The 55,465-nt window shown below is 50.5% G+C and carries 56 protein-coding genes and 1 tRNA gene (1 of these 57 cut by a window edge); 21 read left to right on the top strand and 36 right to left on the bottom strand.

The features are described from left to right. Both AADEFJLK_RS03005 and AADEFJLK_RS03000 read right to left on the bottom strand, forming a co-directional pair. Positions 1–171, bottom strand: partial view of a hypothetical protein gene (locus AADEFJLK_RS03005; protein ID WP_088619423.1) — the 5' portion only. The gene continues 72 nt to the left of window position 1, outside the view; 171 of the gene's 243 nt are visible here — the first part of the coding sequence; its start codon is at positions 169–171; its stop codon lies beyond the left edge, outside the window. Between the two features lie 140 nt (positions 172–311). Further along, a complete protein-coding gene (locus AADEFJLK_RS03000; RefSeq protein ID WP_088619422.1) occupies positions 312–674 on the bottom strand; it encodes a PilZ domain-containing protein in 363 nt (120 codons plus the stop codon). 290 nt (positions 675–964) lie between these two features. Here AADEFJLK_RS03000 and AADEFJLK_RS02995 point away from each other — a divergent pair, with 290 nt between their 5' ends. The 4 genes from AADEFJLK_RS02995 to AADEFJLK_RS02985 all read left to right on the top strand — a co-directional run bounded on the left by AADEFJLK_RS02995 (position 965) and on the right by AADEFJLK_RS02985 (position 4,373). Further along, the gene (locus AADEFJLK_RS02995) at positions 965–2,623 is read left to right on the top strand and encodes a SulP family inorganic anion transporter (protein ID WP_088619421.1); all 1,659 of its coding nucleotides are present in this window, start codon (positions 965–967) and stop codon (positions 2,621–2,623) included. A 149-nt stretch (positions 2,624–2,772) separates the two neighbouring features. Next, complete coding sequence (locus AADEFJLK_RS02990) at positions 2,773–3,486, top strand: DUF2490 domain-containing protein (RefSeq protein WP_088619420.1); 714 nt, start codon at positions 2,773–2,775, stop codon at positions 3,484–3,486. Positions 3,487–3,507: 21 nt separating this feature from the next. After that, on the top strand, positions 3,508–3,660 hold the full coding sequence (locus tag AADEFJLK_RS24325) for a hypothetical protein (RefSeq protein WP_170065019.1): 153 nt from the start codon (positions 3,508–3,510) through the stop codon (positions 3,658–3,660). 95 nt (positions 3,661–3,755) lie between these two features. After that, positions 3,756–4,373: a class I SAM-dependent methyltransferase gene (locus AADEFJLK_RS02985; RefSeq protein WP_088619419.1), complete on the top strand. Its 618-nt coding sequence runs from the start codon at positions 3,756–3,758 to the stop codon at positions 4,371–4,373. Between the two features lie 5 nt (positions 4,374–4,378). Here the strand turns inward: AADEFJLK_RS02985 and AADEFJLK_RS02980 are convergent, their stop codons facing one another. From AADEFJLK_RS02980 to AADEFJLK_RS02975, 3 genes are all read right to left on the bottom strand, one after another. After that, on the bottom strand, positions 4,379–5,254 hold the full coding sequence (locus AADEFJLK_RS02980) for a GIY-YIG nuclease family protein (RefSeq protein ID WP_103973249.1): 876 nt from the start codon (positions 5,252–5,254) through the stop codon (positions 4,379–4,381). Between the two features lie 2 nt (positions 5,255–5,256). Beyond that, positions 5,257–5,406, bottom strand: a complete 150-nt coding sequence (locus AADEFJLK_RS24320) for a hypothetical protein (RefSeq protein ID WP_170065018.1) — start codon at positions 5,404–5,406, stop codon at positions 5,257–5,259. A gap of 25 nt (positions 5,407–5,431) precedes the next feature. Beyond that, a tRNA-Leu gene (locus AADEFJLK_RS02975) sits at positions 5,432–5,518 on the bottom strand. A gap of 356 nt (positions 5,519–5,874) precedes the next feature. Here AADEFJLK_RS02975 and sodB point away from each other — a divergent pair. The 5 genes from sodB to AADEFJLK_RS02950 all read left to right on the top strand — a co-directional run bounded on the left by sodB (position 5,875) and on the right by AADEFJLK_RS02950 (position 8,869). Then, positions 5,875–6,456 (top strand): superoxide dismutase [Fe], encoded by a 582-nt coding sequence (sodB, locus tag AADEFJLK_RS02970; RefSeq protein WP_088619411.1) that lies wholly within the window; start codon positions 5,875–5,877, stop codon positions 6,454–6,456. A 75-nt stretch (positions 6,457–6,531) separates the two neighbouring features. Further along, the gene (locus AADEFJLK_RS02965) at positions 6,532–7,227 is read left to right on the top strand and encodes an SDR family oxidoreductase (protein ID WP_103973600.1); all 696 of its coding nucleotides are present in this window, start codon (positions 6,532–6,534) and stop codon (positions 7,225–7,227) included. 5 nt (positions 7,228–7,232) lie between these two features. Next, on the top strand, positions 7,233–7,736 hold the full coding sequence (locus AADEFJLK_RS02960; protein WP_103973599.1) for a DUF3455 domain-containing protein: 504 nt from the start codon (positions 7,233–7,235) through the stop codon (positions 7,734–7,736). A 19-nt stretch (positions 7,737–7,755) separates the two neighbouring features. Beyond that, positions 7,756–8,472 carry a glutamine amidotransferase gene (locus AADEFJLK_RS02955; RefSeq protein WP_103973248.1) on the top strand — a complete coding sequence of 239 codons (717 nt, stop codon included), beginning with the start codon at positions 7,756–7,758 and terminating at the stop codon, positions 8,470–8,472. Between the two features lie 163 nt (positions 8,473–8,635). Beyond that, positions 8,636–8,869: a hypothetical protein gene (locus AADEFJLK_RS02950; protein ID WP_211299133.1), complete on the top strand. Its 234-nt coding sequence runs from the start codon at positions 8,636–8,638 to the stop codon at positions 8,867–8,869. Between the two features lie 488 nt (positions 8,870–9,357). Here the strand turns inward: AADEFJLK_RS02950 and AADEFJLK_RS02945 are convergent, their stop codons facing one another. The 10 genes from AADEFJLK_RS02945 to AADEFJLK_RS02895 all read right to left on the bottom strand — a co-directional run bounded on the left by AADEFJLK_RS02945 (position 9,358) and on the right by AADEFJLK_RS02895 (position 21,291). Continuing rightward, entirely contained in the window at positions 9,358–10,041 is a 684-nt protein-coding gene (locus AADEFJLK_RS02945) for a Fe2+-dependent dioxygenase (protein WP_103973247.1), read from the bottom strand. Between the two features lie 2 nt (positions 10,042–10,043). Next, positions 10,044–10,742: a PepSY-associated TM helix domain-containing protein gene (locus AADEFJLK_RS02940; RefSeq protein WP_103973246.1), complete on the bottom strand. Its 699-nt coding sequence runs from the start codon at positions 10,740–10,742 to the stop codon at positions 10,044–10,046. Positions 10,743–11,215: 473 nt separating this feature from the next. After that, positions 11,216–13,426, bottom strand: a complete 2,211-nt coding sequence (locus AADEFJLK_RS02930; protein ID WP_103973245.1) for a TonB-dependent receptor — start codon at positions 13,424–13,426, stop codon at positions 11,216–11,218. A gap of 97 nt (positions 13,427–13,523) precedes the next feature. Next, positions 13,524–13,949 carry an ExbD/TolR family protein gene (locus tag AADEFJLK_RS02925; RefSeq protein WP_103973244.1) on the bottom strand — a complete coding sequence of 142 codons (426 nt, stop codon included), beginning with the start codon at positions 13,947–13,949 and terminating at the stop codon, positions 13,524–13,526. Continuing rightward, entirely contained in the window at positions 13,949–14,638 is a 690-nt protein-coding gene (locus AADEFJLK_RS02920; protein WP_088619404.1) for a MotA/TolQ/ExbB proton channel family protein, read from the bottom strand. Before AADEFJLK_RS02920 ends, AADEFJLK_RS02925 begins: the two co-directional genes overlap by 1 nt. 3 nt (positions 14,639–14,641) lie before the next feature. Then, positions 14,642–15,508 (bottom strand): energy transducer TonB, encoded by an 867-nt coding sequence (locus tag AADEFJLK_RS02915; RefSeq protein WP_103973243.1) that lies wholly within the window; start codon positions 15,506–15,508, stop codon positions 14,642–14,644. Between the two features lie 79 nt (positions 15,509–15,587). After that, complete coding sequence (gene hemP / locus AADEFJLK_RS02910) at positions 15,588–15,785, bottom strand: hemin uptake protein HemP (RefSeq protein ID WP_088619402.1); 198 nt, start codon at positions 15,783–15,785, stop codon at positions 15,588–15,590. Between the two features lie 19 nt (positions 15,786–15,804). Beyond that, a complete protein-coding gene (locus tag AADEFJLK_RS02905; protein WP_103973242.1) occupies positions 15,805–16,077 on the bottom strand; it encodes a hypothetical protein in 273 nt (90 codons plus the stop codon). Between the two features lie 413 nt (positions 16,078–16,490). Further along, on the bottom strand, positions 16,491–17,675 hold the full coding sequence (alaC, locus tag AADEFJLK_RS02900; RefSeq protein WP_103973241.1) for an alanine transaminase: 1,185 nt from the start codon (positions 17,673–17,675) through the stop codon (positions 16,491–16,493). 202 nt (positions 17,676–17,877) lie between these two features. Next, a complete protein-coding gene (locus AADEFJLK_RS02895) occupies positions 17,878–21,291 on the bottom strand; it encodes a mechanosensitive ion channel domain-containing protein (RefSeq protein ID WP_103973240.1) in 3,414 nt (1,137 codons plus the stop codon). Positions 21,292–21,516: 225 nt separating this feature from the next. Here AADEFJLK_RS02895 and AADEFJLK_RS02890 point away from each other — a divergent pair, with 225 nt between their 5' ends. After that, positions 21,517–22,137 (top strand): hypothetical protein, encoded by a 621-nt coding sequence (locus AADEFJLK_RS02890; RefSeq protein ID WP_103973239.1) that lies wholly within the window; start codon positions 21,517–21,519, stop codon positions 22,135–22,137. Positions 22,138–22,236: 99 nt separating this feature from the next. Next, positions 22,237–24,558: an NADP-dependent malic enzyme gene (locus AADEFJLK_RS02885; RefSeq protein ID WP_103973238.1), complete on the top strand. Its 2,322-nt coding sequence runs from the start codon at positions 22,237–22,239 to the stop codon at positions 24,556–24,558. Positions 24,559–24,871: 313 nt separating this feature from the next. On the opposite strand, the gene AADEFJLK_RS02880 is transcribed toward AADEFJLK_RS02885, so the two are convergent. After that, positions 24,872–26,452 carry a GTP-binding protein gene (locus AADEFJLK_RS02880; RefSeq protein WP_103973237.1) on the bottom strand — a complete coding sequence of 527 codons (1,581 nt, stop codon included), beginning with the start codon at positions 26,450–26,452 and terminating at the stop codon, positions 24,872–24,874. A 319-nt stretch (positions 26,453–26,771) separates the two neighbouring features. Next, positions 26,772–27,056, bottom strand: a complete 285-nt coding sequence (locus AADEFJLK_RS02875; RefSeq protein WP_088618806.1) for a DNA-binding protein — start codon at positions 27,054–27,056, stop codon at positions 26,772–26,774. A 646-nt stretch (positions 27,057–27,702) separates the two neighbouring features. On the opposite strand from AADEFJLK_RS02875, the gene AADEFJLK_RS02870 reads away from it, so the two are divergent. Further along, complete coding sequence (locus AADEFJLK_RS02870) at positions 27,703–28,131, top strand: helix-turn-helix domain-containing protein (RefSeq protein ID WP_103973236.1); 429 nt, start codon at positions 27,703–27,705, stop codon at positions 28,129–28,131. Positions 28,132–28,222: 91 nt separating this feature from the next. Here AADEFJLK_RS02870 and AADEFJLK_RS02865 read toward each other — a convergent pair whose 3' ends face one another. From AADEFJLK_RS02865 to AADEFJLK_RS02825, 9 genes are all read right to left on the bottom strand, one after another. Then, the gene (locus tag AADEFJLK_RS02865) at positions 28,223–28,462 is read right to left on the bottom strand and encodes a CDGSH iron-sulfur domain-containing protein (protein ID WP_103973235.1); all 240 of its coding nucleotides are present in this window, start codon (positions 28,460–28,462) and stop codon (positions 28,223–28,225) included. Between the two features lie 47 nt (positions 28,463–28,509). Beyond that, positions 28,510–29,196, bottom strand: coding sequence for a hypothetical protein (locus AADEFJLK_RS02860; protein ID WP_146054497.1), 687 nt, complete (start codon positions 29,194–29,196; stop codon positions 28,510–28,512). 8 nt (positions 29,197–29,204) lie between these two features. Next, positions 29,205–29,711 carry a protein-tyrosine phosphatase family protein gene (locus AADEFJLK_RS02855; protein WP_146054496.1) on the bottom strand — a complete coding sequence of 169 codons (507 nt, stop codon included), beginning with the start codon at positions 29,709–29,711 and terminating at the stop codon, positions 29,205–29,207. Between the two features lie 4 nt (positions 29,712–29,715). Then, positions 29,716–30,261 carry a hypothetical protein gene (locus AADEFJLK_RS02850; protein ID WP_146054495.1) on the bottom strand — a complete coding sequence of 182 codons (546 nt, stop codon included), beginning with the start codon at positions 30,259–30,261 and terminating at the stop codon, positions 29,716–29,718. Positions 30,262–30,356: 95 nt separating this feature from the next. Further along, the gene (locus AADEFJLK_RS02845; RefSeq protein ID WP_170065016.1) at positions 30,357–32,084 is read right to left on the bottom strand and encodes a serine/threonine protein kinase; all 1,728 of its coding nucleotides are present in this window, start codon (positions 32,082–32,084) and stop codon (positions 30,357–30,359) included. Further along, positions 32,053–32,730: a hypothetical protein gene (locus AADEFJLK_RS02840; protein WP_103973230.1), complete on the bottom strand. Its 678-nt coding sequence runs from the start codon at positions 32,728–32,730 to the stop codon at positions 32,053–32,055. The genes AADEFJLK_RS02845 and AADEFJLK_RS02840 overlap by 32 nt, the downstream gene beginning before the upstream one ends. 10 nt (positions 32,731–32,740) lie before the next feature. Next, positions 32,741–33,337, bottom strand: a complete 597-nt coding sequence (locus AADEFJLK_RS02835) for a globin family protein (protein ID WP_170065015.1) — start codon at positions 33,335–33,337, stop codon at positions 32,741–32,743. A gap of 33 nt (positions 33,338–33,370) precedes the next feature. Then, complete coding sequence (locus AADEFJLK_RS02830) at positions 33,371–34,075, bottom strand: hypothetical protein (RefSeq protein WP_103973228.1); 705 nt, start codon at positions 34,073–34,075, stop codon at positions 33,371–33,373. Positions 34,076–34,088: 13 nt separating this feature from the next. After that, positions 34,089–34,766 (bottom strand): V4R domain-containing protein, encoded by a 678-nt coding sequence (locus AADEFJLK_RS02825; RefSeq protein WP_088618796.1) that lies wholly within the window; start codon positions 34,764–34,766, stop codon positions 34,089–34,091. 2,234 nt (positions 34,767–37,000) lie between these two features. Between AADEFJLK_RS02825 and AADEFJLK_RS02820 the strand changes: the two genes are divergently transcribed. Further along, positions 37,001–37,408, top strand: a complete 408-nt coding sequence (locus AADEFJLK_RS02820; protein WP_088618795.1) for a helix-turn-helix domain-containing protein — start codon at positions 37,001–37,003, stop codon at positions 37,406–37,408. A 183-nt stretch (positions 37,409–37,591) separates the two neighbouring features. On the opposite strand, the gene AADEFJLK_RS02815 is transcribed toward AADEFJLK_RS02820, so the two are convergent. After that, positions 37,592–38,074 (bottom strand): 2Fe-2S iron-sulfur cluster-binding protein, encoded by a 483-nt coding sequence (locus AADEFJLK_RS02815; protein WP_198328494.1) that lies wholly within the window; start codon positions 38,072–38,074, stop codon positions 37,592–37,594. Between the two features lie 244 nt (positions 38,075–38,318). Between AADEFJLK_RS02815 and AADEFJLK_RS02810 the strand changes: the two genes are divergently transcribed. The 5 genes from AADEFJLK_RS02810 (at position 38,319) to AADEFJLK_RS02790 (ending at position 44,699) form a co-directional block, all read left to right on the top strand. Next, positions 38,319–38,975, top strand: coding sequence for a biliverdin-producing heme oxygenase (locus AADEFJLK_RS02810; RefSeq protein WP_103973227.1), 657 nt, complete (start codon positions 38,319–38,321; stop codon positions 38,973–38,975). Between the two features lie 190 nt (positions 38,976–39,165). Continuing rightward, positions 39,166–40,107 carry an NADH-quinone oxidoreductase subunit B family protein gene (locus AADEFJLK_RS02805; RefSeq protein WP_088618793.1) on the top strand — a complete coding sequence of 314 codons (942 nt, stop codon included), beginning with the start codon at positions 39,166–39,168 and terminating at the stop codon, positions 40,105–40,107. 2 nt (positions 40,108–40,109) lie between these two features. After that, a complete protein-coding gene (locus AADEFJLK_RS02800) occupies positions 40,110–41,648 on the top strand; it encodes a nickel-dependent hydrogenase large subunit (protein WP_103973226.1) in 1,539 nt (512 codons plus the stop codon). A gap of 1 nt (position 41,649) precedes the next feature. Then, a complete protein-coding gene (locus AADEFJLK_RS02795; RefSeq protein WP_088618791.1) occupies positions 41,650–42,102 on the top strand; it encodes a hydrogenase maturation protease in 453 nt (150 codons plus the stop codon). Then, positions 42,099–44,699 (top strand): EAL domain-containing protein, encoded by a 2,601-nt coding sequence (locus AADEFJLK_RS02790; RefSeq protein WP_103973225.1) that lies wholly within the window; start codon positions 42,099–42,101, stop codon positions 44,697–44,699. The genes AADEFJLK_RS02795 and AADEFJLK_RS02790 overlap by 4 nt, the downstream gene beginning before the upstream one ends. Positions 44,700–44,812: 113 nt before the next feature. On the opposite strand, the gene lysS is transcribed toward AADEFJLK_RS02790, so the two are convergent. The 8 genes from lysS to argC form a co-directional block, all read right to left on the bottom strand. Next, positions 44,813–46,309, bottom strand: coding sequence for a lysine--tRNA ligase (gene lysS, locus AADEFJLK_RS02785; RefSeq protein ID WP_103973224.1), 1,497 nt, complete (start codon positions 46,307–46,309; stop codon positions 44,813–44,815). A gap of 106 nt (positions 46,310–46,415) precedes the next feature. Beyond that, positions 46,416–47,768 (bottom strand): cryptochrome/photolyase family protein, encoded by a 1,353-nt coding sequence (locus AADEFJLK_RS02780; RefSeq protein WP_103973223.1) that lies wholly within the window; start codon positions 47,766–47,768, stop codon positions 46,416–46,418. Between the two features lie 15 nt (positions 47,769–47,783). Beyond that, positions 47,784–47,909, bottom strand: coding sequence for a DUF4326 domain-containing protein (locus tag AADEFJLK_RS26030; RefSeq protein WP_088618787.1), 126 nt, complete (start codon positions 47,907–47,909; stop codon positions 47,784–47,786). Positions 47,910–47,957: 48 nt separating this feature from the next. After that, positions 47,958–49,056, bottom strand: a protein-coding gene (gene prfB, locus AADEFJLK_RS02770) for a peptide chain release factor 2 (protein WP_170065014.1) whose coding sequence is annotated in 2 segments (ribosomal slippage) — positions 47,958–48,980 and positions 48,982–49,056 — 1,098 coding nt in all. Because the reading frame shifts where the segments join, the coding sequence is not laid out codon by codon here. Between the two features lie 162 nt (positions 49,057–49,218). Next, the gene (locus AADEFJLK_RS02765) at positions 49,219–49,398 is read right to left on the bottom strand and encodes a hypothetical protein (protein WP_088618785.1); all 180 of its coding nucleotides are present in this window, start codon (positions 49,396–49,398) and stop codon (positions 49,219–49,221) included. A 454-nt stretch (positions 49,399–49,852) separates the two neighbouring features. Further along, positions 49,853–50,542, bottom strand: a complete 690-nt coding sequence (locus AADEFJLK_RS02760; protein WP_103973220.1) for a hypothetical protein — start codon at positions 50,540–50,542, stop codon at positions 49,853–49,855. Positions 50,543–50,875: 333 nt separating this feature from the next. Next, on the bottom strand, positions 50,876–51,250 hold the full coding sequence (gene yidD, locus AADEFJLK_RS02755; RefSeq protein WP_103973219.1) for a membrane protein insertion efficiency factor YidD: 375 nt from the start codon (positions 51,248–51,250) through the stop codon (positions 50,876–50,878). Between the two features lie 74 nt (positions 51,251–51,324). Then, positions 51,325–52,365 carry an N-acetyl-gamma-glutamyl-phosphate reductase gene (argC, locus tag AADEFJLK_RS02750; protein ID WP_103973598.1) on the bottom strand — a complete coding sequence of 347 codons (1,041 nt, stop codon included), beginning with the start codon at positions 52,363–52,365 and terminating at the stop codon, positions 51,325–51,327. 125 nt (positions 52,366–52,490) lie between these two features. Between argC and AADEFJLK_RS02745 the strand changes: the two genes are divergently transcribed. Genes AADEFJLK_RS02745 through AADEFJLK_RS25815 form a run of 3 tightly spaced genes read left to right on the top strand, consistent with a single transcriptional unit; the run spans position 52,491 to position 54,423 of the window. Then, positions 52,491–53,462 carry an NAD(P)H-quinone oxidoreductase gene (locus AADEFJLK_RS02745; RefSeq protein ID WP_103973597.1) on the top strand — a complete coding sequence of 324 codons (972 nt, stop codon included), beginning with the start codon at positions 52,491–52,493 and terminating at the stop codon, positions 53,460–53,462. Next, complete coding sequence (locus AADEFJLK_RS02740; protein WP_103973218.1) at positions 53,459–54,304, top strand: sulfurtransferase; 846 nt, start codon at positions 53,459–53,461, stop codon at positions 54,302–54,304. The genes AADEFJLK_RS02745 and AADEFJLK_RS02740 overlap by 4 nt, the downstream gene beginning before the upstream one ends. Next, positions 54,301–54,423, top strand: a complete 123-nt coding sequence (locus tag AADEFJLK_RS25815) for a hypothetical protein (RefSeq protein ID WP_282957349.1) — start codon at positions 54,301–54,303, stop codon at positions 54,421–54,423. Before AADEFJLK_RS02740 ends, AADEFJLK_RS25815 begins: the two co-directional genes overlap by 4 nt. Here the strand turns inward: AADEFJLK_RS25815 and AADEFJLK_RS02735 are convergent. Then, positions 54,420–55,373: an IS1595 family transposase gene (locus AADEFJLK_RS02735; protein WP_103973217.1), complete on the bottom strand. Its 954-nt coding sequence runs from the start codon at positions 55,371–55,373 to the stop codon at positions 54,420–54,422. The two genes, AADEFJLK_RS25815 and AADEFJLK_RS02735, sit on opposite strands and share 4 nt — an antisense overlap. Positions 55,374–55,465 lie beyond the last annotated feature (92 nt).

The raw sequence follows: 55,465 nt of genomic DNA, 5'->3' as shown, positions 1-55,465 counted from the left end.
GTCGATAAACTCCATGAAAGCCTGTTCTAAGTCGGCAAGAATGTCTTCTTCATTTTCGCGCTCGTCTTCCGGCACATCATCTGATGCCAAGTATTCGCGTTGTAAAGCGACTTCGCTGTTTAAGGCAAGGGTGGCGTAAATGACGGCGTTATTTGAGATAGTGTCGCTCATAATCTTTAGCTCCAAAGGTGGGGAAAGTAATCTATTCCATTAGTGTAGCTTAACTGCGCGTTTTTAGTATGAGTTTATTGGCATTGGCCTGACGATTTCCGCATTTTACCCAGGGTTAGGCGAGGAACCGTGCCAGTAGCTTAATGAGGCGGATGACTTTTTAATCCTAGTGCCGCCTCTAATGCTTTTATGGACTGCTGGGTTGGTGCATCGGTTTCGCTAAAACAGACACCGACACCAACCGGAAAAGTCCCTTCGATGGTTGCCGCATAGATAATGTCGCATTTTAGTGTCAGGGCCTCATGGTGCAGGCAGATTTGCAGAATACCTGATTGGCACAGATGCGAAGGGTTTAGCGGAGGGTTTGGTGCGGATAAGAACGCACCGCTTAAACTGATGTTACCGACTTGACCGACATATTCTTGGTTTTCGACAACAAAGCGATACGCCAGATTAGTGGGTACACGCACATGCCGACGTTTGTTTTCGGGAATCTGGGACATCGTTTTTTCCTGCCGTAGTTAGTGTTAGTCCAGAATGATACGCAACGCCTAATGATTAGGCAATGATGGTTGCAAATTTAAACGTACCAGCAATTTGTTGCTAAGCAATCAGTATTGGTGGTGGGCGGTTGAAATCAACCGGAAATCGGTTGTTTTGCCCTTTTGGATGTCCATAATGGGTGGTTTTTACAAAAAAAAACATTAAAACCAATGAGGTATAAAATAAATTATATTGGCATGTTAATTGCAATTTAAGCTCTAAACAGCCCGATTAATCTGAGGAAACATTTATGAGTAAGGTAAGCCCATCCGCGTTGCCGCAAACCGGCTTGGCCGGATTAAAAGAAAACTGGCACAGTGACTTGTTGTCGGGTTTTCTGGTATTTTTGATCGCTATGCCGTTATGCTTAGGCATCTCTATGGCTTCTGGCTTTCCGCCGTCAGCCGGTATCATCACCGCTGTGATTGGCGGGGTATTGGTGTCGCGTATCAGTGGTTCGTATGTGACTATTAACGGCCCGGCGGCAGGTCTGATTGTCGTGGTCTTGGGAGCTGTGCAGTCTTTAGGCGAAGGCGATGCCATGGCGGGCTACCGTTACACCTTGGCGGCGATTGTGGTCGCCAGTGTGTTTCAGATTCTGATGGGCTATTTTAAGTCTGGTCGGCTGAGTTCGTTTTTTCCGGCCTCGGTAGTCCACGGAATGTTGGCGGCCATCGGCATCATTATTATGGCGAAACAAATCCATACCGTGCTTGGCAGTGCGCCTACCAAAGGCAGCAGTCTGATTTCTACTATCGCCCAGATTCCCAATAGCTTTATTAATATGAATCCTGAAATTGCCATTATCGGTTTTTCCGGTTTGGCTATTTTGATCTTGTGGACGGTGGTGAAAAACCGCTATCTGAAAATGATCCCCGCCCCGTTAATCGTGGTGTTGGTCGGGATAGGTTTGGGTAAGGTGTTTGACCTTGACCATGAGCATGTGTATTTGTTTTTGCCCGATGCGACGATTTTGCCGCATCATGAAGCGACTATAGGGCCGAAGTTTTTGGTGGCCATTTCTGATAATTTTATGTCCAGCTTTTACTTTCCTGATTTTTCAAAATTCGCCACCGTCGAATTTTGGGAAGCGGTGGTCAGTATCTGTTTGGTCGGCAGCTTAGAAAGCTTGTTAAGCGCGATGGCGGTGGATAAACTGGATCCCTATAAACGCCAAGCCAATTTGGATAAGGATTTAATGGCGGTGGGTGCAGGCAATTTGGTGGCAGGTTTGGTCGGCGGCTTGCCGATGATCGCCGAGATTGTCCGCAGTTCCGCCAATGTCACTAATGGCGCTAAAACTAGTTGGGCGAACTTTTTCCACGGTGTCTTTTTGTTACTGTTTGTGGCCTTCTTCCCGCGCCTGATCCATAGTATTCCTTTAGCGGCACTGGCTTCATTATTAGTCTTTACCGGCTTCCGTCTGGCTTCGCCCAAAGAGTTCGGCAAAGTCTTGGGTTTGGGTAAAGAGCAGTTTTTCTTGTTTGTGGTGACGATTGTCGGTGTTATCGCCACCGATTTATTGGTCGGGGTTGCCTTAGGGATTGTTGTTAAGCTGTTAATCCATATCAGCCGGGGCGTTAAGTTTAATAATTTGTTTAAAATCCACTTTGAAATCCAACAGGCTGATGACAATACGGTATGGGTAAAAATCAGCGGTGCGGCCATTTTCTCTAACTTTATGGCCTTAAAAGATGCCATGATGACGGTAGGGCAAGGTAAGACGGTCATTTTTCAGTTAAACGATGCCTTTTTGCTCGACCACAGCTTTATGGAATATATGCACCACTTCCAACATGACTATGAAGCCCAAGGCGGCAAATGTGAGTTTTACGGATTGGAATACCATGAAGCCTATTCGCAACACCCGTTAGCCGCGCGTAAGCATAAGACGCTGTCTTTTAGTTAAACATTCTGGTGCGGGCTGTTGATGCCCGCACCTTTCTTGTCGTCATGAGCTGATAGCCGCCGCACATTGGATCAGCTTTATTTTGTGTGCGACATCACTGATAACCGCATCACGGGTACAACGATTGTGAATGCAAATAGGCGTATACTATGAAAAAATTACTGGCATTAGCCATGATAATGGGTTTTGGCGCTTTAGCGCCGCCAGCCACTGCCGCAGGCCCTGCCCCCACCTTTGTTGAGGATGACGGTAGCTGGCTGCAAATGGTAGGTGAGGGCAGTTTAAAAATTATCGACCCGAAACTGGAAAAAACCCGTATCTGGCTGGAAGGCCAATCCCGTTATGACGGCGATTTTAGCCATTGGTATCAAGGTATGGTGCGGGCGGCAGTGGGTTATTCGCTCACTGAGCGTCTTACTGTTTGGGCGGGTTACACTTGGTTGCCGACACAAAATATCGGCAAGAGCTTTGTCTCCCAGCAAGATGTTTGGCCGGGTCTGCGCTATGTTTTGCCGACCAGCTTCGGTACCTTATCCTTACGGACGTTGGTAGAAAGTAACTTTTTACAAGACAGCAATGTGCGTGTCCGGCCACGGCAAATGGTGCGCTTTATGCACCCGCTGCAAGCCGAGCCGCGTTTGAGCCTGATTGCTTGGGATGAGTTTTTTATCCGCCTTAACGACACGCCTTATGGCGGCCAGGCGGGTTTTGACCAAAACCGCGCGTTTGCCGGTTTGGGTTGGTCGTTTAATAAAAATGTCCGTACCGAATTGGGTTATATGAACCAATATGTGGAGAATCTTACCCACACCAGCGACACCATGCGACACTTGATTATGGGGTCGGTGTTTATCAATTTCTAATTAGCCTCAGGGGGCTTCGTAATGACACGCATTGTTTGCCTTTTGGTATTGCTGGTCGTTACGTTGCTGGAAATCGGCCCCATCCCCATTACCGGCTTATGGCTGATGTGGGTGGTGGTGTTCCGCCCCGCTTGGTTTTACCGCTTAGTCCTGAAAATCTACGGCAAACCATAAGCCCACCCCCTTGGCTGCCCTGCCAAAATGTATTGCCGCCCCCGCCTATCCCGCTGTACCATGCCCGCTTTCCTGTTACCAACCCCTGAGTGCTTATGAAAACCGATAGCGAAACCGTCAGAAAACGCTATGACCGTATAGCCCCTTATTTTGAAGTCTTGGAGGCCGTTATCGAAGGCCTGTTTTTTAAAAGATGGCGCAAACGCCTGTGGGCGAAAGTAGACGGTTATCATATCCTTGAAGTTGGGGTGGGGACGGGGAAAAATTTTGCCCATTATCCGGGTTACGCCCGCATTACCGCGATTGATTTTAGCCCGGGGATGCTGAAGCAGGCACAGCAGCAGCGTGAACGCAAAAAAGTGGTGGTCGATCTGGAATTGATGGATGTGCAGGCTTTGTATTTTGCCGATAACAGTTTCGACACAGTGGTCGCCAGTTTCGTATTCTGCTCTGTACCCATGCCCTTAAAAGGCCTTAAAGAACTGCACCGGGTCTGCAAGCCCGGCGGCCAAGTTTTATTGCTGGAGCATGTGCTCAGTTCCAGGCCGCCGCTGGCGTGGCTGATGCACCGCCTCAACCCGCTGGTCTTGCGCCTGTTCGGCGCGAATATCGACCGCAATACCGTTAAGAACGTTAAGGCGTGCCCTTTTGTGTCGGTGCGCGTGGATGAGCAAAGCGGTGATATGATTAAGTTGATTGAGGCGAGGAAGTAGTGATGTTATAGGGCGGCTTGTATTTCTTGTTCTTCAATGGACTTTAAAACTCTGCCGTTACTGTCCTTCCATTCGACAAGGCCATTGGCGTTGCGCCCCATGACAATGGCGGCGGCAGTTGACGGGCTGCTAAAAAGATAGTCGCGTTGAAAGATTAATTTGCCATCCATGTCTTCAATAACCCTATTTTCCAGCAATTCGTCACGAAAGGATTTGAGGCTTTTAGACATTGACTGGACAGTATCTGGGGCTATCTCAGAGCCTTTAAACACCACAAAACCATCCGCAACCCGTTTGCCCTTGCCATGCGCCCCTCTAGCGGCGTTTATATAGAGAAAATCCGTTTGGGCTATTTCCTCTTTGATAAAGGCTTCAAAAACCTTGAAGCCCATAGTATTAATGAGCATTTTGATATACTCAATAAACTCCTCCATTTCCGCCTGATCGGCTTCTGAAATTGCCGATCGTGTAGGGGTATTGGCATTTTGGATGTCGTAACGGGAAGCGGTGGAGGCAATTTCGTGGAGACGGGATTCCAGATATTTGATATGGGCTTTATTTAGATTTTCATCCTTACTAATAAATACCACTGCTTCGTTCCAGAATTCTTTTTCGCCAATATGCTGTACCAGTCTGCTATAGGCGTTTTCGGCTTCGCCAATATAAACCTTAGGTTTGGCGACGGACGACTCAGCTTTGCCAAATAATAAATATACCGTAGTGCCATTAAGTTCTTGACGATTGGCACAGTCCTTCACTTTGCCGCGCGGGATTCTATAGGCTTTGCCTGTCCAGTTTGACAGTTCACAGATTATGCGTCCATCCGGGTCGGCATCCATTAAGAACAATTTGATGGTTTTACCAAATTTTGCGTTGAACATAGCTATTGCGTTAAGTGTATATGGGTGGATTGTTGGACAATGGCCGATTCGGGTGGTGAGGCCTCCCCAGTGGAGAGGTGGCTAGAGACGTTGCGGTGCAACGTCTCTACAATGGCGGCATTTTCAACAGGCAATAAAAAAGGCCTACACATAAAATGCGTAAGCCTTTGAATTTTTTGGTGCCTCGGGCCGGAGTCGAACCGGCACGGTGTTACCACCGAGGGATTTTAAGTCCCTTGCGTCTACCAATTTCGCCACCGAGGCATAGAAACTGTTTGGTTAAGCGGCGCATTATATAGCAAGAATAAAAATAAACCAGTCCTGAGGATGATTTTTTTATAAAAAAGCAGGATATTGGCCGATACTGTGTAGCACTGTTATCAGGTTTTTATACTAAAACAGTCGCTTAGGTTTGACGTTTTTGGTGGGTTTGGACGGAAAATACTGGCGCGGCGGGGCTTGGGCGGCACTGGGTTGCGCTCTGGCAGACAATTTAAGCAAGTCCGGCTTTATTTAATTGCCCAGCAGTGCTACAGTTATAGCTTAGCACATTACTGGGTATTTCATGTAGCCAGTGGTTTGCCGACCCCTTTCTTTTAACGTTTATTTAGGATAATCAAATGGCTTTCGAACTTCCTGCTTTGCCTTATGCTAGCAACAGATTGGTCCCTTATATTTCTGAAGAGACTTTAGAGTTTCATCACGGTAAGCACCACCAAACCTATGTGACTAACCTGAACAATTTGGTTCCTGGCACCGAATTTGAAGGCTTATCATTGGAAGAAATCATCCTGAAATCTTCCGGCCCCATTTTCAACAATGCCGCACAAGTCTGGAACCACACCTTTTACTGGAACAGCTTGGCGCCTCACGCAGGCGGCGAACCTACCGGTGCGTTGGCTGAGGCGATTAATGCAAAATTCGGCTCTTTTGCCCAGTTTAAAGAAGAATTCACTAAATGCGCGGTCGGCACCTTTGGTTCCGGTTGGGCGTGGTTGGTGAAAAATGCCGACGGTAGCTTAGGCTTAGTCAGCACCAGCAATGCCGGTTGCCCGTTAACTACAGGCCAAACGCCGTTGTTGACGTGTGACGTTTGGGAACATGCCTATTACATCGACTACCGCAATGCGCGTCCTAAATATTTGGAAGCTTTTTGGGCGTTGGTAAATTGGAATTTCGCCGCTGCTAATTTCGCCGCGTAAGTTCCGGTTTTTACGGTTGCTATCTAGCCCTCTGTGTCTTTGCCGATGCAGGGGGCTTTTTTATGGGAGAAAAACATGGCTACAGTATTAATAACCGGTGCTAACCGGGGTTTAGGGTTGGAGTTTTGCCGACAGTATGTGCAAGACGGTTGGCAAGTGATCGCTTGTTGCCGCCAGCCTGCCCAAGCGCAGGCTTTATTGGCGTTGGCGGGGCAATATCCCGGCATCCAAGTGGAGGCCTTAGACGTGGCCGATTTCGCCGCTATTGATGCCCTGGCGGCGAAATTGGCGGATATTCAGCTGGATGTGTTGCTGAACAATGCGGGCGTATATGGCGATAACCGTACGAATGCTTTTGGGGAACTGGATTATCCGCTCTGGTTGCAGTCGTTTGTCATCAATACCCAAGCACCGATGAAAATGGCCGAGGCGTTTTTGCCGCAGTTACTGCGTAGTGGGCAGAAATTGGTGGTGAATGTCAGCAGCCTGATGGGCAGCGTTACCGACAACACCAGTGGCGGCAGCATCTATTACCGTTCCAGTAAGGCGGCGTTGAATGCGGCGATGAAGAGCTTAGCCATCGACTTAAAACCGCAAGCCATTGGGGTCTTGACGCTGCACCCCGGTTGGGTTAAAACAGATATGGGCGGCCCTAATGCCTTAATCGAAAAAGAGGAGAGCATTAGCGGAATGCGCCAAGTCATCGCCCGGTTCACCTTAGGACAATCGGGTGATTTTATTAAGTATGATGGCAACGTAATGCCGTGGTGAAGCCTATGTTAAGAATGCTGTTGTTAGGGACGCTGTTGCTGGCTGGAACGGCCTTTGCCGAGTGCCAAGGTCCGGCGGCGATTAAGCCGCCTGTCGGCCATGAAGCGTTTGGGGCGGCCCATGCCCAGGGTGAGCAGGTTTATCAGTGTACCTTTAGCCAAGGTCAATACGCTTGGCAATATCTGGCACCGGAGGCGGTGCTGCGCAATAATCAAGGCCAGGTCATCGGCAAGCATTTTGCGGGGCCGACGTGGGAAGCAGCGGACGGCAGTAAGGTGACGGGCAAGGTGTTGGAAAAATTGGATGTAAGCCCTGACACATCGGTTCCTTGGCTATTGCTGGAAGCAGTCGGCCATGAAGGTAAAGGCTTGTTGGCACAAACCCGTTTTATCACCCGGATTAAAACGGTCGGCGGTTTGCCGCCTGTGTCGGGTTGCAACAGCAACCATTTGGGCAGTGAAAAGCGCGTCGCCTATACGGCGGATTATGTGTTTTTTAAAGCCCGTTAATTTGTTGCGCTAAGCCGTTATGTTTGCCTTAACCATTATCAAAACGGGATCGACTTTTCCGGGTATCCGGCAAAAGTCGGGGGATTTTGAGGATTGGATTATCGCTGGCTGCGGATTGTCCGCCGAGATGGTCGATGTGGTGGATGTCGCCGCCGGGGCGGTGTTGCCTGCGGCGGAAAGTTTGGCGGCGGTCATCATTACCGGTTCGCCCGCGATGGTGACGGATCAGGCTGGGTGGATGCAGGCGGTGGCGGCATGGTTGCCGCAGGTGTTGGCACAGCGTATCCCGTTGCTGGGGATTTGCTTTGGTCATCAGCTCTTGGCGCAGGCGATGGCAGGGCAGGTGGCTTATCATCCGCAAGGGCGGGAGATAGGCACGGTAGCCGTGCAACTGACGGCAGCGGGGCGGGCAGACCGTCTGTTAGGCTGTTTGCCGACCACGTTTCTGGCGCATGTCACCCATGCCCAAACCGTCAGTGCTTTACCCGCTGAGGCGGTGTGTTTGGCTGCGAATGCTTTTGAGGCGACCCATGCTTTCCGTTTGGGCGCTAATGCGTGGGGGGTGCAGTTCCATCCCGAATTTTCGGCGGCGATTATGCGGGCGTATATCGACGAACAGGCAGGGGCGTTAACGGCGAATGCGGTGGATGTGACGGCCTTACAGGCGGCGGTTGCCGATACGGAGGCGGCTAATGCTTTGTTGGCGCGGTTTATGGCGATAGTACGGGATTCATGACAATGCGCACTGAACCGATTGGAGCGTTTTGTCACTGGAGTGCTGGTGCGGAAATAGTGGAAATCGCGTATTCGCGCCACGGGTTGCGTCTATTGATTGGTCGGGCGCAAGAGAGTGAAGCGTTTGTTGAGGTTTTTTTCAGTATCCGCGAGCCTTTCAAGTCATGGATGAAGGCGATATGCTGGCGTTTTGGCATGAAGGGGAGCTGGAACAGGGCTATTTTGTGTTCAAGGTGCTTGAAGGTGGCTGGGCATCACGGGTCGCAGATAATTTTCTGCAAACAACACTGGCAGTCGGAATACCGCCGTATGAGGAATGGCTGATTGCCACATCCATGCTGTGTGCCAGTGTCATTTCTCCGCAGACTCCTCTAGTGCGGCTATTTTCTGGAGAATAAGTCGGCTTCTGCTGGGCAATTCCCCTGCTAGCGCTGCGAGACAGGAGTCGAGTAGTCCCCAGAAGCGATAGTGCCTGAGTTTTCACGAAGCGAAGCGGAAGTGAAAATGCAGGCTATACGAAATCGCGTCGAGTCATTGGAGAGCATGTGAGCCACCCCTTGTTGGGTGGCGAGCGAGTGACCAGGACGGCTGGGGCAGCCGAAGGCATAAGCGGTCGCGTGATTTTTGCTGATTGACCGGCAAGGATGCCGAAGCAATCTTTCGCAAAAATAGCGACTCCCCTTCTTAGGCTCCTATCCCTTTGTCCTGGCATAAGTATACTTTAAGCGGTCAGGTTTTCGGATTTAGGATTAACCGTTCGGCCTAAGCTTGTCCCACAGGGACTTCCGAGGGTCGTCGAATCATGGACGGATTAACCGCTTAATGTCAAACTTTTGCTGTGTCTCCGGCAGAGCCGAGGGTTTACCCGTGATTAATTATTGGGCGCTCATACATCCGCCCACATCCGCAATAAGTTGTGGTAACAGCCCGTCAAATTGACGGCAGCGGCCGTATCGCCTTGGGTGTTGCGCAGTTCCAAGATGGCCATGTCCATCTCAAACAATAGGCGGCGGCGTTCAGTCTCCCGCACCATGCTTTCTATCCAGAAAAATGACGCAAGCCGCACACCGCTGGTGACCGGTTCGACACGATGTAGACTGGAACCAGGGTACAGGACCATATCGCCCGCCGCTAATTTCACCGCGTGTTGCCCGTAAGTGTCCTCAATCACCAACTCTCCGCCTTGGTAACTGTCCGGGTCGCTTAAAAACACCGTTGCCGACAAGTCGGTGCGGATGCGTTGCCCAGTGACGGAGCAAGCGCGGAGGGCGTTGTCGATATGGTTGCCGAAGGCGTTGTGCGCACCTTGGTAGCGGTTGAATAAAGGCGGAAAAATCCGTTTCGGCAATGCGGCGGATAAAAATAATGCGTCTTGATTTAAGGCATCGGCGATAATCGGGCGCAAGGTCTGACATTCGGGGCTTTGCTCGGACAATTGCCAATTGTTTTTAACTTGCGCCGATTGCGTTCCGGCGGTGACTCGTCCATCTACCCAAGCGGCATCAGTGAGCAAATCACGACATTGCCGCAAAGTTTGTGGGTTGAGCAGTTCGGGTATGTGGATCAGCATGGTTATTCGCCTATCGCTTGCCAGGTGAAAAACAAACCCAAACTCAAGCAAGCCAGCACTAAACCGACTGCCACAATGCGTCTGCCGTGCAATCCTGTCCACAGCAACGTTCCGGTCAAACTCAGCACGATTAAACTGCCCGCCAGCGTGTCCGCCAATAATATCCAGCCGATGCCCATGCCTGAGCCTTTGTGTAGATTGGTCAACAAGGCGAAAATATTGCCTTCGCCTTGTTTGACGCTGACAAAGGCGTTGCCTTGCCAATAGTCGGCTTGTAACATGCGTTTGGGATTACGCACGGTAATTTGCCACAGTGGCGGTTGCAGGAAGTCGGTATTGTTCCAGATGATCTGTTTGGCGGGTTCTAGGCGAATTTTGGCATGTTTGATGTCGATATTTAAAGTCTGACCCAACCAAGCCGCCAAGGCTTTAGGATCACTGGGGTGCGGTTCGGGCAATGGCAATTGCAGTTCGTGTTGGCTTATTTTGACGGCGGGGATTTTTAGGATGTCACGATGGTTCAGCAGGATGCCTGACACACCAAACAGCAACCCTAGCATCGCGCCCCATAAGCCCAGCCAGGCATGGGTGCGGCGTAACCATTTTAAGAATGCGCCACGGGCGAAAGGTTTGGGCAGAAAAAGATAGCCGCCTTGCGTTTTTTTAGGGGAATGGGTGGTTGTAGATTGGCTGGTGTTCATTGGGTGAGTTAAATGATGTTTTTTGGTAACTGTTTGAATGGCATAGGATGTGTCATATCCAAAAGGCATGAACAAAAGGGCGGCGGGCCAACGGTCGCGTAACCCGCCGCAATCGGTGCAAAATATTAAGTTAGGTCTGCTAACCGACATTAATATCTGATGTTACGCAGTCATTTTTGCGATATTGAAAAATGTAGCGATGAGTCGCTATCGCGACGTTTTTTTAATCGGGTTCTCGCACCCGAAGGCGAGATACTTTCTTTTGCTCCGCCAAAAGAAAGTATCCAAAGAAAAGGCGGCCCGATTGCCGCTTCTTCCTGCGCTTCTCGGTTTTGTCGGGGGTCGGTAAAAGGGGCTCCTGCCCCTTTACCGACGCGCGGCATCCCTGCCGCGCCCCTTCGGGCTAATCCCGACAAACCCTGCGATGCTCGGCGCGGCAAACGGGGGTAAAGCACGTTACTGCGTAACGTCAGTTAATATTTCATATTAACCGTCACCTGTGCCGACAACGGTACGCCCGGTAAGGCCGAGCTTGTCTGCCCTGATTCGTAATAAACCGTATCCGCCAAGTTAAAAACATTCATCTGCACATCGTAATGTTTCTGGTGATACGCAACGACAGCATCCAAACGTGCATACGCGGGTAAGGTCACTTCGTTAACGCTATCAGCATAGCGGTCGGAAGCGTAGAACACGCCTCCCCCGACTTCCCACTGCGGCGTAATGTGGTAACTGTTCCAAAATACGCCGCTGTGTTCCGGCACGTTGGTTGCGCTCATGCCTTCGAACGATTTGGTCAGGCCACTGACCGTACCCACTGCCGTAGTGGTCGATTTGGTGATTTTGGCATCCAAATACGCATAAGTCATCGACATATCCCAACGCGGCAACACTTCACCCGCCAAGCCGAATTCAAAACCATCGGTGCGCTGTTCGCCCGCCAAAATACTCAGCGCGGAATCGTTGGGGTTAGTGGTGCGGGCATTGGTTTTTTCCAGACGGAACAAAGCGGCGGTCACGCCCAAACGCCCGCCAAACACATCGTATTTCGCACCGATTTCAAAATTTTGGTTATGTTCCGGCGGCAAATTAGCGTTGGCCGCGGTGATAGATAAACTTTCCGCCGAGGGGTTAAACGAAGTGCCGTAGCTAAAATAATACGACTGCGCTTTGTCCGGTTGCCAAACCAAGCCACTGCGCGGACTCCATTGGCTATCGCTGCGGCTGAAATTATTGGTGCTGATGCGGTCGAGTTGCTGGGCATCAAATTGGTCATAACGCGTACCCGCCAATAACTTCCATTCCGGCGTAATTTCAAACTGATCCAGCACATAGCCCGCGTAAGTTTGTGCCTTGGTGTAACGGTCAGTTGCCAATGTGCCGCTAAAATCGCTCGCCAAACCCGTGCTACTGGCGGATATCACCGGATTAAATATCGAAATGCTACTGACTCCGGTTGAGCTTTTAGATTTGAAACCGTAATTTTCCCAACCGAATTCGCTACCGAACATCAGCGTGTTGTTGAAACCCCATAACGGTTTTTTATAGGTAAAATCAGTCTGGTTATAGACATTGTCCTGCTCATTACGGCGCAAGGCTTGGGTGCGTGCCACTGTGGACGTTGCGCCCGTGTCTGTGACTGCTCCGAATAAATGGGTCAGATAATCACGTTGGTACGCTCCGACCCGCACGGTATTTTTCACTGAAAAATCACTGTTGAACCGGTGGTTAAGGGCGACTGTAGCGACGTTGGTGTCAGTATCCAGCAAGCGATTATCGGTAAAACCGTAATAAGTGTTGATCGGCACATCGGCGGGTTTGCCGCGATACATCGGCACACCGTAATCGAACACCCCCTGTTCTTCCTGATGCAGCAAACTCAAATCCATGCTGGTGTCGTCGTCAACTTTCACGCGGAACGACGGTGCTAAGCCTAGCCGCTGAGTGTCGTTGTAATCGCGGAACGATCCGTTATCTTGGAACAGGAAATTCAGCCGCGCCGACAGGTTTTGGTAAGCCGATTCAGCATCAAGGGTCGTGCGCTTAAAATCATAAGACCCGTAAGTGAAAGCACCCGTCACCCCTGTTTTGCCCGTCGGTTTTTTGGCGACTTGGTTAATCACCCCACCAGTGGCTCCGCGCCCAAATAGAATGGATGACGCGCCTTTCAGCACTTCAGCTTTCTCGATAAAAAAAGTGTCACGGTTGTATTGCCCATTTTCTTTCACACCATCCAAATAATTGTCGGTATTGGCTGCAAATCCGCGTAAAGTGATGGAATCGCCTGTGCGTGCACCTTCACCAGCAGCTATGGTTAGGCCACTGACGTTTCTTAGTGCATCCCGCAAATTGAACGCATTTTGAGATTTGATCAGCTCTTTTGTGACGACACTGACCGATTGCGGAATATCGCGGAGTGCCATCTCGGCCTTACCACCTGTTGTGGAAGTTTCCGCCTTGAAGCGGTTGGGTTTCGGCGCTTGTGCGGCTTTGACTTTGACATCTTCCAGTACGGTTTCGTCGTCTTCCGCAGGGTGGCGGTGCGGCTGATAATGGCGGGTGTCCGTCTTGGCAGGATAAGTGACGGCAGGCTCGCCTGCCATGACTAAACCGCTCAACATTGCCCCCAGCGGCACGAACGTACCTAACCGCCATTTGGCTTTTTGATTTATAGCCTTATTCATGTTTCCCCCTCAGGTTTATAGTGTTCAAAATGGCTGCCTAGCTGGGGAAATGCTGGGTGGCTGATTTAAAATAAAATTTTCAATAAAATCAAAACTATTATTGCTTGCTTGATTCAGACGCGGCGACAAAGCCAATCCGGGTTACGCCCGCTTGGGCGGCATCTGACAAGGTTTCGGCTATCAGTCGGTACGGCACGGCTTGGTCGGCACGGATATGCACTTCCGGTTGCGGGGTTTGTGTGACAATTTCCTGTAGATGTTGTTGGAACTCCATGCGTGACAAGTGCTTGTTGTTCCAGAACAAATGTTGGTCGGCATTGATTGACAAGCTGACCGCCTCCGGTTGTTCGGGTTGCGCCGCCCCACCTGTTTTTGGCAAGTCGATTTTCACGGTATGTGTCATCAAGGGTGCGGCGATCATAAAAATAATTAACAGCACCAACATCACGTCGATTAGCGGCACCATATTAATTTCCGCAACGGGAGGCGCATTTTTGTTTTGGTCAAAACCTCCGAACGCCATCATTGGCCTCCCGTTTGTGGCGGCACGGCAGCACCCGTGGTCAAAAATGCAAACAAATCATGGGCAAAGGCATCAAGCTTTGCCAACGTCAAGCGGTTCGAGCGTGAGCAATCGTTATAAGCCAATACAGCGGGTATGGCGACTGCCAAACCCAATCCGGTCATAATCAATGCTTCGCCTACAGGCCCGGCGATTTGGTCCAGCGTCCCTTGCCCACCTTTACCGATGCCGATCAGTGCGTGGTAAACACCCCATACCGTGCCAAACAAACCGACAAACGGCGCAGTGCTGGCGATGGAAGCCAAAGCGGTTAGCCCCCACTCAAGCTTAGCGGTTTCTTCGTCAATGACGCGACGCATGGCACGGGTCAAAAACTCCGTAGCCGAACCCGCTTCATGCAGACGATGCGCACCGTGAACGGCATGATGCCGGGAGGAACTGATGGCATGGTGGGTTAAATGGGCAAAGGGTTCGTTGGCAGGATGCCGGTTTAACGACTGGGCGACATCATCCAAAGAGGCCGCTTCCCAAAATTGCGCCAAAAACCGTTGGCTACGGCGACGGCCCACGCGGCCTTGCCAAGCTTTGACAAGGATGAAAAACCAGCTTGCCATCGACATGCCCAGCAATAGCCCAAACAAAGTTTGCCCGACGCTATCGCTCTGTGCTAAAAAATGTGGTAAATCCATCTGTTAACCCTCCAATGAAAAAGCGACTGGCACGACCACCCAAGCGGCAACCTGCTCTGCACCTTGCTGTGCGGGTACGAACCGCCATTGTTTGACACCTGCCAACGCCGCCTCATCCAACCGGGCGTAACCACTGCTTTTGCGGAGCAGGATTTGCTCGACCTTGCCGTCGGCACTGATTTTGGCGCGTACCAACACCCGTCCTTGTTCGCCCAATTCCCGCGAAGCCGTCGGATAATCCGGGGCAGGATTGTGCAGATAATCGGCATTTAGATGTGGCAAGGTTATGGGTTCGGCAATGGCTTTAGGCTCAGGCGCGGCACTGGCGGGAGGCGTGGGATTGGCGATAGCGGCGACGTGGCTAGGCACAAAGTTAGGCGGCGTTACGACGGTAGTGTTTGTCGCCACAGTGTTTGTCGCCACGCTACGCTTGCCTTGGTTGCTGGCAAACACATTTTTGCTTGGTTTGGCTAACAGCTTATCAGGCGTTTTGTTACGCGCTTTCGGCAAGGCTTGGGATTTGGCCGGGGGCTTGGGCGGAACATTGACTTTTGGTTGCAGTGTTGCCGCCGCTTGCACCACAGGCGCAGGCAACCAAGATACCTTCAGTATCGTCGGTGCTGTTGCTTGCGGGTGCGGCACGCTGTCGGTCGCCGTACTAAGCCATAAGCCATGCAGGGCGATGGTCGCCACTACCGCCAAGGCATAGCCGCCATGACGCATGAAGTGAGGGCGGGTATCAGGTGGCGTGGAGACTGGCGGACGTGTTTTGACTACGGCCAGCACACGGCGGTCGGGATTATTTTGCGCCGTAATTATCGGGTCGGTACGCACCGGAAACGGCACTATTTTTAAAGCAGGTCTAGGCATGGCCGCCTCTCATGGTTACATGGTAGTTTGTTGGGCTGGCTGCCTGGCCCGATGGGGCTGGGTGGCTTGCGGGGTGTTGTTATTTGGTTAAAATCAATTTGTCGTTGCTGGTGATGCGCAAACGGTATTCTTCGTCATTGTGTTCGATCACCAGCTCTTGCTGTTTGCCGAACAATTCGCCGCTGCTGACCCGCCGTCGGCTTGGGGAATTTTCCTGTTCCAAGATCACGACACTGGGATGGCTCCTCAGGGTAATGGTATTCGTATTGTTTTTCATAAATTCGGATGCAAAAATGTTAGTGAAATTTCGCCGTCTGACTACGGATAGCTTGCTGTTCCAACAAATGGGACGTTACTTTTTGCCAGTGTTCCAAAAGTTGCAAATACATGTCACGGCTAGCGGACACTTCTTCTAAATCAGGATGCGCAACCAACAGGCTTAATTGCCGCACGATGAGATGTGCCAGTTTCGGGCAATGGTGACCATTGATAAATTGCGTCATTGAGAAACAGGTTGCCGCATGGAGCCGGATCAATTCGGTTTTTTCAGGGGTATATTGTTGTTGCATAAGGCTCGCCTATTCGGGTTGGATGCCCAAAAAATGTTTAACGCACAACCAATGCGCCTGTGCGTTAAACGAGAAGTAGCGAGAGGTCATTCATCGCTTGATATTAATGATAATGATTATCGTTTAATAATTCAAGCACTATAATCAGCCTTGCTAAAAAAGTTGGATCAATGCGGGTGGCCGTAAGAATTTGTGGGAAAGCGTGCAATAGAGGACGTATTAATGCAGGGCAATCGCATTTGACTTTCTATTGCCACTAATGCTAGGCGTTCTTGTCTGTTTTCGCAGCTTCAGCCCAAATACGCGAAATGAAGACCCGATAGTGCGGCTATTTTCTGGTGAATAAGTCCGCTTCTGTCAGGCAATTTCCCAGCTACCTGAGTGTAGCCGGGAAAGGTTGTCCTGTGGTGGCGTTAAATAACCTTATCTTTCTTCATCATCATGCGGATACCGCGGATGGCTTGGCGGGTGCGGTGTTCGTTTTCGATCAGGCCGAAGCGGACATGGTCGTCGCCGTATTGGCCGAAACCGATGCCTGGCGCGACCGCGACCTTGGCTTCCAGGAGCAGTTTTTTAGAAAACTCCAATGACCCCATGGCTTGGTAGGCTTCGGGGATTTTTGCCCAAACAAACATGGTGGCCTTGGGTTTTTCGACCGGCCAGCCTGCCGACGCTAAGCCTTCGCAGAGGACATCACGGCGTTTACGGTACATTTCGGCGATTTCCGCCACACAATCTTGTGGGCCTTCCAGGGCGGCGATAGCGGCGACTTGGATCGGGGTGAAGGTGCCGTAGTCCAGATAGGATTTAATCCGCGCCAACGCCGACACCAATTCTTTATTGCCGCACATAAAGCCGACCCGCCAGCCCGGCATGTTGTAGCTTTTTGACATGGAGAAAAATTCCACGGCAATGTCTTTCGCGCCTTCAATTTGCAAAATGGACGGGGCTTTGTAGCCGTCAAAAACAATATCGACATAGGCTATGTCATGCACGACCCAGATATGATGCTCTTTGGCCAGGGCGATGATTTTCTCAAAAAAGTCCAGTTCGACACATTGGGCGGTCGGGTTGCCGGGGAAGTTGATGATCAGCATTTTCGGCTTAGGCCAGCAATCGACAATCGCCTTGTGCAGTTCTTCAAAAAAATCCACGCCAGGGATGAGCGGGACATGGCGCAAGTCTGCGCCCGCAATCACCACGCCGTAGGGGTGGATCGGGTAGGCGGGGTTAGGCACCAGCACGACATCGCCAGGGCCTAAGGTCGCTAAGGCCAAATGTGCCAGACCTTCTTTTGAGCCGATGGTGACGATGGCTTCGGTTTCGGGGTTCAGGTCGACATCGAAACGGGTTTTGTACCAGTTACAGATGGCTTTGCGCAGGCGCGGGATGCCTTTAGACATTGAGTAGCGGTGGGTGTCGTCACGCTGCGCTGCCTCTATCATTTTATCAACGATATGTTTGGGGGTCGGTTGGTCGGGGTTACCCATACCAAAATCAATAATGTCCTCGCCCGCCGCTCGCGCCTTGGCTTTCAGCTCGTTGACAATATTAAATACATAAGGGGGTAAGCGACTTATTCTTTGAAATTGTTCCATGTACAACTCTTGGGCAACCAGGGTGGGGTAATGTTAAAAAGCTATCTAAGGTACTGTTACGGCAAACATCTGTCAAATAATAGACAGATTAAATACGCGCGGGTGCGAAAATCCCGCGTGCCGGATCAGGACGGTATCGCTAACTTGTTGGTTTATCTGCTTGATAGCGTACTAAAAAATGGGTGTTTAAAGGTTGCCACGACTATTTTGGCGGTGTCTCCTGGGTCGTCACGGTTTCGCGCACATGCACTTCCCGCTGCGGAAAAGGTATCTCGATGTTATGTTCGCGTAGGGCGCGGTCTAAGCGCAGGTGCAGGTTATGGACGACTTGCAGGCGGTGCGCCATTTCACTGACGAACACGCGGATAGAAAACATCAGTGAGCTGTCGCCAAATCCGGTTAATACGACCACTGGCTCCGGGTCAGTCAGTACCATTGGTGTGTTTTGCACGGTTTCGAGCATGAGCTGATGGGCTTTTTCCAAGTCTGTGCCGTAGGCGATGCCGATGGGGATCACCACGCGGGTGATGGAGTCGCTGAGCGTCCAGTTAACCAATTGGTTGGTGATGAAGGTTTTGTTCGGCACCACTAATTCTTTTTGGTCCCAGTCCATAATGGTAGTGGCCCGCATTTGGATGCGGCTGACTCTGCCGGTTACGTCGCCAATGGTGACGGTATCGCCGACGCGGATAGGCCGCTCAAACAAGAGGATAATCCCGGACACTAAGTTGGCAAAAATTTCCTGCAAACCAAAGCCCAAGCCGACACTGAGCGCCGCCACCAACCATTGCACTTGCGTCCAACTGCCGCCCAATTCATTGGCGACACAGAGGAAGCCGATGGAGATTAACAGGTATTTGGCAAGTTTGTTAATGGCATAACGGCTGCCCGGCTCTACCGATAGGCGGCGGAACCAGACTATTTCCATCAGCCCAGAAAAATTGACTACCGAGACCACGGTGATAAACACATAGACCCCAGCTAATAGCAGGTTAGTTAGGGTGACGGGTTTCATGGTGTCCTGCTTGCCTTCAGTCACCTGATATTCCCAGAGTTGGATATGGTCTAGGAACGAGAAGGCGGGCAAGATATTTTTCCAAATCAGCCAAATGCCGATCAGCAAGGCCACACAGATAAAGACATTCAGCAGTTTGATGGTTTGCGCATTAATTTTAGGTATGTCAATCAACGGCTCTTCAATCGGTACAACCACATCTTCAGCGCCGACAATATGGGGCTTTTCTGGCTGTGCCGCCAATTTGCGGCGTTGCTGGTCGTTGGCGATCGCTAACTGCCGATTGACCAAGGTCAGCCAGCGGAACACCAGCGAGTGTATCACCACCAGGACAAACACTAGCCGTAAGGTGATGATCAGTTGTTGCTGTAACTCTAAGGCGCTTAAATAATAGCCGGCCACGGCAAAGCCGATAATGATGAGAGGTAAGGATATCGCCCCCGGATACCAAAAATACCGCGATTGGTGGAGCCAGCCTTGTGGGGCAGCAGCAATGACATATTGTAAGAGACCGCGGGTCGGATGCAGGATGTTACGGAAAAACGCCGCCATCGCGACCATGCTGAGCACTAAAGCCAAGCGTCCGATGTTATCGCTGTATAAGGCGACACCGGATGCGCCCGTGCTGTTAATCAGAAATACGCTAGGCACGGCAATGAAGCGTAGCCAAGCGATTTGTCGCCGGAACAGGCTGGCGGTTTCGGCTTGCCATTGGAAATGTTTGCGGGCAATCCCTTGCGGGGCAAACAGGCGGTAAAAAAATTGCAAGAAGAACATCGGCACGGCGGAGACTTGGAAGCCTGTGCCCACCACTTTACTGAATTCATTGATATTCCAGGTATGGCTTAAAAACCAACCCCAGTAAAACAGCAGTAGCGGCAACGGTAAGATAAGCAGGAGCAAATGCAGTAAGGCCTTAACCGTGTACAGAAAATGGTCGCTATAAAATTTACCGACCTGTTCGGCAATGGCCAGTAAATGGGTTTTGTTCCAATGTTGGGAAAACACCAAGACCAATAAGCTGGCAATTGCCAAGACGGCGGCAAACGCGTGGTAATACAGGGATTTTAGGGTGTCTTTAATGACCTCCGCCCAATTCATCGGCGATAACAGCCATTGCCCGGCGTGGTAAAGGCCGGGCAAAAAATCGGCGTTAATGGGTTCGGAGCTGGGGACCCAGAGCAGGCGTTCGTCTAAAAAAGCGGCATATTTTGTGGCTTGGGCGACCATTTGTTGTCTGGCAAAATCAAAATCGCCTAAAGAGCGCAGATAAGTGTCATCGGCGACCATGACTTTATTGAGCAGTTCTTTCTGGTTGTTCAGCAAGACCCGCAATTCTGCTTGGATCATCATCCGTTGCTCATTGGGCATGTGCGGGTCAACCTGCGCGGACATGATCTGTTGCAGCTCATGGTCGACATCGGCGAGTTTTTGGAGCTTGTCTTCCACCTTAAACAATTCCAGACTGGTTAACGCAGTCTCGTTTTGGACGGATTCCGATTGTAGGCCTTGTTGGATGTCGATCAACAGGTTACGCCGCTGCTCGCGGAGAATTTTGCCTAGGGCAGGGCTTAAGCCCGCCAGACTGATTTTTTTTTCGGCACTTTTAAAGTCATTGTCAATTTCGGTGACTTGGCTGTCGAGCTTGGCTTCTTGCTCGTTATACGCGTCGGTTTTGCTGGTGGTCGCCTGTAAATCCTTGCTGAATTGGATGTTCTCGCGGGTCAGCATCTGAATGACCAGATGTTTGCCTGCCAAGTCCTTTTCTGCTTGGCTGAGCGCATCTTGGGCTTCTTTAGCGGCCTGTAGGCGGCGTTCTGCCAAAATGCTGTCGATGGCGGTCAAGATCGGCGCTTCCATGCTTCTTTGTGAGTCTAACAGTTGGTACTGGGCTTTTAACAGGTCAACGCGGACGGGGTTGCTGATGGCTTCAATATCGAGCATTTTCAGCTCGGCGGTGCGGGCATCAATGAGGGTTTTTAGATAAAGTTGCTCGGCTTCTGACTCTATTTTTAAGGTGGTGGACGTGGCGGGGCTTGCCGATTTTTTCTGGCTGTTATCTAAGTCCTGCTGGGCGGTGAGCGTTTCTTGGCGGATTAAGGGCGGTCTGCTGTTTTGCAGGGTCAGTTCGGTATCGAGATTTTTGAGTTGCTCATCCAAGTTGCTGAGCTTTTCTTTCTCGATAATCAGGCGTTGCTCCAGTTCGTCGGTGGCGATGTCGGTAAAACTTTCCGGCTTTTGTTTGGCTTGTTTTTGTTGGATTTGTTCGAGGTCTTTTTGGAGTTTTTTGATCGCTTCGGGTGCTTGCTTGGTGGCTTGCTTAAAGCTTTCGGTTTTTGAGTTAAACAGTTCGATATTTGCCAGATTATCTTGCGCGGAATGATAAAATTTTAAGACGCTGGTTTTGGTGGTTTCGTCAAAATCTTGGCGGGCGGTAACGGCATCAATTTTCGCCTGTAGGGCGGTGCTGGCCGATATGGGGGGTTTTTGTCCGGTTTGGGTGTTAGCCGCTTGGACGGCTCCTATGCCCAGTATTAATAACACGGTCAGCAAGGGCCATTGGGCGTAAAAATAAGGTCTACGTTTATCTGTCTGTTTCATTAGGCAAGGCAAAAGCAAGGTTAGGGTAGGTCTAGGGTCAAAAGAGGGGGGAGGAAAGGGTATACGGTTAGAGTCAATTGGTGCTGATGGTTCAAATGTGCCGGAGACGAAAGGGCGATAATAACAAAAAATGGCACATCTTAGCGGCTTTCTTAACCGTTATGCTTTCTTACCGATTATAATAAGCCTATATCCCACCTTATAGTAAGTCAGCAGGACATTCTTATGAAAGCAAGCTTAAATTTTTTAACGGTTGGTGTCTTGATAGCGTTGGCCGCTTGCTCCACCCAGGAAGTCAAACGTGACACCCCAGCTCCTGCCGCCGTGGTTCCGCCGCCCGCCGCCCAACCGGACAAAACGTCGGCTTCCGGCCAAAACCCCGCCATGACCTTGGATAAAGGCGGCAAAAAGCTACATCTGGTCAGGATTATGGATGGTTTGGCTTGTAAGAACACGGCGCAAGGGGCGCAAGGCAGTTTTCTGATTTACGCCTATCCTGAAGATATAGAGCGTATCAAGCGTGAGCGCGGCGATAAGGTATTTGCCGAATTTTCTGACCGCATCCAAGCCTTTTCGGCGGATGTCTTACAACAGGCCGTTAATGCCACCAACCTGGATGATAACCCGTTTGCTTTAGGCCAAGACGAAGCCCAAGAGGCTCTGGCCAAAGACTTAAGCGTGAACTTCCAACGTGCCGTAGCCCCCGCTATCGCCAAGTTTACCCAAGAGACTACTTTGACTATCGACATTACCCCGTTTACCCCGTCATTGCAATTTTATCGCCAAGGCTGCCAAGCGGCTTTGAGCGAACCCGTTGCCCCTGAAACCAGCGTGGTCAAACCATAAACGGCGAGCCGCACTTATTTTATCCTGCCGTCATAGCCTACCCGACAGGCTCAGGACGGCTACGCCCAACGTCTTACCGTAATAGGATTTCTACCCAATATGAATGATTCTCTCCCGAAAGCAGAACAGTGCCGCCAACAACTAAACCAAGCCGCTTTGGATTACCACGAATTTCCAACGCCTGGCAAAATCAGCGTCACCCCGACCAAACAACTGACCTGCCAGCGCGATTTGTCCTTGGCCTATTCGCCCGGCGTGGCCGCCACTTGCGAAAAAATTGTTGAAGACCCGCACAATGTCGCCCGTTTCACGTCGCGGGGCAATTTGGTGGCGGTCATCACCAACGGCACGGCGGTGCTGGGGTTGGGCAATATCGGCCCGCTGGCCGCGAAACCGGTGATGGAAGGCAAAGCGGTGCTGTTTAAAAAGTTTGCCGGGATTGATGTGTTTGACATTGAAATTAACGAGTCTGACCCGGACAAGCTCTGCGACATTATCGCCGCCTTAGAGCCGACTTTTGGCGGTATCAATCTGGAAGATATTAAAGCCCCGGAATGTTTCTATATCGAGCGGCAATTGCGCGGGCGCATGAAAATCCCGGTGTTTCATGATGACCAGCACGGCACGGCGATTATCGTCAGCGCGGCGATCTTCAACGGCCTGAAAGTGGTGGGCAAAGACTTCCGCCAGTGTAAGCTGGTGGTGTCCGGTGCAGGGGCGGCGGCGTTGGCCTGTTTGGATTTGTTGGTCGATATGGGGTTTCCGCTGGCGAATATCTTCGTCACTGATTTGGCGGGAGTGGTTTATACAGGCCGTACGGAGTTGATGGATGCCGACAAAGCCCGTTTTATGCAAGACACCCCCGCGCGTACCTTGGCGGAAGTTATCCCTAATGCAGATGTGTTTCTGGGCTTGTCGGCGGGCGGGGTGTTAAAGCCGGACATGGTCAAACGCATGGCGGCCAACCCGCTCATTATGGCGCTAGCCAACCCGACCCCGGAAATCCTGCCCGAAGAAATCCGCGCCGTGCGTGACGATGCGATCATTGCCACAGGCCGTTCGGATTACCCTAACCAAGTCAATAACGTGCTGTGCTTTCCTTATATCTTCCGTGGGGCTTTAGATTGCGGCGCGACCACCATCACCCGTGAAATGGAAATCGCCACGGTTCACGCCATCGCCCAATTGGCGCAAGCGGAACCCTCGGATGTGGTCGCCAATGCTTATGGTAGCCAAGACTTGTCTTTCGGGGTGAATTACCTGATCCCATTGCCTTTTGACCCGCGCCTGATGAGCCACATCGCCCCGGCAGTCGCCAAAGCCGCCGCCGAGTCGGGGGTCGCCACCCAGCCGATAGCCGATCTGGAGGCCTATACCGAACGGTTGCGCCAATTCGCTTACCATAGCGGCTCGTTTATGCAGCCCGCGTTCCATAAGGCGAGAAATGCCGACCCTGCCATCAAACGCATCGCCTTTGCCGAAGGCGAAGACGAACGGGTGTTACGCGCGGTACAAATTGTTTTGGATGAAAAAATTGCCGTGCCGACCTTGATAGGCCGCCCTGCCATCATCCAGCAACATATCGACAAATTAGGCCTGCGCATGAAAGCAGGGGTAGATTTTTCTATCGTTAATCCCGATCAGGACGAGCGTTACCACGATTATTGGCAAAGCTATTTGAGCATGACTTTGCGCAAAGGCGTTACCGAACAATATGCCAAGCTGGAAATGCGCCGCCGCCATACCTTAATCGCGGCGATGCTCGTCCATAAAGGCGATGCCGACGGCCTGATTTGCGGCACGTTCGGCACGCCTAGGCTGCATTTACATTACATCGACCAAGTGCTGGGCAAACGCCCGGATTGCACCTTGTACGCAGCGATGAACTACTTGGTGCTGGCGGATCGGCAAATCGCTTTGGTCGATACCCATATCAACGAAGACCCCTGCGCCGAACAGCTTGCCGAAATTACTTTGCTGGCGGCGGATCAAATGCGCCATTTGGGCCTAATCCCTAGAGTGGCGTTGCTGTCACACTCTAACTTCGGCTCCAGCAACAGCCTGTCCGCGCAAAAAATGCGCAAGGCCTTGGCGATTATCCGCACTAAAGATGCCGATTTGGAAGTGGATGGAGAAATGCACGCCGACAACGCTATTGATTATGCCATGCTGAAACACACCCTACCTGATACCACCTTAACTAGCAGCGCCAATTTGCTAGTCTCGCCAAACATTGATGCCGCGAATATTTCTTATAATTTGCTGAAAGCGACGGCGGGCAACGGCATTGCCATTGGGCCGGTGCTGTTAGGTTGCGCTAAGCCTGTGCATATCCTGACCGCTTCAGCGACCGTGCGGCGGATTGTCAATATGACGGCGTTGTGTGTGGTGGATAGTGTTTGGGCGGCAGGTGGCGTTTAAGCAAGCAGGGATTTTTAACCGTTGGGCGGGCTAGGTTGGTTTGACAATAAAAATTTTGCTAAATTATGTGACCATGTTGTTATTGTTATCTAGTAATTATCTAGCCCCCAACTAAATCCTTGAAAGCGTAATGCCAAGGATTGTAACGGCTTATGGGATGTGTTAAAAATTTGATATTAACATGGCGCACCATCAAACACAGAGCAAATATCCTGTAATAACCCGCTTAAGCCCTATCCGGCAAAGCAAATGCCCGCATATTAGTTGCATCATGAGTAACCCGTTGATTTAAGGTAGTATCAAACTATTTCGTTTAGCTAGCCAGTGCCAAGGCGGGCTGATGCGTTAAACTGCCTAATATATGGGTTAAGCTGCTGATGTCGCGGGCATCCGCCGACATCACCGGATAAGACAGGTCATTTTGGCCCAGATAGTCGGCATAGTCTTTAATGGAGGGGGTTGCACAGAGGTCATAATGGGTTATGCCTATCGCCAAATGAATTTTATGGCGGAAATCTTTGACCATATCCAAATAATAGGCCAATTCGGCAAACGGGTCGTCTTCGCGGTTATCAATCAGCAGCACGGCGCCCCAGGCGTTATCAAATAATAACTGGCTCATAAAATCAAAGCGTTTTTGGCCGGGCGTGCCATAAAGAAAGATTTTCAGGTTGTCATGGAAGCGCATTTCGCCGTAATCCATGGCGACGGTGGTGGTCGACTTTTTCCGGGTTACGGTGTCGCTGGGCCGGGTTTCTGTGCTGATGGGCGAAAAATCGCTGAGCGTGCCGATGGCGGCGGTTTTGCCCGAACCGACGCTGCCGCCGATGACGATTTTAATGCGGCCTTTATTTTGTTGCGCCACCGGCGCAAAAATTTGCGCCAATTGCTCACGCGCATGGTGTTTGACCAAGACGCTGCGTAACGCCGTCTCGCCGGATTCAAGCAAACTCAGGGCCGCGCAAGCATTGTAGAAAGCGCAGGCCTCAAACCAGGAGCAGGGGGTGCCGTCAGGCATTTCGGTCAGGTTGACGGCGTTGCCGACCAGGCGGTCCGCCAACGGCTTATAGTCTTTGCCGTAATACTCCAGGCGCAGGTATTCGGGCAGATGCTTCAGCAGCACGGTTTCGTCGGCGCCGATACCGTGCGGCAAGCGTCCGCGCGAAGCCAGGAGCGCGGAAAACCAAAGCAACTCGTTGATGGCGTAGCGTTTGTATTTTTTCACTTTAATGTCCTGAAACACGCTGTCTTCTTCCAGAAACATGTATTGCGACAGACGTGAAGAAAACTGCACATAGCTGACCGTTTTTAACACGTCATGGTCGCTCGCTTCGGTGGCCCGGATAGCCTGGCGGTCTGCCAAAACCATAGGGATCAGTTGTTCAAGGCCGCCGTCGAGATAAAAAGCCTGTTCGTTAGGCAACAAATATAGCGGCGGACAAGCATCATAAGTACAGATACGGGCTTTGCCGTCCGCCAAGGCTTCGCGGACAATGCCGATCAGGCTTTGTTCGGGGTCGAAGGCATCGGGCTTGGGGATGTTTTCGGCGGGCAGAAAATGGGCCTGCACACGGCTGAACAGGTTGGCGATGCCCAACACCGTCGGTACGGTATTGCGTTTGGGGTAAGGCAGATGCCAACTCGTCTGTACCGGCAATTCGTTGCTGGCCCAGACGATCAGGCGTTTGTCGGTATATTTTTCCTGTAAAATTTTGAACGCCTGCACATCCTTTTCTGAATTGATCCACACCAAAAGCAAGTTGGCCTGGGCATTGTCGGTCAGGGACCAGTCGCTGTTTAAACAACGGATAGCCAAAGAGGCGGCTTGGCGGATAAGGGCCAGTTCTTGTTCGGTGGCGGACGGTGCGAGGATGGCTAAACGTAAAAGCGGCATGGGTTGGCTCCAAAAATGAAGAGGGTTTGTTTATGCGGCCTGCCCAAGCCTCATTTAGGAGGCGGCAACAGCCCTTGAATTGTCCGTTTCGGATGAGCGTAGGCCAAAAACTCAGACAAGTGTCGGTTATTCTGGTTTTTCGTCCGTTTTAATGGGATATGGCGAGCTGTTTTGTAGGGTCGCTTGCGATTAAATGGCTTCTTGTTGTTAAATCTCATCTATAGCCGCCGCCGCTTTTTGCTGGGCTTTGACCTAAGCCGCCCCATAGCTACAAACTAAGATGCGAGAAATTGCCAAAAAGTCAAGATTTTGCGTAAGGCTAGAATTTGATTTTATCCAGACTGTTACCACGCCCACTGATGGTGTGCGTATCCGTTCCGTTATTAAGCTTTTGCCAACTATTCAAGCCATCTGCTTCATTACCATCTTTTATCCCCAATAATACTGCGGCCTTGTGTGATTGGCCCCGCCTACCAATGCACTTACCACGCAACAAATCACTGACAACATGGCGGGGTATGTCATGTGTACGGGCCCATTCAGTAAGGCTGATACCCTTTTTATAAAACATCTCTTTTACTTCGTCGGGAGTCTTCAGCTTCATGCGTGTTTGTCTGATCAGGCAGGTAGATATTTATATTGAACTTTAAAGAAGAATACTTCATGTGTCAACAAAAAAAAGAAGAAAACATCACTACAGGGGGGCTTGTTATTACCTGAAGTTGGTCGGGGGGTGAGGGGGCTGGGGAAAGGTTACGGAGAGTCATACTCGGATAGGTTGAAAGGTGCAGTTGTTTAGTTAATGCTTTGATGGAGTATTTTTGTAAATACTTGCCGCTCTCTTCTTTGGAAGTACAAGTGTCTAGGCATTTTATTAATCATGGCAAATAGAATAGTTAATGTTTTAATAAAAACTTACCTTTGTATAGATATAAAATAATTTAAAATTTTATGAGACTATTTATATCTTTAAAATCCATATATAGCGCATTTTAACTAATATAAAAACACCTATAGATTGCTTTATTGGCGGCACAAAACCATTAAAAAACTAACTAGCCTAAAAAATCCAGAAAAATACTATTTTTTAATATTTAAGTCATTTTTATGAGTTATTGGTTGTTGCGGTAAGGGTTGAGCCGTTACATATTGTTATTAATTTCCTTCCTAAGGCGTTAGTGTGTGTTTAGTTTCCTTGTTAAGCGGTGGTAAAGTGGAGAATTTTGTGGAAGTTTAAAGAAATATTTCATATGTTAATAAAGATAAATGAAGAGAGCATCATAAAAGAAGTGGCCGCCCGCTTTCGTACAGAAAGGTTAAGATTGGGGCTGTCCCAGTATGATGTCGCCTTATTATGTAGCGTCACATCACGGTCGGTCATTTCTTGGGAAAACGGCGTAAAGATGCCTGCGCATCACTTGGCGGAATTGGCGCGGCATGGTTTTGATGTTAAATTTGTTTTGACCGCCATAAAAACCGAAGATGGAACGCACCCGAATGCAAACGTAGCTTTTCCCCCGTATAAGACCGCGAAAATTGTCGAACTGTTTGATGCCCTGAACGAGAATCAGCAAATGGAGCTTTTGGCCGCCGCCGAAGAAAAATTGCGCATTAACGAATTAACCAAAAGGGTAAACCAGTTGCAGGAATTGTTAAGTGAGAAAGTGCCGAAGCCATAAGCGGCACCGTTATTAATCACCTGCCAACTTGCCACAATGAGAAGCGGTTGATCAACAGTCTGCCGGATAGAAAAAGTAAACGGGGGGGGGGTTAAGGATTACAATTGAAGCCGTCACAATAGGGCGCGTTTTCTGTGCGTGTACAGGTGCATAAGAATACCGTCACAGATTGTTCGGCAAGAAAAGTTAACGGCGGCCTGACTGGGGGCTGGGCAGTGCAAAGGTGGGTTTTATCGCATAATGGCAGGGTAGGGCTTAAGCCGCAACCGCACCATGAATAACTGCGCCCGGCTTCGACATCGACGGGGTGGGACGTTTTTTTGGTCGTCATAAAAATCTCATCACTAACTAGAAATAGCGGTGGGTTAGGCATTTTGTCTATTGAAACAGTGCCGCCATATAATCGGCTGTCCATTGTTCGCCAAAACTCCGGTTCATCAGCCTCAAGCCTGGGGCATTTAGATGGTGGTGATGTTTATAGGCTTGTAAAAGCTGTCGGTGCCGTACCGTTTCCGATGGGCAGAGCGTCTGGGCGTTTGCCAGTAAAGCTTGCATAGGGCCGGCCAGTAAGTCCAGATGTATTTGGCCTATTGCCGCCATTTGTGCTTCGTTATCAGGGCGTAAAAAAAAATCCGCTCCTGAACGGCATTCCCCAAACCAGTCGGGGGGGTCAATGGCTTGGTTCAGGTCGGGGCGGCTATGGTGTGCCGCTGCCATAAAATTGGCAACGTGTTGCGAACAGGCCATCGGCATCAGGCATACGCAATCCAATAGGGCGACGATGGGCTGCATACCCAAAACGACCAGTTCCACACAATAAATGGGCAGTTGCCAGTGGGCATCCGGGAAAAAAAACAGTGTCAAAATGTTGATTTTTGGTGCGTAGATATGGACAAGGCGCAGTTGCCCGTGTTCGGCAACACGAAAAAACTGTGTTTCCATAACCAATGTACCATCCAATTCGGGTCTGGCAATATGGCTAAACGTTTCGGGTAAAGCCACTGCCTGACAGGGTAGGGGAGCCAGTATTTTTAACGTCTGTTGTATGAGCGGTCGGAAGCGCATGAGGTCGGTCAAGTCGGTAGTTGGGAGGCGCACCAGTGTAGTGCCGACAAACTCAGGTGGGTAAAAACCGCCGGGCGATGTTGGGCAAGTATCCGGGCAATAGCTTGTTGGCCAGTTTCTTGGTAGAAGTGCTGGTAAGCGGCGGCGGCAACCAAGGGCGAGCGTCCTTGGCCGCGATGGCAAAATACGCTGGTGGGTATGCGGTTTTGTAATTGTGCCTGTAAGTACTGCGCTGCCGCTAACAGCGCCTGGCGTTGGCGGCTGTCGGTTAGTTGCACATAACGGCCCCCAAGGTCACTATCGGCTAAAGCCGCTGCTTCTACAGGCTGCGCTAGGGTGAAAATGTCGGCAAAAGTAAACTGGGCAACCGTGAAAGCCGCCAGATTATAATCGGGGTAAAGTTCAAATATATCTATTCCCGAAACATTTAACAAACAGCGGATACCATTTTTTTGCCAAACCTGTAGGGTGTCACTGTTGGGTAAGCCAGAAATTAGCAGTGGATAAGCTTGCATTTGCTTAGGCAATACTGAGCAGGGGAAATTCCGCCAATAATTCCTTTAAGGCGGTTTCGCGTTGCGGATGGTCGGGTAAACGTCTGTGCGGGTGTTGGCATAAATGAATGCCGCCCCAGCGTTGCGCATCCATACAGTCTTCCGCCACCAAAATATGTGCTAAAGCCGGCAAACTGGCATTCGGCTGGTCGGCAATATCCCAGAGGATAGAAAATCGGCTCATTTCACTGTAGGCGGCGGCAAAGGTGGCGGCATCATTAATATGTACCATAACCACTGCCTTATTTACCGGACTGGGATTGCTGCGCACCAGTGCTAATGCCGCCAGCAGGGTTGGCGTAGCGACGGCTTGGGCAGGGGCGAGCACCATCGGTGCGGCAATATCCTTAAAGCGGCTGCCTAGCTGGTGCAGATACTTAGTGGTTTGCAACAGGCTGGGCAGGGATTCATGGTGACTGTTGAAGGGATTCAGGGCGGCGGCAAAATGGGAGGCCGTCGCCAGTTCCAGAATTATATCGGTTTTCGGGTTTACCAGCGCTAATTCCGCCAAGGTATATATTGTCCAAATATGTGAATAAAATACACAATGTATCGGGCGTGGGGCTGTTAAGGGACGGGGAGGGTTAAAGTAATCGCTAAGAAAATTCATAAAACGGCTCGGTTTTTCAATAAAGTCATAAATAGTCCGTGATCATCTTTACATAGGGCAACGATGAAGCGGTGATCATAAGTGGCGGCAATTTTAAGCGCTTGGCTGGGCAAAGTGCTTATCGACTGCGGACGTAACGTTGTGTCGCAACAATACAGCCCAGTGCGGTCACTTACCCAGAAAGCGACGCCATTAATAGCAAAAATATGGCTGATAGTACCTGTTAAGACCAGCTTACGGGGGGGGTGGTGTATTGCTAAGCACCATAAGCTATAGACATTGCTGTCATTCAGGTTCAGTGTGACCACTAAAATGTTATGGTTGTCGTAACTTAAGCTAATGACCATACCCTCTAGTTGCCATTCGCTTAACATTTTTGTATTCGGATCACGGAACACCACTTTGTTATTGGCGAGGCCCTCACTGGTGACGATGCAGCCGTCACTGAGGATATGCACTTGGGGCTTGAGCAAATAATTGCTTACCCCAAACCGAATGGCGGCAGGCTCTTGCCTAAGTTTGTCGTAATAATAAAAAAAAGTATTGCTCCACACGAGCTTACTGTAGCCGACATGCCACGTTTTGAGGTCGTTCAGGCATTCTTTGAGCAGCCATTCCGCACTGCCTCCTTCCTTAGTCAACTCAACAATCTGCACCCGTGAAGGCGTAGCATAGGCTAGCCTGTCAACGCCCAAAATTTGCAGCGGATAAGGGGTCAAAAATCTCCATAGCGGCTGCTGCGGTTGCTGAGGGTCAATAAGGGTTTCATAACCCTCATACATTAAGCCGATTAAAGGGTAGCCATTGATATGGAAGCAATCTATTGCCACAGGTTCTTCCTCTAGCTGCAACCGCCACCTAGCATGGATGCTAACGGGGGTTAAGACGGCAGTCTGCCACTGGCTTGGGCAAATTAATATCTTGTTTAATAAAGCTAACGCCGCCTCGGCACTCTGTAGCCGTTGTTGAGGGTCTTTCACCAATAAATGGTCAATAAAATCGCGTAACCCTGTCGGTTGGATACCGCTCAAAGACGGGACGGACGCTAAGTTGGCTTGGGTTATTTCTTTAACGGTACCGACAAAAGGCCGCCGCCCACAAGCCATTTCAAAAGCGATAACCCCTAGGCTGTATAAGTCGCTGTTGAAAAAGAAGCGGTTTTTAATCCGTTCGGGGGCAATATAGGCCGGAGTGCCTTGGACATGCTGCCCCTCTTGGGCTTCGCGTAACATGCACACCGCCCCCAAATCAATCAGGACAAAATCGGCCGGGCCCTGGGCTTGTGGGCGTAACATGATATTTTCTGGCTTAATGTCGCAATGGATGCGGTTAAGCCGATGCAAATACGCCAAAGCCGTCAAGATGGCCTGCAAGCAAAGGATGGTCGTTTTAAGATCCAGCTTGCCTTGCTCCGCTAATAATTGCGCCAGACTGCCGCCCTCCAGATAGTCATAGACAATACAGGCCATACCATCGGCGCGGTGGAAGGTATCCAAACAACGCTGCACATTAGGGTGGCTGAGATCAAACGCGGCATTGATCTCGCGCAAATAAGCCCCTTTGGCAGAAGGCTTAAAGCATTTGATCACCACCTGAATGGCCGACTGGGTGTCATACCCCAGTAAGACCATACTGGCGGCGCTCTCATTCAGCATTTCCTCGACGTTATAGCGCTCAGGAAACAAGTCACCGTCAGGTGGTTTGTAATCGTGCCAAGACTTCATTGGGATCCAGCTCATGTATCTTTAATCGCCCTAACGCGGCGATGCGTTCTGCACCGCTGATCAGGAACTCACTCGCATTGGCTCCCGAATACTGATAAGACACTTGGAGGCAATCCAGTTCTTGTTCGCTGATACCGGAAAAAATACTTTGCAACATACCGGCGATCATAAAGTCGACAGGTGTGTCCAGGTGTTTTAAGGTATTGGCAAATAGGCTGTTGCTTAAATTGGCGCGGACGATGCCGTGGCTTTCGGCGCTATCTAAGTAAAAGCGCATTTTCCCCCAACCATGATTGGCGAAATAGGCTTCCAATAGGGCAATATAACTGTCGACACTGAGTGCGGCGGTTTTTTGCAGCGTCGCGGCTTGCAGCTCTTTTTCTAAAGACAGGCTGACCCGTTTGCCCCAAATAACGCCGCAATTTTTTAAGATGAGTGACCAAGCATCACCCGACTCATATTTCAGGACATCGTAAATGGCATGGATAATATCAGATGACAAGTAAATGACCCGGACATCGGTATTGCCGAACACGGTGCCGGCATTCATATCGAAGGTTTGGGCTGCCTCGCTAAAAATCTTTTGTAAAATTTGGGCGCTGAGCTGCTGGGCAGACGCGCCGGTTTCATCAAAGGTAGTCGTCATGGTGTCATACTCATTCTGAAGCAAGGATATCAACGGCTAACTGTAAGTGCGGTTGCAACAAGGCAAAGGCTTGTGGCGACAGCACTTGCTTATAGTTCATCAGCAACCGCGCGTAAGTTTCGTAAATGGCCCGCTGCCTTTTCGGTAAGGTATCGGCGTGGCGGGTAATTTCAGGGTAGGGCAGTTCTTGAGCCGGAGTCACGCCGGGGCGTTCTTCTCGCGCAGGATAGGAGAACGCTTGCAAAATGGTTTTTAACCAAATTAACAGCTTGTCACGGAACCAATCCGGCTCGGCCATTAACATGCTATGGGTCGCATAGACGCTGACATAGCTGACATCACGGACACATTTGTCTTTCGGGAATTCGTGGTATTTGGCAAACGGGTATAAGAAAAAAACTTGTTTGATCGTGGTAGTGACGGTGGCCAATTCCGCCGCAATGACTTCTTGTGCGGCAGCGACCCGGTCAGCATAATCAGGCACTAAAGCCAGATACTGCTGGAATTCGGCATCGGTGAAATGGCGGCTTTCGGCAGCTAAAAAAAGTTTGGCGATTTCAGGGTTGTCGCGTAACTTGGCAGGGGTTTGGGTATTAAGTGTAGTCATAAATGTGCGCATACCAAAAGAAATTAAATGATGTTAAACGCGGCTCGACCAAGGCAAGGCTTTAAAAAAACTTGCCGCTGGTATACCTTGCTTGCCGACGCTCCGCTGTGCCGCTTGCAGGGCGGTTTGTGTAGCGATAGCGGCAATGCCGGCAAAGTCGCCGCTGTTTATGCCGGGAGCTGCACTATGGCCTTGCCAAGGTAGGGTTCGGAAAAACGCCTTGCTGCCTTTGGGCATTTGCGCAGGTGGTAAGGCGGCATCAGTAAAGCTGACAGATACTGTTGTGCCTTGCCAAGGTAACGCCCGAAAAAATGCCTGGCTAGGCTTACCTTCTACGGGTTTAATCGGTTCGGGCAGCGGCTCTACAGGTAATGTCAGCACGGCGGCAACGCTAGGCTCCGCACTGGCCGCCATCATCGGCGCCATCGGATCGGCTTGCCAAGGTAAGGCTTGGAAAAAGACCGCACACGTCGGTGTGCCTACCACCGTCGTAATGGCTTCGGGCAACGGTTCACTATCAACAGCGCTACTGGCTAAAGCCATTACCGGGGCTGCTTCGGCCAACGTTAGTGCTGCTGCCGGCTCTGGTATTGTTGGGGCAGGCGGGGGAGCCAATGCCTCTGCCGCCGCCAATGGCAACGGGTCGGCAGCTAAAGGCGTGTCCGTCAAGGCTGCATTTAAAATAACCAGCGTACTTTTGAAATAGTCCAGTTGCCTAGGCGTGTAGGTGTCTACCATAATAGTTGCCTTATTAGCCGAGTTTTTCGAGTATTTCCGTCGCCGTAGCGCCTTCTTTAGACCAAAACTCCGCCGCGTTCATCAGTTTTTGCGAACCGACCAAAAACTTACAGACATCATTGCCCATGGCGTAGCATTGGATTTCGATACAGCCGCGTTCTTCGCGGTCATAAAAGGAAAACACCCCGGCAAAAAGGCCAGCGTACATGTGGCAAACCGGCTTGCCCGCTAAAGCCATCGACTGGGCCACCGCCGAGTTGCGTAACTCAATGACGGTCAGGCCTTTACTTTGTAAAGCCTCGTTATCCTTGTCGCCCATAGTCAAACGCCAACCGCCAAAGCCTTGGATGGTCAACGGCCACCACCATGTTTCCATAACAAACTGCTTGTTCATTTGCCAAATATCCAACTTACCGCCGCCATATTCATGGCGCATCCGGTTGTTAAAGCGTTTCATGTCCAACAACGCCCATTGGTGGCCGGTTTTATACATCAAGAGTCCGGCAGAATCGCCGATTTCTTCTTCAATCCCTAAATGCAGGCCGTTAATGAACGATTCGCTGACTTTCGCCGCCCGCTCACCATCATTCAGATAAATGGCCCCTTTTTCTGGATCTGCTTTAAAAAATTCGTCAGGATAATAATAATTGTGATACCCCTGAAAACCGCCATCGGTTACGTCAATCGCCATAAACTCCTCCGTTTACAATGTAATACCCTGCCGAAAGCAAGGGTCGTTGAGCTTTTTTATAGACCAGTATTTTTGACTTTTTCTATAGTAAAGTTAGGTATCGACAGAGAGAGCGAAAACTCTGCCAATAGTTAAATTGTGTAAATTTTCTCTGCACATAAAAAATCACATTGCCAGACAGGCTGCTTTAACATCAAGGTTCTATCTGGGTTTTGAGTTTCACATAAATTCATCCTCCATACCGGAGGGACGGGTTGGGTATTTATGCCCTTTGGGCTGATCCCGACAAAACCTGCTATGCTCGGCGCGGCAAACGGGGATAAAGCACGCTACTGCGTAACATCAGCTCATGTATAATATGACGAAAATGACGATAAGTCCATTTTTAAATTTGCTGCAATTTTTTTATAACCGTTCATGCCCACCCTTATTTAAGCCGCTAATTTGACGGCATCAACTTTTCCTTTTTTTGGCAGGCAGCCTCATTTGTTAAATACGCGGACATCGCGGTGATGTCATCGAGACGGTTGCAGCCCTGCAATTGACAGGTCACTGTTGTTGCCATCATCTTTTCGACAAATAAGTAGCCCGTCGGATCGTCAAATTATTCGCCGTCCTGATCCCTTCAGTACATAGAGTATGAGAAAATAATCATAAGTCCATTTTTAAAAGCCACTAAAATTTATAGGACTGCCCCTCTCAAAATGCGGCGACAGGTTTTGCGAAGCCCATCCGAACACCATGGAAGGCTTCTGGTTGCTGTTGCGTTCCTAGCTGGAGCCCCTCTTATCGGGGCATATCACAAACGTTGTACCGCTATATCTGAGCTTTCTTGAGTTTGTCCCTAATGTCAGAAAATGCGGTAAAGACGGTTATTGTCAAACAGCCAACAACCCCATATTGAGCCATTTTTTTCATGTAGATGGGTAAGTTTTTTACCATCTAACGCTATTCTGTTGATAATTATTTTTTGATTTATTTGTACTTAACTTGTTTTTTATAAATAACGTGCAAGTATATGATTTTTATGGTATTGTATTATTTGCTTATCGCGCCTAAACGCTTCAGGGCTTTCTTTCTAAAGGCGGTAACGGTCTTTGGGTTGCCCGTTTTCAGATAGGCTTAGGCCATATAGGGAGCCTAAAGAAACCAAGGCAAATATTGATCTGTTTCTTCGTTAATTTTGATGAAACTATAGTGGGCGGTTTTATGGAGCTCTGCGCCGTTTGGTCGTTCACCGGTATGCTGTTTCTTGTGGGTAAAAATAACCCAGAAGCTTATGGTCGCCATATTCATTTCTGTTATTGGGCTTGATTTTTGCTGTAACTGGTATATGACAATATGGATAAAAAGCGTTCGCCCGGTATGATTGCAAGGTAGTTATAAGATAATAATGGTAAGCGTTTACGCAACGCCGCTTTGGCAGGAGGGCAAAATCCCCTCTGGCTAATTGCCATTTTTGATCCTAATAATACGGCGGTCTTGTATGATTGGTCTCGCCTACACCAATGAACTAAAAGTAGGCCTTTATGTGTTTTTTAACATTCGTTAAACCATATATAAAGGGCACACCCAATGCCAAAAGATAGGCTCCCGTACGGGTTAGCCATCTATGGCCACTATGCAGATTCGCTTACGCGGTCTACGGCTCCGGCGCTCGTGAGAACAAATCCCTTTATGTCCCTGAAGGTATGCCGGAATGAACGGTGCTTCCTATATTCTTTCGGTGAGCCTATAGGGCATGGGTTCTGCAAAATTGATATTAAAAGGCTTTCGCACCACTATTTACCATGCAATAAGTCGCTGACAACATGGCAGGGTATGCCATGTACACGGGCTTATTCAGTAAAGCTGATACCCTTTTATAAACATCTCTTTCGCTTTGTCTGGAGTTTTTAATTTCATGCGTTCTAGGCCAATGGATATTTGCATTGAACTTTAAAGAAGAATACTTCACATGTCAACAAAAAATACGAAGAAAACATTACCTGAGGTCGGAAGGTACTATCTGGAGTTAACGTCGAAACGGCTGAGGATAAGCTGGAGAAATGTTATGGGGAGGCTATGCTCGGATAGGTTGAGAAGTATTGTTATCTGGTTAATACACTGCCCAGCGTTTTTATTGGTTTTATGCCTAAGACAATTCGATAGGGGTAGTTTTTTATTAAGCGGTGCTAAAGTGAAGAATTCTTCGGGAATTTAAAGAAATATATTTCATATGTTAATAAAGATAAATGCAGAAAGAAAGCATCATAAAAGAAGTGGCCGCCCGCTTTCGTACAGAAAGGTTAAGATTGGGGCTGTCCCAGTATGATGTCGCCTTATTATGTAGCGTCACATCACGGTCGGTCATTTCTTGGGAAAATGGCGTAAAGATGCCTGCGCATCACTTGGCGCAATTGGCTCGGCATGGTTTTGATGTTAAATTTGTTTTGACTGCGGTAAAAACCGAAGATGAGCCGCGTCCGAATGCCGCCGACCCGTATAAGGCCGTGAAAATTGTCGAAGTGTTTGATGCCCTGAACGAGCATCAGCAAATAGCGCTTTTGGCCGCCGCCGAAGAAAAATTGCGCATTAATGAATTGGTCAGAAGGGTCAACCAATTGCAGGAATTGTTAAATGAGAAAACGGCGAAGTTATAAGGGACATAAGTCAGTTATCTGTCGGTTTTACACAATAAACGGCTAAAGGCCTTGTGCTCCGCCGTATAAGCAGTTGCGGGCGCAATAGGCCTTTAGTTTTTGCGTGATGGGTCTAACCGCGCGTACCTATTACACGGTTACACGGTTACACGGTAGCCCGGACGCAAGTGCCGTTGGTGGTTGTTATAAGTCACCGTTTTTGACTTTTTCTATATCGACATTTAAATGTTGTAATTTTTCAATAATCGAGCGGATAATGATTTTATTGGCAGGAACCAGTATATCGCCTGTAACGGGGTGTAATATGGGTACTTGGGTGCGCTGGCCAATTAGCTGTTCTAAAGACTCGAAAGAATCGATATATAAGCCGTCCGGTAACGCCACTTCTACCCCTTCACCCAAGACTTTGGCTTGGCAAGAAAGGCGGCTATTAGCTTGGGCGCCCGTTAATACCGCTAACGTCAGGCTTTCTCTGGGCGTAGGGGGGCTTAACTGTTCAGGATGTTTGGTCACATAAACATGGCAGGTCGCGCAGAGGCCGCGTCTGCTACATAACTGCTTCACTTCAACATGACGTTCGAGCAGTACGTCCAATAAATGGGTTTCGGGCATGACCTCGACGGTGCGCAAGCCTTGGGCTTCAAACCTTACTTTTATTGCTTCCATTATGTCCTCTCTATGTGTATTGCTTAAAATAATAATTAACAAGGTGATAGGGATGCCGGTGACCTAAAGGCGGGGCTAAAATATAGACGGGGGGGGCGGCATTTTTGTTGAATTGCAAAACCTGAACGCCCTTAAATTTGGCAAGGTCTGGCAAATGCGGGCTATTAAAGGCTAAACTATGGGTTATGTTATCCCTTAAAATGCGCCTTAACCAGCAGTCTTTATATTTTTATACAGTAAAATTATGCAAACGCAACCTTCGATAAGCCTTCCCGCCGATAATAATCACCCGAATATTATGGTGCGCCTAAAAAATGACACGCAAGCCGCCCATCAGCACCTAGAAAAAGCACCTTGCTTTAAACGCTTATTTGCCAAAGATTATCGTTTAAACGAATATGCCCAGTTGTTAAGCTATTTTTACGGTTACTTTTCTGGCATAGAACCTCTGTTATTTGATAATTTACCCACCGAACTGCATAGCCAATTGCTCTATCGCCGCAAAACCCATTTGTTGCAACAAGATCTAAACGTTTTGGGCATTAATAGTGCTGGCAACTTGCCTATCTGCGAAGCATTACCCGATTTGACAACGTTTGCCCAAAAAATGGGTGCATTGTATGTCTTAGAAGGCTCGTTATTGGGCGGTCGGGTGATAGGCCGGCATTTAAGCCAACAATTAGGTGATGATGTTAGCTCAGCATTGAATTTTTACCATTGTTATGGGGCGGATTTAGAAACGCAATGGCGCGGTTTTGCCGTTTTAATGACGCAATGTTTTGACTCCCAACCAGAGGCGGAGATCAATGCCGTATTGGCTTCGGCAACCGCTACTTTTGCTACGTTAGGGCAATGGGTTGCTGTCTGTGCGGCGAAAGAAGGGTCAGGCGATTTTTTGTAAATGTGTTTAAGCTTATTGCCGAAAAAACTTGAAAATTAATAATATCTTATAGATAATTTCGATAGCGGTTAAAATACTAATACTTGCTTAAGCTTGTAATGTATCGGCCACAAGCATGGTTTTTAATGTTGTTAAGGCTAAAAAGGCTTGGCGGGTAGTATTTCTGGCGAATAGTCTCAAGGAGATGGTTATGACAACGTTACTTTGGCTGCAAACGGGTTCCTGCGGTGGCGATACTATGTCGATTCTTTGTGCCGACAGCCCGTCAGTGGAAGAACTTGTGGATGAATACGGTATACAAATGCTCTGGCAACCTTCTTTATCTATGGAACCGACGGGGCGGCTGGAAACATTAATCGAAGCCATTCTCGCAGGACAACAAACCCTCGATATTTTATGTATTGAAGGCAGTATCATCACCGGCCCGGATGGTTCGGGCATGTACGATCCTTATCGTGGGCGTTCAAAAATGAGTTTGGTTAGGGAACTGGCCGAAAAAGCGGAATATGTTGTGGCATTAGGCACTTGTGCGGCTTATGGCGGTGTCCATTCCGCCCCGCCCAATCCTACTGACTGCCTCGGTTTACAGTTCGACAAAAAATCCCCCGGCGGCTTATTGTCGGTAGATTGGCGTTCGCGTAAGGGTTTGCCGGTCATTAATATCTCAGGTTGCCCCGCCCATCCCAATGCCATGACCAAAACGCTGGCCATGCTGGCAATGGGGCTTCCGGTGGAACTGGACCATATTAACCGTCCTAAAGTCTTTTTCAATACCACGGTGCATCAGGGCTGTACGCGTAACGAATACCATGAATACGATGTGGAAGACGCCGCATTCGGCGGAAAAGCCTGCATGTTTTTTAATCTGGGTTGCCAAGGGCCGGTCACGATGGCGATTTGCAATACCGAACTGTGGAATGGCCGCAGCAGCAAGACCCGCGCGGGTGTGCCGTGTTTCGGCTGCACTTCTCCTGACTTTCCGTTGGATCATGATTTGTTCGATACCGAAAAAATTGGCAGCATTCCGGTACATTTGCCGATGGGCGTAGAACGGGCTAATTATATGGCTTACAAAAGCTTGGCCCATGAAGCCGCGCCCGAACGGGTGCTGAACAAGACGATGGATCCTTAGTTATGTCCAGAAGAACCATCCAAATTGATCTGAACCGCGTTGAAGGCGATTTGGATTTCCAGTTGGAATTGGAAGACGGCAAAATCGTCGATGCCCGCTGTATCGGTTCCCTCTATAGGGGGTTCGAGCAAATTCTTGTGGATCGGAATCCGAAAGATGCTCTGGTGATTACGCCACGCATCTGCGGCATCTGCGGCACGGCGCAATTAAATGCGGCGGTGCTGGCACTAGAACAAGTCGGGCGTATCCCCGTACCGCCGGCCGCAGTCCGTATCCGCAACCTGTGCTTGATGGCCGAAACGGTGCAAAGCGATTTGCGGCAATCCTTCCTGTTCTTCACGGCGGACTTTTGTCATCCCAAATATCGCCATAAACCGCTTTATGAAAAAGCCCGGGCGGCTTTTCTGCCGTTCAAAGGCTGGGCGCACTGCGGCGCCCTCGAATATTCGCGCCATATCGTCGAGATAATCGCCCTATTTGGCGGCCAATGGCCACACTCCTCTTATATGTTACCCGGAGGGGTAACGACCCCGGCAAGCCAGCGCCACATTATTGATAGCCTGTCTATTGTCAATAAGCTGACCCGTGGCTTTGAGCAGATGGTATTGGGGGGCGACCTAGAAACTTGGTTGGCGTTGCAATCGGCTGATGACTTCTTCGCTTGGCTAACCGCAAAAGGCAGCCATGCAGACAGCGCCATCGGACTGTTCACCCAAATGAGCCGCGATATCGGCCTACACCGCGTAGGGTTCGGAACGCCGCACATGCTCAGTTATGGCGCTTATGACGACCCGGACGCTGCCGGCACTTTCCCGCCACAGCACCAACGCTTGTTCAAGGCCGGTTTCCTTAATGGCGATACGGGTATTATCGAAGCGTTTGAGCAAGCCGAGATTACCGAACATGTGCGCTATTCTTGGTTTCAACCTTATGCAGGCGGCCGCCATCCGTTTCAGGGGCAAACCATTCCTGATTATCAACCCCATTCTGACCGCTATACTTGGTGTAAGGCTCCCCGTTATCAAAATAAAGTCGTGCAAACCGGCCCCTTGGCCGATGCCCTCATTAATGGTGAGGCATTGATCTGTTCGCTGTATCAGGCCGAAGGCGGCAATGCTTGGCTACGCCAATTCGCCCGCTTACACCGTACCGCCCGGCTGTTGCTGAAAATGCGCGAAACCCTGCACCAATTAGCGGCGCACCCTAACGCCCCGCATATCATTAACCCCCCGGAAAAAGATATTCCGGACGGCGAAGGCTTTGGTTTGGTAACGGCGGCACGCGGGGCATTGGGTCATTGGGTGCAAATCACCGACGGCGTTATTAGCCGTTATCAAGTCGTCACGCCAACCGCTTGGAACGCATCGCCTAAGGATAGCGAAGGCCGGCATGGGCATTGGGAGAGCAGTTTGCTCGGTCTGGCGGTCGATGACCCTGAGGATTTGGTGGAAATAGGCCATATTATCCGCTCACACGACCCGTGTCTGGTCTGCACCGTGCATGTGCTCGATACAGGCAAACGCACAACATTATGGCTTTAATATGGAGACATGCCATATAGTCTGTTTCGGTAACGAACTGCATGGTGATGATGGTTTTGGTAGCCACGTTTATACACAATTGTGCCAATTGGCATGGCCAGACACCATCAAGGTGTTTAATGCAGGGATAGCAGGTTTGAACGCGCTCCGGTTTCTGGAACATTGCGATAAGGCGGTTCTGGTCGATGCCCTCAGCAATTTTGGGGATGTCGGCGAAATTTGCCTATTGAGGCCGGAAGATTTGGCCGAAAACCCTCAGCGGCTGACGGGCCATGGTTTGGGAATCCCCTATTTGCTGGAAGCTCTTAAGGTCATCCGCCAGCCGTTGCCGGCTATTATAATTGTCGGTGTCGAAATAGCTGGTGCCAGCCCTTTTTATTCCGGCCTGTCCGACACTACCGCACAGGCCATACCTGATACCATCCGCCTGATATGCAGCCTTGTTTCTGAATGAGTCAGCAAAATATTCACTATGCCGTTGTCGAATCGGTGACATTTCTCGATACAACTGAACCGCCGCGCTGGGCAGGCCGGTTATGGTTGCCAAATGGTCACCAGCCTATTGATGTTCTGATTTTCAAACTTCAGGATACTTTTCGGGCCATTCCCGCCCTCTGTCCTCATGAAGGCTATAACCTGACACAATGCTCTTTGCCCAATGGCGACCGCCTTGTTTGTCCGGCGCATAGCTTGCGTATCGACCTGAAAACGTCAGGATTCCATGTCAAAGAAGAGGGGGGACGATTTTGGATGTCCTTGAGCGGTACCCTGCCGTTAACAGTGGCCGAAAGCCAAAGTCCCGGCACTGGGGAAAGACTGGCACAATTGCAGGAAGAAATCGCTAGCCTAAGATTGGCTAACCTTAAACAGGAAAGGCAAATCTTAGTCATCACCCAAAGCATGAATGCCATGCTTTGCGAATCTGAACAACAAACGGCTAAGCTTAAAGAGAAGGTGCAGCAACAGCAGGCACTTAGTCACTTTGTCGAGCGCATCACAGATACTATTGACGATCTCCTATTAGTCATTAACACCAAAGGCCAGATTCTCCGGCTAAATATGGCAGCCGGGCGCGAATTGGGCTTTTCCGAAGCGGAGTTGCTAGGAACCGACATTGACGACTTGTTATCCTCTACCGAACGCCAGCAACTTGCCGGGCAATTACCCGCTTTGCCGTGGACTGTCCGCTCCGTGTTGCTGGAAACCATCCGGCTGTATGGAAACTATAGCGGTGAACATGGGCTGTTAAAAAAAAATCAAGACCATCCTTCTTCTATCTATTGGCTAAAAAGTAGTTTGCTGCATGGCAGGCAGGGGAAATTGGAAGGTGCAGTCATAACGGCGTTAGACATCACCGAATTGAAAAATCGGGAAACCCGACTGCGGCTGAGCGCTAAAGTTTTCGAAACCAGCAGTGCGGCTATTTTTATCACCGATCCGCAAGGCGTTTTCTTGGAAGTCAATGCTGCATTCTGCGCAATCACTGGCTATGGGCGTTCTGAAATATTGGGTCAAAATACCCGGATCTTGAAATCGAGACTCCATGATAAGGCGTTTTACCAAAGCTTATGGCAAACCCTATTGGACAAAGGGGTTTGGAAAGGGGAGATCTGGGATCGGCGAAAAAACGGCGAATTCTGCCCGATGCTGCTGAGCATCAACGCCGTCACCGACGAACGCAATGAACTGACCCATTATGTAGCCATTTCCACGGACATCAGCCACCAGAAGCGGACGGAAGAAGAGCTTAAACAACTGGCGCATTACGATGTGCTGACCCATCTTCCTAACCGCTTGCTGTTTAGAGACCGTTTTGAACACGAAATTTTTTTGGCACAATGCAACAATAGCCGTGTCGCGGTGTTTTTTCTGGATTTGGATCGCTTTAAGATTATCAATGACTCGTTCGGACATTGGGCGGGGGACAGTTTATTACAGGCCATCGCCGTGCGGATCCAAAGCTGCCTGCGCCAAACAGATACCGTAGCCCGTCTGGGTGGCGATGAGTTCACTATCATCTTGCCGGGCTTATCCGGTATCGGCCCCGCCACTGAGCTAGCCCAGAAACTGCTTGAGGTCATATCCGGTCCGGTGCAAATTGGCGAACATACCGTCTACATCGGGGTCAGCATCGGCATAGCCGTTTTCCCCGATGACGGCAATGATTTCGACACCCTGACCAAGCATGCGGATACCGCCATGTATGCGTCCAAAGCCAAAGGCCGGGGTATGTTCCAATATTTTGAAGCGGGGATGAATGAGGCCGCCCAGCAAAGGCTTTTGTTGGAAAATGCTTTACGGTTGGCGATAGAACAAGAAGAATTTCGGCTTTATTATCAACCTAAAGCCGATTGTTCTTTACGCGTAATAGGTGCGGAGGCCTTAGTCCGCTGGCAACGTCCCGGTTTCGGCATGATACCCCCCGACCGTTTTATTGCCCTCGCCGAGGAAACCGCGTTAATCATTCCGCTCGGCACATGGATACTCAAGACCGCCTGTTTGCAAGCCAAGCTCTGGGCGGATAAACAGCCAGGGTTTCGGACGGCGATCAACCTCTCGCCCCGGCAACTGTTGGCCGATGACTTTATTGCCGTGCTTGACCGTATTCTGGCCGAAACCGGAACCAAACCCGAATGGATTGAATTGGAAGTGACGGAAAACTTAATCATGCTGGATGTCGAAAAGGCCACCAGACGGTTGCGCCAAGTCCGCGAACGGGGTATCCATGTCGCGATGGATGATTTCGGCACAGGTTATTCTTCTTTATCCTGTTTGCAAAAACTACCCCTCCAAACTCTTAAAATCGACCGCTCTTTCATACAGGCCTATACCGGAGATCCTGCTTCCAAGGAAGCGGCATTTATTAAGACTATCGTCTCTTTAGGGGAAATACTCAAGATGACAGTTGTTGCCGAAGGGGTTGAAACTGAATCCCAGTTGGCGTTGTTACGGTCTTACGGTTGCCACCTGATCCAAGGCTATTACCTTTCGCCGCCGCTGCCCGCTGATGAGTTCCAAAGGCGTTGGCTTGATCAGGCTATGGATAACTAAGGATTTGAAACGCAGGCAAAATGCACGCGCTCCAAGGAAACCGCCTCACGATACTATTTCAAAAACAGCCCGGCAAAACCCATGCGGGGCTATTTTTGACAGATTTATTGGCGTTACAGCTTAGGGCGCATGTGCGGGAACAGCAGCACATCACGGATAGAGGGCGAGTCGGTAAATAGCATCACCAAGCGGTCAATGCCGATACCTTCGCCTGCCGTAGGCGGCATACCATGTTCTAAGGCGACGATGTAGTCGGCATCAAAGTGCATGGCTTCATCGTCACCCGCTTCTTTTTCTTCCACTTGTTTTTGGAAGCGTGCGGCTTGGTCTTCGGCATCGTTCAACTCGGTAAAACCGTTGGCGATTTCACGGCCACCGACAAAAAACTCGAAACGGTCGGTCACATGCGGGTCGTTGTCGTTACGTCTTGCCAAGGGCGACACTTCCACTGGGTATGCGGTGATAAAGGTCGGCTGCATTAAGCGGCTTTCAACGGTTTTTTCAAAGATTTCAATCTGGATTTTGCCCAGGCCATAGCCTTCTTTGACCGGAATCCGCAGCTTTTCGGCAACGGCTGCCGCAGCTGCACGGGTCGCTAAGTCTGCCGCCGTCAATTCTGGATTAAAATGCAGGATGGATTCGACAACGGTCAGGCGTTGGAACGGTTTGCCAAAATCGTATTCTTCACCCTGATAGGTAATGACGGTATGCCCGACCACGGTTTCGGCAATGCCGCGCAGCATGGCTTCGGTCAAGTCCATCAAATCCTGATATTCCGCATAGGCCTGATAAAACTCCAACATGGTAAATTCGGGGTTATGGCGGGTCGATAAGCCTTCGTTACGGAAGTTGCGGTTGATTTCAAAGACCCGCTCAAAACCACCGACTACCAAGCGCTTGAGATACAGTTCCGGGGCGATACGCAAAAACATATCCATGTCTAAGGCGTTATGATGGGTGGTAAAAGGCCGCGCCGTCGCCCCACCGGGAATCACCTGCATCATTGGCGTTTCCACTTCTAAAAATTGCCGCTCAAGCAGAAATTGGCGGATATAAGCGACGATTTTCGAGCGGATAAAAAAGGTGTTGCGCGAGTCTTGGCTCATAATCAAGTCCAAATACCGTTGGCGGTATTTGATTTCTTGATCCGCTATGCCGTGGAATTTTTCCGGCAAGGGGCGTAAGGCTTTGGTCAACAAGCGGATACCGTCGACCTTAACGCTTAGCTCGTCGGTTTGGGTTTTAAACAACACGCCTTCGGCACCGATAATGTCACCGATATCCCATTTTTTAAATTGCTCGTTGTAAAAGCTTTCCGGTAAGGCATCACGGGTGACATACAATTGGATTTTACCGGACATGTCCTGGATATGGCAAAAGCTGGCCTTGCCCATGACCCGCCGGGTCATAATGCGCCCGGCCAGTTTTACGCGTAACGGTTCGGCTTCCAGCTCTTCCTTGGTTTTGTCGGCATAGTGGGCAAGCAAGTCGCCCGCGATGGTATCACGGCGGAAATCGGTGGGGAAGGCAATGCTGCTCTCGCGTAACTCATTGAGTTTACTACGGCGTTGTTTAATCTGTTCTTGTTCGTCTTGTTGTATTTCGGACATGGTTGTTAATGTTTGGAATGTAAAATGAAAAGTGTGTCGCTTATTTATAGTGGAAAAAGCCTAGGATAGCAAAGGCTTTTAGGGTAGGAGGCTTAGCGCTGTTCTACTACCCTGCCGCTTTAAACCGTGCTTTCGTAATCTGCACCTCGGTGCTGTGGTCAATGATTGGCGCGGGGTAAAAGTCGCCGTAATGTTTCTGCGGCCATTGGTGTAGGGTTTTTATCGGTACGGAACGCAATTCGGGTAGCCAGCGGTAAAGATAGTCGCCTTGAGGGTCAAATTTTTGTTGTTGTAGCCACGGGTTAAAAATCCGAAAATACGGCTGGGCATCACAGCCAGTCGAGGCCGCCCATTGCCAATTGCCGTTGTTGACACAGGGGTCGTAATCGGTCAGATGTTGGGCGAAATAACGTTCGCCCCACCGCCAGCTAATGCGCAAATCCTTCACCAAAAACGAGGCGGTGATCATGCGTACCCGGTTGTGCATAAAGCCCGTGGCATTCAGCTCACGCATGCCGGCATCGACAATAGGAAACCCTGTCCGCCCCTCTGCCCAGGCCTGAAAATAGGCGCGGTTATTATCCCAAACCAGCCCGTCGAATTTGCCGATGAAGGCATGGCCGAACACTGTTGGGTAATGGTAAGCGATATGGGTCATAAAATCACGCCAATACAATTGCCGCAATAAAGGGTGTTCGGCACCGAGTTGCCGGGTAATTGCCGCAAAGGCTTCCCGCACCGATAATGTCCCAAATTTTAGATGCGCTGAGAGTTGGCTAGTCGCCGCCAAAGCCGGGAAATCCCGCTCTAGCGCGTAATCGGTGCAGTGTTGGAGTTGTGCCAAACGGGCTAACCCCGCCGTACGCCCGCCTTGTCCGCCCCAGTTGCCTACAGCCGTGAGGCTGTCTGGCGGCGCAGTGGAGGCCACGCTTAAAAACCGCCCGTTTACTAAAGCTTGCGGGGCTGGCACAGGCCGCTTTTGAACATGATGATAAAATGCCGTGAACACTTTATAGGCACTGCCGTCGTGTTTCAAAGCCTGTTCCGGCTCGGTCAGCAGCGCGTCAGGCAAGCTATGCAGGGCGATGTTCAGTTGTCGGCAAACGTCGGCAATTTCCGCATCACGCTGGCGGCTGAACGGGCTGTAATCACGGTTAATGAACACCGCTTGGATAGTGTGTTGCTGGTGCAAGTCGCGTATCACCTGTACGGGCAAGCCTTGGAATAAGGCCAGATTAGCGTTAACCGCTTGCAACTGCCCCGCCAAATCGGCCAAGGATTGGCGCATAAACTGTAAGGCCGGTTGGCTTTGGTACGGATGCGGGTTAATTTGCCGTTCGTCGAAGACAAACCCGGCGATGACCTGTTGCGCGGACTGTAAGGCGGCGTTTAGGGCGGTATTGTCGCTTAGGCGTAAATCCCGGCGGAACAGGAACAGGGCGGTGTTATAGTGGGGCATATCATTCAGCTTTTATTATTTACCGTCATCAAGTGAGTTTAAGTAATTCGCCAAAACGTCACCATGACATGCCGCTGGCTTACAATGACAACCCAACACCTTACCGCGTAACTGTAACAATTCACGTTCGTTTTTGTTCATTGGCAAAGTATAGAGGCGGGGATTAGCTTAGTAAATTTATAGGCACACTTACAACCCGCTCTTCAAACTCGCCTCAATAAACATATCCAAATCCCCATCCAATACTGCCTGCGGGTTGCCTGTTTCCACCCCGGTGCGCAAGTCCTTAATCCGGGATTGGTCTAACACATAAGAGCGGATCTGGCTGCCCCAGCCAATATCGGATTTGCTGTCTTCCAAAGCCTGTTGGGTTGCGCTGCGTTTGCGCATTTCCAGTTCATACAGCTTTGCTTTAAGCTGTTTCATGGCGGTGTCTTTGTTTTTGTGTTGCGAGCGGTCGCTTTGGCACTGCACCACGGTATTGGTTGGGTTGTGGGTAATACGCACGGCGGACTCGGTACGGTTGACGTGCTGGCCACCCGCGCCGCTGGCACGGTACACGTCGATACGCAAATCGGCGGGGTTGATGTCGATGTCAATATCGTCGTCAATTTCAGGTGACACGAACACGGATGCGAACGAGGTATGGCGGCGGTTGCCGGAATCAAAGGGGGATTTTCTGACCAAACGGTGTACGCCGGTTTCGGTACGCAACCAACCAAACGCATATTCGCCTTCAAAGCGGATGGTGGCGCTTTTGATGCCCGCGACATCGCCATCGGACTCTTCGATCAACTCGGTCTTAAAGCCTTTGCGCTCGCCCCAGCGTAAGAACATGCGCTCAATAATCGAAGCCCAATCTTGCGCTTCGGTGCCGCCGGAGCCGGATTGAATATCCAAAAAGGCATTACAGGCATCCATTTCGCCGGAGAACATGCGCCGGAATTCCAAATCGGCGACCCGTGTCTCGAAGCCGTCCAAGTCGGCAACGACAGTCTCAACCGTATCCTCGTCGTCTTCTTCAACTGCCATCAGCAGCAACTCTTCGGCATCGGCCAAGCCGCGCTCCAAATCGAGGATGGTGTTGACCACCAGCTCCAATTGGCCGCGTTCCTTGCCTAGGGCTTGGGCGAGCTCTGGCTTATCCCAAATTTTGGGGTTTTCCAGTTCCCTTAAGACTTCAACTAAGCGTTCGCTTTTGTTATCGAAGTCAAAGATACCCCCTGAGCGCGTCTCCACGGCTTTTCAGGTCGGCAATTTTATTTTTGATCGGGTTTATTTCTTGCATGGCGTGTGTTTTTAATCCTGACCACCGTGCCGTTACGTTAAGCCAGTAACAGGCCGCCGCTGATCTTAATAGTTGAAAAAAAGATACCGATTATATCCTAATTTCAAGGGACTGTTCACACCCGCTTAATACTCGCCCTATATAGAGTAGGCAATGGGGCGGTCAATCCCGAAAATCCCAAAAACCAAACGATTCGATTTTATTTTGGTAGCCAGGGGCGGGCGTGTTTTCCAGCCATTCGTCCAAAACATACTCCAAGCCATAAAATTCATGATCGCCAAAAGCTTGGTTCATCGATTCGATGATGTTATTGTGGGTATTATCAGCGTTTTGCAGAGTCATTTTGCTTACCTTTTGTGTCGTTGCCAATCGCTTTCCCATGCGGGAAAACCTAATGTCCTTGTTGTGTCGGCTATAGAGTAGAATGCAACGGCTGAACGGTGGCTGAAGCGAAAATGCTAAACTAAAAATTAGCTAACAGTTTTATTTCACGGTGGGCTCCCGTCCGGCTTGCCAACGCACATCGCGTGCTTTTTTGGCGACTAGCTTGCTCTAGGTGTTCGGACAAGTTGGTGCGGGTGTAGTTGATCGGGGAGTTAATCGGGTATTCTATGTGTCTTTGCTTTGTTATCATGCCCTACAAAACACACTCTTTTGTGAGGACAGGGCAAGTCCACGCTTTACATTAACAGAGCTGATAAGATGGCGTTAATGGTGTCCTTAGTGTAGTCACTAACGCCGTCAAATTCATTGCAGGCGGCTGGTGGGCTGTACTGCACCCAGCCGCATCAGACCGTTAGTGTAAGATAGTACCGACACTACCTTTTGCCAGACGGACACTGTAAGCCACTGGCGTGGTCACGGTAGCGTCTTGGCGGATTAAGTTGATTTCTACATAGTAGTCATTGGCGTGGAAATCAAACTTATGGTTGAATTGTATGACATCTTCATTGGCCGCGACATTAGCCGACAGATTGCTGTTAAACGTGGCGATAGTGGATTCAGTCATGGTGGTACGGCTGATTTTTTTCAGTGATGCGCTGACTTGGGCTTTGGCACTGATGCCATCAGTATCCTTATAGCCGACAATTAAGGAATTCCAATCTGCGCTGATCCATGACGCAGGTGTGCCGACGAAATCGCCTGCGGCTGGGGGGATAGCCGGAACATAGTCATAAACGGGAGTGACATTGCAGCGCACAGTGATGGGCTGATAGCTCGGTGTGGTACTGATGGAGCTTAAGCTTTGTTTAGCAGCGGCAGAAAAAAGGCCAAAATTGCTGACATTGTTTCCCAAGAAGCGGAATTGTGTGCCGGTCACTTCGTATTTGCTGGCGGAAGATTCATCAATTGCGCAAGAAGAAGCGGTCGATGTCCAAGCGGGCAGTTGGTCGCTCCAGTTTGCAGGTAAGGCGGAAGCGGCGGTTGCGCCAGCCAAAGTGCCAACAGTCAATAAAGCGGTTACTGCGTTGCGTAAAGTTTTCATGAGTCGTGTCCTAATTAAGTAAAATAGCCAGTGGTTTAGCAAGGCGGTTGCAATCTTGGGGTAACCGCTTTGTTAGGACATAGCTTACGCAAGCCGCTTAATTATTGCAGTGAGGTACTTACCTACTGCTGTGACATTATTCCCATCCCTTGATGTAATTAATCGTCCGGTCGGACATTGATTGCGCATTAAGAACAATTGATAACGTAAAAAAGCTGTTTTCCGTGAAATATTGGATAATTTTTTTACGGCAGGCTATGGTAGCGGCTGAGTAAGGTTTTTCTGAACGGCAAACCGACACTACGGCGTTGTATCGCAATAATGTTCCCGTGACTACGGCGTACACGCACAAGCATCAACCCCACCACAGTCTATGTGGAAGGAGCTACAACCTTCGGGCGATATTAGCTCTAAGGGATTGCAGCATTCGCAAACATCACCTGTTTTATCCCGCCATTTTTTCCTATTATTGTCCCGCTCGCGGTTGTGTTGTTCTGAGAGTGCTAAAGCGGCAGCTTTGCAGGCTTGAAAACGCGCTCTGATTTTCGGCACAGATCGCCAAACACCGTCTTGCAATAGCGTTTGTTTGGTATATTCGGAGCAAGATAGCTCGCCGTGCCAGACACGGTGGGCGCAGCGGAAGCCTTTATAGGGGGAGAGGTATTTTTGGTAGCCAGTGATGGCGAGTGCCAGCGATTGGTTTAGCATCTATTGTCCTGTCTCAATAGGGGCGGGAGCGTAGAGACGTTGCGGTGCAACGTCTCTACGGTGATAAACTGGGCTTACGGATATAACGCCACAATATCCAGTCCCGTTGTTTCCGCCAACCCGAACATCAGGTTCATATTCTGCACGGCTTGTCCTGACGCGCCTTTGACGAGGTTGTCGATAACCGACAGCACCACTAAGGTGTTGCCGCCTTGGGGCTGGTGCAAGGCGATTTGGCAGTTATTGCTGCCACGCACGTTGCGGGTGTCGGGATGGGCGCCTTGCGGCAGGACATCGACAAAGGCCTCGTGTTGGTAGCGTTGCTCATATAGGGCTTGGATGGCTTGCAGGGTATCCGCACTGGCATTGATTTGCGCGTATAAGGTGGCATGGATGCCGCGTATCATCGGGGTCAGGTGCGGGACAAAGGTCAGTTGCACGGTTTCGCCAGCAGCATGGCTGAGGCCTTGGCGGATTTCCGGCAAGTGCCGATGGCCGCCGACTCCATAGGCTTTAAAGCTTTCGCCCGTTTCGCTCATTAAGGTTGCCAGTTCGGCTTTGCGCCCGGCACCGCTGACCCCGGATTTTACGTCGGCAATCAGCTGCTGGGTGTCGATCAGGCGGTTTTCGATCAGCGGTAAAAAGCCCAGTTGCACGGCGGTCGGGTAGCAACCTGGGCAGGCGACCAGTTTGGCTTGTTGGATGGCGGCGCGGTTGACTTCGGGCAGGCCGTAGACGGCGTGTTTGACCAAATCGGGGCAGGCGTGGGTCATGCCGTACCATTGCTCCCATTCGGGGATATTTTGCAATCTAAAATCGGCGGACAGGTCGATGACTTTTATGCCGCGTGCCAGTAAGGCTTCGGCCATTTGCATGGCGGTGCCGTTGGGGGTGGCGAAAAAGACCACGTCGCATTGGGCTAAGGTGTCGATTTCCGGTTGGCTGAAGCTGACGGCCACGAAGTTGCGTAGGCTAGGGTATACCGTATCGACGCGCACCCCGGCATCGGCGCGGGAGGTGACGACGCTGACTTCAACGTCTGGATGCCGTGCTAAAATCCGTAACAGTTCAACACCTGTATAACCGGTGCCGCCTACAATACCTGCCTTAATCATTTGTTGTCCTAGTTTATGACGGTTGGAATGCTTGCCGCCGAATAGCCTGCCCAAGCGAACGGGCGGTTATTTCAGCGGTGGAGAAAGGGTTTATAATAGCGGCCTATTTTAAAGGTATTATTGCCATGCGTGTTATTGAAATTAACCAGACGCTGTTAACGCCCTCCGAACGCGCTGTGCCTGTGCCTTCGGGGCAGCAGGTTTTAGTGCGGGTTGCCGCCGCCGGTGTCAACCGCCCGGATGTGATGCAGCGGCAGCGGCTGTATCCGCCGCCGCCCGGTGCGTCGGATATTCCGGGGTTGGAAATCGCCGGAACGGTGGTGGCGGTAGGTGATGAGGTGAAACATGTCCGGGTCGGTGATGCGGTGTGCGCTTTGGTAACGGGCGGCGGTTATGCCGAATATTGTCTGGCGACGGCGGCTTTATGCTTGCCGGTGCCGTCAGGTTTGTCGTTTGTTGAAGCGGCGGCTTTGCCGGAAACATTTTTTACCGTCTGGAGTAATGTCTTTGACCGCGCCCGTTTAGCCGCCCACGAAACCTTGTTGGTGCATGGCGGTGGTAGCGGTATCGGTACGACAGCGATACAGTTGGCTAAGGCCTTAGGGGCTAACGTTTATGTGACGGCGGGGTCTGAGCAAAAATGCCAGTTGTGCCGGGCTTTGGGCGCTGATGCGGCGATTAATTATCATGAGCAGGATTTTGTTGACCAAGTCTTAGCGTTAACGGCGCAGCGGGGCGTTGATGTGGTATTGGATATGGTCGGCGGCGCGTATCTGGCGCGTAATATCAAATGCTTGGCCGAAGAGGGCAGGTTAGTGCAAATAGCCGTGCAGCAGGGCGCAAAAGCCGAGCTGAATTTGTGGGCGGTGATGTTAAAACGCCTGACCTTGACCGGGTCTACCTTAAGGGCGCGGGATGATGGTTTTAAGGCCGCCATTGCCCGGCAACTCTATCAAACCGTTTGGCCTTTGTTAGCGGCAGGTACGGTCAAGCCGATTATCCATGCCACTTTTCCCCTTAACCAAGCCGCGCTGGCGCATGACATGATGGAGAGCAACCAGCATTTCGGCAAAATCATCTTACAGGTCGCTTTATGAACTATACCACCCTAATTTCCGCCAGCCAATTGCAAGCCCAGTTAGGCCATCCCGATTGGGTTATCGTCGATTGCCGGTTTTCTTTGGCGGATAGCGATGCAGGCCGTAATGCCTATCAGTTCGGCCATATCCCCACCGCCCGTTATGCCGATTTGAATAAGGATTTGTCCTCCGCCATCACCGACCAGACGGGTCGCCATCCGTTGCCGGATTTTCGGGTGTTGGCGAAGGCTTTGGGCGCGTGGGGTATCAGCAACTATAGCCAAGTGGTGGTGTACGATGATGCGGCGGGCGCGTTTGCCGGGCGGTTATGGTGGTTGTTACGCGCTATGGGGCACCGTAACGTCGCGGTGTTGGATGGCGGCATTACTTATTGGCGGCAACAAGGCTTGGCGATCACCACAGTATTGCCGCAAGTGAAGCCTTGCGTGTTTAGGCCGTATCTGGATACCAGCACTTGGCTGGATGCGCGGGCTGTGGAAAATGGTTTGGCGACGGCCAAGCTGTGCCTGATTGATGCCCGCACCCCCGAACGTTATCGCGGTGAGCAGGAACCGATAGATCCGGTGGCGGGACATATCCCAGGGGCGTTAAACCGCCCTTTCCAATGGAATTTGGCGCAAGACGGACGGTTTTTGCCCGCCGACGTGTTGCGCGGGCAGTTTGCCGCTTTGCTGGGCAAATTAGCCCCTGAAGCGGTTGCGCATAACTGCGGCTCTGGCGTGACGGCTTGCCATAATCTTTTGGCGATGGAGGTGGCGGGTTTACTGGGGTCTAAGCTATATGCCGGGTCTTGGAGCGAGTGGATTCGAGATGGCAATAGGGGAGTGGCGCGGGGATGACCTATTCTAAAAACGTCGCGCCTTATGGTTGGTATGTTGCGTCTTATTTGTTAAGGTTTGTGGAACTTGACCAAAGCGGTAATGACGACCCGGAAAAACGCTTTATCTCTCCTGATTAGCAAGATGCTTCAGCCGAGCGGATCCAAACCTCTGGGCGAGGCCCAACGGCGATGGCGGCAACAAGCAGGCGCATGGGAAGCCTATCGAGCTGGAACCTGCGGTTGAAGCGATAGGCGAACGCCCCCAGATAACGCGAGGCATATTTTGCGAACCCAAACGCATGGTAAGCACCACCAAGGCTGGTCTTAAGGTTGCCCAGTATGGTATTGAGCCATAGGAATTCAAGCATTTCTTTAGGTTTTCGCCCGCCGACAATGATCGCCCCGTGTTGGCAACCCGCCCGGGTCACCGCCGCGAAGCAGGCCAGCCCGTCAGATAAGACGGCGCTGCCGGGTTCCAAGTTAGTTTCCGCCCAGTCGGCAATAGCCTCGCTGGTGAAGCCCGGAACGGGGGACAGCTTGATGTATAAAGGATGCCCGTCGTCGTCAGGCGACAGCGCGGCCACAAAAGGCACTTTGTTTTCAGACCCCCGGCCCGCTTTGCCGCCGCTGAGTTCGCCACCAAGATAAGCGTCGTCAATGTCGACCCTGCCGCTGAGGGTGTAGTCCGCGTCACGCTCGGACATCGCCGCCATCAGCTTGTGCTGGATCAGCCAAGCCGTGGGATAGCTGACGCCAATCAGCCGCTTCAAAGCCAATGCGGACAGCCCTGTCTTGGCTTGACTGATGAAATAGATCGCCAGAAACCAAACCGTCAGCGGCAGGCGGGTGCTTTGGAAGAGCGTCCCGGCGGTCAGTGACGTTTGGCGGCGGCAGGCTTTGCACTGGAAGGTTTTGTGGGTGCCGGTTTTAAACACACTATGGCCGGTTCCGCCACAACAGGGGCAGACAAAACCCTCAGGCCAGCGGGCTTGCTCAAGTTCGGCCTCACATTGCGCTTCGCTGCCGAACTGCTTAAGAAACTCAGGCAGTGACAGCCCAGGTTGGAATTGGATGCGGTTCATCGCCATGATATACGGCCCCTTAAATGATATGCCTTTAGTAGACGCCGTCCTTTCGCGTAATACTGGGTTTGGCTGAAGCATCTTGCTAATCAGGAAAA

Source organism: Methylovulum psychrotolerans (genome assembly GCF_002923755.1).
GTDB classification, from domain to species: domain Bacteria; phylum Pseudomonadota; class Gammaproteobacteria; order Methylococcales; family Methylomonadaceae; genus Methylovulum; species Methylovulum psychrotolerans.
Note: the sequence above shows the minus strand (reverse complement) of the source record. Positions and strands in the feature narration are given on the sequence as shown.

What these genes read in the sequence shown, in the direction of transcription:
- AADEFJLK_RS03000 (WP_088619422.1), bottom strand. Translation starts at nt 674, where the DNA reads ATGTCCCAGATTCCCGAAAACAAACGTCGGCATGTGCGTGTACCCACT.
- AADEFJLK_RS02995 (WP_088619421.1), top strand. Translation starts at nt 965, where the DNA reads ATGAGTAAGGTAAGCCCATCCGCGTTGCCGCAAACCGGCTTGGCCGGA.
- AADEFJLK_RS02990 (WP_088619420.1), top strand. Translation starts at nt 2,773, where the DNA reads ATGAAAAAATTACTGGCATTAGCCATGATAATGGGTTTTGGCGCTTTA.
- AADEFJLK_RS24325 (WP_170065019.1), top strand. Translation starts at nt 3,508, where the DNA reads ATGACACGCATTGTTTGCCTTTTGGTATTGCTGGTCGTTACGTTGCTG.
- AADEFJLK_RS02985 (WP_088619419.1), top strand. Translation starts at nt 3,756, where the DNA reads ATGAAAACCGATAGCGAAACCGTCAGAAAACGCTATGACCGTATAGCC.
- AADEFJLK_RS02980 (WP_103973249.1), bottom strand. Translation starts at nt 5,254, where the DNA reads ATGTTCAACGCAAAATTTGGTAAAACCATCAAATTGTTCTTAATGGAT.
- AADEFJLK_RS24320 (WP_170065018.1), bottom strand. Translation starts at nt 5,406, where the DNA reads ATGTGTAGGCCTTTTTTATTGCCTGTTGAAAATGCCGCCATTGTAGAG.
- sodB (WP_088619411.1), top strand. Translation starts at nt 5,875, where the DNA reads ATGGCTTTCGAACTTCCTGCTTTGCCTTATGCTAGCAACAGATTGGTC.
- AADEFJLK_RS02965 (WP_103973600.1), top strand. Translation starts at nt 6,532, where the DNA reads ATGGCTACAGTATTAATAACCGGTGCTAACCGGGGTTTAGGGTTGGAG.
- AADEFJLK_RS02960 (WP_103973599.1), top strand. Translation starts at nt 7,233, where the DNA reads ATGTTAAGAATGCTGTTGTTAGGGACGCTGTTGCTGGCTGGAACGGCC.
- AADEFJLK_RS02955 (WP_103973248.1), top strand. Translation starts at nt 7,756, where the DNA reads ATGTTTGCCTTAACCATTATCAAAACGGGATCGACTTTTCCGGGTATC.
- AADEFJLK_RS02950 (WP_211299133.1), top strand. Translation starts at nt 8,636, where the DNA reads ATGGATGAAGGCGATATGCTGGCGTTTTGGCATGAAGGGGAGCTGGAA.
- AADEFJLK_RS02945 (WP_103973247.1), bottom strand. Translation starts at nt 10,041, where the DNA reads ATGCTGATCCACATACCCGAACTGCTCAACCCACAAACTTTGCGGCAA.
- AADEFJLK_RS02940 (WP_103973246.1), bottom strand. Translation starts at nt 10,742, where the DNA reads ATGAACACCAGCCAATCTACAACCACCCATTCCCCTAAAAAAACGCAA.
- AADEFJLK_RS02930 (WP_103973245.1), bottom strand. Translation starts at nt 13,426, where the DNA reads ATGAATAAGGCTATAAATCAAAAAGCCAAATGGCGGTTAGGTACGTTC.
- AADEFJLK_RS02925 (WP_103973244.1), bottom strand. Translation starts at nt 13,949, where the DNA reads ATGGCGTTCGGAGGTTTTGACCAAAACAAAAATGCGCCTCCCGTTGCG.
- AADEFJLK_RS02920 (WP_088619404.1), bottom strand. Translation starts at nt 14,638, where the DNA reads ATGGATTTACCACATTTTTTAGCACAGAGCGATAGCGTCGGGCAAACT.
- AADEFJLK_RS02915 (WP_103973243.1), bottom strand. Translation starts at nt 15,508, where the DNA reads ATGCCTAGACCTGCTTTAAAAATAGTGCCGTTTCCGGTGCGTACCGAC.
- hemP (WP_088619402.1), bottom strand. Translation starts at nt 15,785, where the DNA reads ATGAAAAACAATACGAATACCATTACCCTGAGGAGCCATCCCAGTGTC.
- AADEFJLK_RS02905 (WP_103973242.1), bottom strand. Translation starts at nt 16,077, where the DNA reads ATGCAACAACAATATACCCCTGAAAAAACCGAATTGATCCGGCTCCAT.
- alaC (WP_103973241.1), bottom strand. Translation starts at nt 17,675, where the DNA reads ATGGAACAATTTCAAAGAATAAGTCGCTTACCCCCTTATGTATTTAAT.
- AADEFJLK_RS02895 (WP_103973240.1), bottom strand. Translation starts at nt 21,291, where the DNA reads ATGAAACAGACAGATAAACGTAGACCTTATTTTTACGCCCAATGGCCC.
- AADEFJLK_RS02890 (WP_103973239.1), top strand. Translation starts at nt 21,517, where the DNA reads ATGAAAGCAAGCTTAAATTTTTTAACGGTTGGTGTCTTGATAGCGTTG.
- AADEFJLK_RS02885 (WP_103973238.1), top strand. Translation starts at nt 22,237, where the DNA reads ATGAATGATTCTCTCCCGAAAGCAGAACAGTGCCGCCAACAACTAAAC.
- AADEFJLK_RS02880 (WP_103973237.1), bottom strand. Translation starts at nt 26,452, where the DNA reads ATGCCGCTTTTACGTTTAGCCATCCTCGCACCGTCCGCCACCGAACAA.
- AADEFJLK_RS02875 (WP_088618806.1), bottom strand. Translation starts at nt 27,056, where the DNA reads ATGAAGCTGAAGACTCCCGACGAAGTAAAAGAGATGTTTTATAAAAAG.
- AADEFJLK_RS02870 (WP_103973236.1), top strand. Translation starts at nt 27,703, where the DNA reads ATGTTAATAAAGATAAATGAAGAGAGCATCATAAAAGAAGTGGCCGCC.
- AADEFJLK_RS02865 (WP_103973235.1), bottom strand. Translation starts at nt 28,462, where the DNA reads ATGACGACCAAAAAAACGTCCCACCCCGTCGATGTCGAAGCCGGGCGC.
- AADEFJLK_RS02860 (WP_146054497.1), bottom strand. Translation starts at nt 29,196, where the DNA reads ATGCGCTTCCGACCGCTCATACAACAGACGTTAAAAATACTGGCTCCC.
- AADEFJLK_RS02855 (WP_146054496.1), bottom strand. Translation starts at nt 29,711, where the DNA reads ATGCAAGCTTATCCACTGCTAATTTCTGGCTTACCCAACAGTGACACC.
- AADEFJLK_RS02845 (WP_170065016.1), bottom strand. Translation starts at nt 32,084, where the DNA reads ATGAAGTCTTGGCACGATTACAAACCACCTGACGGTGACTTGTTTCCT.
- AADEFJLK_RS02840 (WP_103973230.1), bottom strand. Translation starts at nt 32,730, where the DNA reads ATGACGACTACCTTTGATGAAACCGGCGCGTCTGCCCAGCAGCTCAGC.
- AADEFJLK_RS02835 (WP_170065015.1), bottom strand. Translation starts at nt 33,337, where the DNA reads ATGACTACACTTAATACCCAAACCCCTGCCAAGTTACGCGACAACCCT.
- AADEFJLK_RS02830 (WP_103973228.1), bottom strand. Translation starts at nt 34,075, where the DNA reads ATGGTAGACACCTACACGCCTAGGCAACTGGACTATTTCAAAAGTACG.
- AADEFJLK_RS02825 (WP_088618796.1), bottom strand. Translation starts at nt 34,766, where the DNA reads ATGGCGATTGACGTAACCGATGGCGGTTTTCAGGGGTATCACAATTAT.
- AADEFJLK_RS02820 (WP_088618795.1), top strand. Translation starts at nt 37,001, where the DNA reads ATGCAGAAAGAAAGCATCATAAAAGAAGTGGCCGCCCGCTTTCGTACA.
- AADEFJLK_RS02815 (WP_198328494.1), bottom strand. Translation starts at nt 38,074, where the DNA reads ATGGAAGCAATAAAAGTAAGGTTTGAAGCCCAAGGCTTGCGCACCGTC.
- AADEFJLK_RS02810 (WP_103973227.1), top strand. Translation starts at nt 38,319, where the DNA reads ATGCAAACGCAACCTTCGATAAGCCTTCCCGCCGATAATAATCACCCG.
- AADEFJLK_RS02805 (WP_088618793.1), top strand. Translation starts at nt 39,166, where the DNA reads ATGACAACGTTACTTTGGCTGCAAACGGGTTCCTGCGGTGGCGATACT.
- AADEFJLK_RS02800 (WP_103973226.1), top strand. Translation starts at nt 40,110, where the DNA reads ATGTCCAGAAGAACCATCCAAATTGATCTGAACCGCGTTGAAGGCGAT.
- AADEFJLK_RS02795 (WP_088618791.1), top strand. Translation starts at nt 41,650, where the DNA reads ATGGAGACATGCCATATAGTCTGTTTCGGTAACGAACTGCATGGTGAT.
- AADEFJLK_RS02790 (WP_103973225.1), top strand. Translation starts at nt 42,099, where the DNA reads ATGAGTCAGCAAAATATTCACTATGCCGTTGTCGAATCGGTGACATTT.
- lysS (WP_103973224.1), bottom strand. Translation starts at nt 46,309, where the DNA reads ATGTCCGAAATACAACAAGACGAACAAGAACAGATTAAACAACGCCGT.
- AADEFJLK_RS02780 (WP_103973223.1), bottom strand. Translation starts at nt 47,768, where the DNA reads ATGCCCCACTATAACACCGCCCTGTTCCTGTTCCGCCGGGATTTACGC.
- AADEFJLK_RS26030 (WP_088618787.1), bottom strand. Translation starts at nt 47,909, where the DNA reads ATGAACAAAAACGAACGTGAATTGTTACAGTTACGCGGTAAGGTGTTG.
- AADEFJLK_RS02765 (WP_088618785.1), bottom strand. Translation starts at nt 49,398, where the DNA reads ATGACTCTGCAAAACGCTGATAATACCCACAATAACATCATCGAATCG.
- AADEFJLK_RS02760 (WP_103973220.1), bottom strand. Translation starts at nt 50,542, where the DNA reads ATGAAAACTTTACGCAACGCAGTAACCGCTTTATTGACTGTTGGCACT.
- yidD (WP_103973219.1), bottom strand. Translation starts at nt 51,250, where the DNA reads ATGCTAAACCAATCGCTGGCACTCGCCATCACTGGCTACCAAAAATAC.
- argC (WP_103973598.1), bottom strand. Translation starts at nt 52,365, where the DNA reads ATGATTAAGGCAGGTATTGTAGGCGGCACCGGTTATACAGGTGTTGAA.
- AADEFJLK_RS02745 (WP_103973597.1), top strand. Translation starts at nt 52,491, where the DNA reads ATGCGTGTTATTGAAATTAACCAGACGCTGTTAACGCCCTCCGAACGC.
- AADEFJLK_RS02740 (WP_103973218.1), top strand. Translation starts at nt 53,459, where the DNA reads ATGAACTATACCACCCTAATTTCCGCCAGCCAATTGCAAGCCCAGTTA.
- AADEFJLK_RS25815 (WP_282957349.1), top strand. Translation starts at nt 54,301, where the DNA reads ATGACCTATTCTAAAAACGTCGCGCCTTATGGTTGGTATGTTGCGTCT.
- AADEFJLK_RS02735 (WP_103973217.1), bottom strand. Translation starts at nt 55,373, where the DNA reads ATGGCGATGAACCGCATCCAATTCCAACCTGGGCTGTCACTGCCTGAG.